A 57,671-nucleotide genomic window follows, 5' to 3' on the forward strand; every position below is an offset into this window, starting at 1 on the left:
CCACATCCCGCCACAACGGCCCCAACGACCACCCATCAGCGGCGATGTGATGCACAAGCACCACCAACACCGACTCATCCCCGCCGCACTCGAACAACTGGGCCCGGAACGGAATCTCCGCCGCCAGGTCGAACGCATACCGCGCGGCCCGCTCCGCCTCGGGCAACGTGGCCCCGCCCGATGTCACCGTCAGATACGACCGGCCCGCGTCGTGGTCGCGCACCACCTGGTACGGCTCGCCGTCCGCGCCCTCGGCGTACACCGTCCGCAGCACCTCGTGCCGAGCCACCACGTCGCCCAGCGCCGCGTCCAACGCGTCCGTGTCCACCGTGCCGCGCAGCCGCAGCACCAGCGGCACGTTGTAGCCCGCGCCCGGCCCCGCCAGCCGGTGCAGGAACCACAGGCGCCGTTGTCCATACGACAGGGGCAGCCGGGCGGGCCGTTCGGCGCGTACGACGGCGGGGCGGGCGGTCGCCGCGCCGTCCACGCGCCGGGCCAGCGCGGCCGGGGTGCGCGCCTCGAACAGGGCGCGGATGGTCAGCTCGCGGCCCAGCGCCGCGCGGGCGAGGCCGATGAGCCGGGTGGCGAGGAGGGAGTGGCCGCCCAGGTCGAAGAAGTCGTCGTCGGCGCCCACCTCGGGCAGGCCGAGCACATCGGCGAACAGGCCGCAGAGGATTTCCTCGCGGGCGTCGCGGGGCTCTCGTCCGGTGGTGGTCCGCCCGGGTTCCGGCAGCGCTCGCACGTCGAGCTTGCCGTTGGGGGTGAGGGGCAGCGTGTCCAGCACGACGACCGCGGAGGGCAGCAAGTGGGCGGGCAGCCGCTCGCTCAAGTACCGCCGCAGTTCGCCGGGGTGTGGGGCGGCTGCGTCCCGGGGCACCGCGTAGGCCACCAGCCGCCGGTCCCCCGGCCGGTCCTCGCGTACGACGACCGCCGCCGTACCGACCTTCGAATGCGCGGTCAGCGCGGCCCGCACCTCCCCCGGCTCGATACGGAAACCGCGCAGCTTCACCTGCTCATCGGCCCGCCCGACGAACTCCAGCTGACCATCCTCCCGCCACCGCACCAGATCACCGGTCCGGTACATCCGCTCCCCCGGCCGCCCGTACGGACACGCCACAAACCGCTCCGCCGTCAACGCCGGACGGTTCAGGTAACCCCGGGCCAGCCCGGCACCCGCCACATACAGCTCCCCCGTCACCCCTGTAGGCACTGGCCGCACCCCCGCGTCCAGCACGTACACCCGCATACCGGCGATCGGCGTCCCGATCGGCGGAACGCCGTCGCCCTTCAGCGGCGCGGACATCGTCACGCACACCGTCGCCTCGGTCGGCCCGTACACATTGGTCATCGAGCGGCCCGGTGCCCAGCGCGCCACCAGCTCGGCGGAGCATGCCTCGCCCGCCACCGCGAGCACGGTCCGCGGCGGTAGCGCGTCGGGCGGCAGTCCGGCGAGGACGCTCGGTGGCAGCTTCAGGTGGGTCACGCCGAACCGGGCGACGGCTTCGGCCAGTTCCCGGCCGGCGAGGAGGGTGTCGGCGGGGGCGACGGCGAGGGTGGCTCCGGAGAGGAGGGCGGTGCACAGGTCGGACACGGAGGCGTCGAAGCCCGGCGAGGCGAAGAGCAGGACGACGCTGCCGGGGCCGCTGCGGAAGCGGGTGATCTGCGCGGCGGCGAGCGCGGCGATGCCCTCGTGGGTGACCTGTACGCCCTTGGGTCCGCCGGTGGAGCCGGAGGTGTGGAGGACGTAGGCCGGGTGCCGCGGCTTGAGGGGCGTGATCCGTTCGGGGCCGTGGAGGGCGCTTGCCGGAAGGCCGGCGAGTTGAGCCCGGGTGGCCGGATCGTCCAGTACGAGGCGGGGCTCGGGGGCCTGCGGCAGCAGTCCAGAAGTGGTGCTGTCCGTGAGCACCAGCGCCGGGCGGGTGTCGCGGAGCAGGGCGGTGGTGCGCTCGGCCGGGTGGGACGGGTCGAGCGGGACGTAGGCGGCGCCGGTCTTCAGGACGGCCAGCAGCGCGACGATCAGTCCGGCGGAGCGGGGCAGCGCCAGGGCCACCGTCCGCTCGGGGCCCGCGCCGTGCGGGACGAGCAGGCGTGCCAGCCGGTTGGCCGCCGCGTCGAGTTCGGCGTAGGTCAGCACGGTGTCGGCGCTTCGTACCGCCGTGGCTCCGGGGGTCTGGGCCGCCTGGGCCTCGAAGAGGGCGGGCCAGGTGCGCGGTGCGGGGAGGGGGCCGGGGGTGGTGCTCCAGGTGTGCAGGAGGCGGGTGCGTTCCGGGGGCGAGAGGACGGGGAGGTCGCCCACGGTGCGGTCCGGGTCGCCGGCTGCCGCCTTCAGGACGCGGACCAGGCGGCCCAGGACGGCCGCGGCGGCGCGTGCGTCGAACACATCGGGGCGGTGGCCCAGTTCGAGGCGCAGCCGATCGCCGGGCAGGACGGCCAGGCTCAGCGGGTAGTGGGTGCCGCTGGTGATGCGGGGTTCCGTGGCGCGCAGCGGGCCTTCGGGCCCGGTCGGCTCGCCGGGGAGGTTCTCGAAGACGAGGAGGGTGTCGAAGAGCTGGTCGTGGCCGCAGAGGCGGTGCAGTGCGGAGAGGCCGAGGTGCTGGTGGGGCAGCAGTCCGGCCTGCTCGTCCTGGAGACGGGCCAGGGTGCGGGCGAAGGGCTGGGCGGCGTCGAGCCGTACCCGTACCGGCACGGTGTTGTTGAACATGCCGACCATGTCCTCGACGCCCGGCACTCCCGGGGGCCGCCCGGCGACCGTGGCGCCGAAGAGGATGTCGTCCCGGCCGGTCAGGCAGCGCAGCACCACGGCCCAGGCGCCCTGCAGGACGGTGTTCAGCGTCAGGCCGTGGCGGCGGGCGAGCGTGCGCAGGTCCGTGGTCAGTCCGGCGGACAGGGTGGCCCGGACGCGTTCGTGCTCCACGGTGCCGTCGGCGGCGTGCCCGGCCGCCACGAGGGTCGGGCCGCCCACGCCGGACAGTGCCTGCTGCCAGGCCGCTTCGGCCGTCGTACGGTCCTGGGAGGTGAGCCAGCGCAGATAGTCCCGGTACGGGGCGGGGGTGGCCAGGCCCGTGGGGTCGCCGCCCGCCGCGTGGACGGCGAGCAGGTCCCGCAGGACCAGCGGCCCGGACCAGCCGTCCATGATCAGGTGCTGGGCGGTCAGCAGCAGCCGGTGGTGGCCGGGCCGGAGGCGGAGCAGGGTGAGCCGCAGCAGGGGGCCGTGGGCGGGGTCGAAGCGGGTGGCGCGTTCGCGGGTGGCGATGCGTGCCGCGCGGACGGCCTGTTCGTCGCCGGACAGGTCCGCGAGGTCGTGCTCGGCCCACGGGAGGGCGGTCGCGCGCGGGTGCGGCACCACCTGTACGGGGGTGCGCAGGCCGTCGTACCGGAAGGCGACGCGGAGGGCGGGGTGGCGTTCGAGGAGGCCCTGCCCCGCCGCGCGCAGTGCCGCCGGGTCGAGGGGGCCGTGCAGGTCGACGGCGAGCTGGCTGGTGTAGACGTCGGGGGCCTGCTCGTCGTAGAGGGCGTGGAAGAGCAGCCCTTCCTGGAGCGGGGTCAAGGGCCATACGTCGGCCAGGTCGGGGCAGTCCCGTGTCAGCCGTGCGGTCTCGTCCTCGGTGAGGGCGACGAGGGGGAAGTCGGTGGGAGTGCGGCCGTCGGCGTCCGGCGCCGTGGCCCGGTCCGTGAAGGCGGTGAGCAGGCCGAGCCAGGTGTCCGCGAGGTCGCGTACCTCGTCCTCGGTGAACAGGGCGCCGGGCCAGGACCAGGCCGCCGTCAGGACCGGACCGCCGGGCCCGTCCTCCGCCAGCACGTCCAACTGGACACAGTGCGCGGCTGGCAACGCGGGGTCGGCTCCGCCGGTGATGCCGCCGGAGCCGGGCACCGGTGACCAGTCCCCGGTGTTGCCGGTGAGGCGGCCGAGGTAGTTGTAGCCGATCAAGGGGCGGGCGCCGCGGGCGAGGGCCGAACCGGTCTGCGGATTGAGGTGGCGCAGCAGGCCGTAGCCGATGCCGTTGCCGGGAACCGCGCGCAGTTGCTCCTTGACGCGCCGGTAGGCCCGGTCGAGCGCGGGGCCGCCGGAGCGGAGCCGGGCGGCGTCGGCGCTGCCCGCGTCCAGGCGTACGGGGTGGACGCTGGTGAGCCAGCCGACGGTCCGCGCGAGATCGGCGCCCTCCCCCGTACCGGTGTCCGGCTCCGGCCCGTCCTCCGGGGCCTCGCGGCCGTGCCGTTCGATGTCGAGCAGGACGGCGGTGTCCGGGCAGCCCGTACGGCGACGGCGCCAGTCGGCGACGGCGAGACCGAGGGCGGTGAGCAGGATGTCGTCGGTCCGGCCGTGCAGGGCGGCGGGCACCGGGCCGAGCAGCGCGGCCGTCCGGTCCGGCGGCAGGGTCACACTCAGCTGCCGTACGGTGCCGGACAGGTCGCGTGCGGGGTCGTACGGTACCTGGGCCAGGGGCGGTTCGGGGGCGTCGAGCATGCCGGCCCACAGGGGGAGTTCGGCGATGCGGTCGTGGTGCTCGGCCAGTGCGGTGAGCCTTTGGGACCAGGCGCGCAGCGAGGTGCCCACCGGTTCGAACGCGGGCGGGCGCCCGGCCGCGGCGGCTTCCCAGGCGATCTTGAGGTCGGGCAGCAGCACTCCCCATGACACGCCGTCCACCGCGAGGTGGTGAACCGTCAGGAGCAGCCGGCCCGGCCGGTCGGGCCCGGCGTCGAACCAGACGGCCTGGACGAGGCCCGCGGCCCGGCCCGACTCCGGGTCCAGCCGGTCGCGGGCGGCGTTCCTGTGGTGGCGTACGGCGTCGTCGAGCGCGGTGGCGTCCAGGCCGGTGGCGTCCACCCGGTGCACGAGGTCCGGGCCGGGCTCCGCAGCGGTGTCCGTTTCCGTTTCCGTGCCCGGCGGGGCGATGTCCAGGCTCCAGACCACACCGCCGACCCGGGTCAGCCGCAGCCGCAGCGCGTCGTGGTGGTCGATCACCGTGCGCAGCGCGGTGGCGAGGTGGCGGCGGCCGAGGGCGGGCGGCACCTGGAGCAGCACCGACTGGTGGCAGCCCGCGACCGGACCGCCGGTCTCGCGGAGGGCATGCATGACGGGGGTGAGGAGCAGCGGTCCGCTGTCGTGCCCGGCGGGCGAGACGGGCACGTCGGCCACGCTCCCCGCCTGCGCGGCGAGGGCTGCGACGGTGGGGTGGCGGAAGACATCGCGCGGGGTCAGGGCGAGTCCGGCCCGCCGGGCCCGGCTCACGAGCTGGATGGCGGTGATGCTGTCGCCGCCCAGGTCGAAGAAGCTGTCGTCCGCGCCCGCCGCGCCGGTGTCCAGGCCGAGCACCTCGGCGAAGAGGCGGCTCAGCGTCCGCTCCCGGTCGTCGCGGGGCGCCCGGCGTGCGGAGGCGGCGGCGTAGTCGGGCAGCGGCAGGCGGGCGCGGTCGAGTTTGCCGGCGTCGGTCAGCGGCAGCGCGTCCACGGCGACGACCGCGGCGGGCACCATGTGCTCCGGCAGCCGTTCGGCCGCGTACCGGCGCAGCTCCCGCGGGTCGGCGGTCCGGCCCGCAGCGGAGGTCACGTACGCCACCAGCCGCCGGTCCCCCGGCCGGTCCTCGCGTACGACGACCGCCGCCGCGCCGACCTGCGGGTGCGCGGTCAGCGCGGCCCGCACCTCCGCCGGCTCGATACGGAAACCGCGCAGCTTCACCTGCTCATCGGCCCGCCCGGCGAACTCCAGCTGCCCATCGTCCCGCCACCGCACCAGATCGCCGGTCCGGTACATCCGCTCCCCCGGCGGCCCGTACGGACACGCCACGAACCGCTCCGCCGTGAGCGCGCTCCGGTCCAGGTAGCCGCGCGTCATCCCGGCGCCCGCGATGTACAGCTCCGCTGTGACGCCGGGCGGCGCCGGACGCAGCGCGTCGTCCAGGACGTACGCGCGGACGCCACCCAGCGGTCGGCCGAGGGGCAGGGCCTGGCCGTCCGGCAGGGGCCCGTCGAGGAATCCGGCGACCACGAACACCGTGGTCTCGGTGGGGCCGTAGGCATGCACGAAGCGCGCGCCGGGCAGCAGTTCGCGGCCTTCGCGCGCGGTACGGACGGTCAGGGCCTCGGCGCCCAACTCGACGCGGCGCAGGGCCAGTTCCCCGGCGAGGCCGGAATGTTCGCGCAGCGCGTGCGTCAGCTGCTCGAACGCCGTCGGGGTCTGGTGGAGCTGGGTGACACTTTCGCGTACGAGCAGCCGCAGCAGCTCCACCGGGGCGCGGCTCTCCTCGTGCGGTACCACGACCAGGCGGGCGCCGTGCAGCAGCGGGCCCCACATCTCCCAGACCGAGAGGTCGAAGGTGTGGGAGTGGAGCAGCGGCGTGACATCGCCGGCGCGGAAGTCGAGGCCGGGCGCGTCGGTGAACAGGCGGGCCACGGCGTGGTGCGGGACGACGACGCCCTTGGGCACACCGGTGGAGCCGGAGGTGTGGATGACGTACGCCGGGTGGGCGGGGAGCAGCGGGCGGATGCGCTCGTGGTCGTGTACGGGTGTGTCGGGGCACTGGCGGAGGGCGTCGGCGAACTCCGGGCCGTTCCAGAGCAGATAGGGGACGGGGGATGCCTCCGTCGGTGTGCGGGTGGTGAGCAGCAGCACGGAGCGGGCGTCGCCCAGGATCTTGTTGTTGCGTTCGACGGGCTGGTCTGGTTCCAGGGGCACGTAGGCCGCACCGGTCTTCAGCACCGCGAGTACGGCGGTGACGAGGTCGGCCGAACGCGGCAGCTCCAGCGCCACGAACCGCTCGGGCCCGGCGCCCCGCCCGATGAGCAGCCGGGCCAGCCGGTTGGCCGCGGCGTCCAGTTCACCGTAGGTGAGGGTGGTGTCCTGGAAGGTCAGGGCCGGTGCGCCGGGCGTACGGGCCGCCTGGGCCGCGAACAGCTCGGGGAGCAGGGGGGCGGGCGCCGGTGCCGTCGGGGCTGCCTGCTCGACAAGCGGCTCGTCCGGCGGATCGGTGCGGGGTTTGTCCGCCGGATCGGTACGGGGTTCGTCCGCCGGACCAGTGCGGGGTTCGTCCGCCGGATCGGTACGGGGTTCGTCCGCCGGACCAGTGCAGGATTCGTCCACCGGATCGGTACGGGGTTCGTCCGCCGGACCAGTGCAGGATTCGTCCACCGAACCGGCGCGGGGCTCGTCCGCCGCAGCCGTCCCCCGCTCCCCGCGCTCCCCCGCCATCCGCGTGTCCAGGCCGCCGACCGGCCGGTCCGGATCGGCGGCCATGTCCGTCAGCAGGCGCCGCAGCCCGTCCAGGAGCTCTTCGACGGTGGCGCGGTCGAACAGGTCGGCGTTGAAGTGGGCGGCCCCGGTCAGCGTGTCCGCGCTCGCCTCGCGGCCGGGCGTCTCCGTGATGCTGATCTCCAGGTCGGTGACGAGTCTGCCGGTGTGCAGTTCCCGGGCCTCGGTGGTGGTGCCGGACAGCTCCGGCGCGGCGCCGGGCGCGTTCTGCCAGACCAGCAGGGTCTGGAACAGCGGGTGGCGGTCGTCCGTACGGTCCGGCCGGAGCGCGTCGACGACCCGCTCGACGGGCACGTCCTGGTGCGCGTACGCCTCCAGGCCGGTTTCCCGTACGCGGGCGACCAGGGTACGGAAGCCGGGCGCGCCCGAGGTGTCCACGCGCAGCACCAGCGTGTTGACGAAGAAGCCGACCAGGTCGTGCAGCGCCTCGTCGGTACGGCCGGCGACGGCGACGCCGATGGGGATGTCCTCGCCCGCGCCCAGCCGGGTCAGCAGCGCGGCGAGCCCCGCCTGCACCACCATCGACACGGTCGCGCCGCACTCCCGCGCCAGGTCGCGCACGGCGCCCAGGAGCGCGCCGTCCCACCGGAAGCAGCAGGTCCCGCTGTGTCCGGTGGGGTTCTGCGGGCGCGGCCGGTCGTAGGGCAGCGCGATCCGCTGCGGCAGTCCGGCGAGCTTCTTCGTCCAGTAGGCGAGTTGCGCGGCGGCCGTGGTGGCGCCGGTTCCGTCGTCGGCGTCGAGCAGGTCGCGCTGCCACAGGGTGTAGTCGGCGTACTGGACGGGCAGCGGGTCCACGTATGGCGGGCGTCCCTGGACGCGCTGTCCGTAAGCGTGCGCGAGGTCGCGCCACAGGGGCGCCAGCGACCAGCCGTCAGCGGCGATGTGATGAAGCGTCAGGGACAGCAGGTGTTCCTCGGGCCCGAGCGCGAACAGGCGGGCCCGTACGGGAAGCCCGGCCGCGAGGTCGAAGCCCCGGCCCGCGGCGTCCCGTACCTGGTCCGGCAGGGCCTCCCGGGTGGTCTTGGTGACCGGCATCTCCAGCCGTACGGCGTCCGCGGGCAGGACGGACTGGCACGGCTCGTCGCCGTCGTCCGGGAAGACGGTGCGCAGGGCCTCGTGGCGCGCCACGAGATCGCGCAGCGCGGCCGTCAGCGCCCGCCGGTCGAGCGGTCCGACGATGTCGAGGGTCAGCGGGACGTGGTGGGTGGGGCGCGGCCCTTCCAGGTGGTGCAGGAACCACAGGCGGCGCTGCGCGAAGGACAGCGGCAGCCGCTCGGGGCGGTTGTCGCGGGCCGTCGGCGCGGGGCGGCGGCGGCCCGCGGTGGTCACCCGCGCGGCCAGGCCCGCCGGGGTCGGTGTCTCGAACACCGCGCGCAGGCCCAGCTCCGTACCGAAGACCGAGCGGACCCGGTTGACCAGCCCCGTTGCCAGCAACGAGTGCCCGCCGAGGTCGAAGAAGTTCTGGTCGGGGCCGACCTCGGCGAGGCCGAGGGTTTCCGCGAACAGGCCGCACAGGATTTCTTCGCGGGCGTCGCGCGGGACGCGGGCGCCGGGGTCGCGGAGTGTGGCGGCGTCCCGGTCGGGCGCGGGCAGGGCCTGCCGGTCCAGCTTGCCGTTGGCGGTCATCGGCAGCGCGTCGAGGACCAGGACGGCGGAGGGGACCATGTGGTGCGGCAGCCGGGCCGCGACGGACTTGCGGACGGTGCCGCCCAGCGCGGCGGTGGCCCGGCGCCGGGCCGGTTCGCTGGTCAGCGCCCGCAGGGAACGCGCGTCGCCCCCGGCGCGTACCGACGGGAGGTAGACGTCGGTGTACGCCACGGGTTCCGCGTCCCCGTCCGTGCGCCGGCGCGCCGTACCGTCGCGCTCCGGCTCGGGCAGGAACACGGCGTCCAGGCTGCCGTCGTCCGCCTCGGACCAGGTGACCAGGGCGCGGTAGCCGACGCTGGCGGCCAGGTCGTACAGGTCGTCCGGGTCGGCGCCCGGTGCGGCGCCGACCGCGCCGGACTCCTCCCAGCGCGCGTTGGGGATGCGGCTCACCCGCAGGGCGCCGGGCAGACCGGTACGCAGCCGGTGCACCAGCGACGGCAGGCCGGGCATCTCGCTCCCCCACCGCACCCGGGGCGCGTCGGCGAGGGAGACCACCGGGACCGGGCCCTTGCGCAGCACCACGTCATAGCGGTAGCGGCTCAGCTCGTTGCGGTACCGCCCGCGTTTGACGCGGATGTCCACGGTGCTCAGCGCGGGCAGCGCGCCGTCGGCCAGGGCGGTGAAGAAGGCGGGGGCGACGAGCAGTTCCTTGTCGCCCGCCATGCTCCGCCGGACCGCGGCGGCCAGCGCGGCGTCGTCCCCGGCGCCGCCGCGCGTGCCGGTGCGCTGCCGGTGCAGTGCGGTGTGGAAGCGACGGGCCAGCCGGAGGTCGCGTACGTCGCCGACGAACAGGGCGCCGCCGGGCGCGAGGCGGTCGAGGGCACCGCGCAGGACGGCGAGGAGGTACCCGGTGTCGGGGAAGTACTGCGTCACGGAGTTCAGCACGACCACGTCGAAGGCGCCGTCCGGCAGGCCCCGCGTGTCGTGGGCGGCCTGGCAGGTCAGCGTGGTGCGGGCGGCCAGCCCGTGGTCCGCCGCCAGCTTGCCACGCAGTCCGTTGACGGCCTCGGCGGACAGGTCGGTGCCCCAGTAGCTCTCACAGTACGGGGCCAGCCCGGCCAGCAGGAGGCCGGTGCCGACGCCGATCTCCAGGACGCGGCGCGGCCGCAGGGCCCGTACCCGCCCCACCGTGGCGTCCCGCCACTCGCGCATCTGCTCCAGAGGGATCGGCCGCCCGTCGGCGCTGCTCCGCCAGCCCGCGAAGTCCTCGCCCAGGGCCACGGGCCGGTCCGCCGAGCCGGCGTACAGGTCGTCGTAGACCTGCTGCCAGACCCTCAGCGCCTCGCCGGTGCCCGGCGTGTGCCCGCCCGTGGGGTCGGCGGGGGCGGGGTCCGGGCACGGTACGACATAGCCGACCAGGCCGGGGCCGCGGACCGCGTCCCGGTGGACGGCCACCGCCGCCTGTGCGACGTCCGGGTGGGCCGCGAGCGCGGCTTCCACCTCGCCCGGCTCGACGCGGAAGCCGCGGATCTTGACCTGGTCGTCGGCGCGGCCGGCGAACTCCAGCCCGCCGGGCCCGCGCCGCACCAGGTCGCCGGTGCGGTACATGCACGCGCCGGGCGGGCCGTACGGGCAGGCCACGAAGCGTTCGGCGGTGAGCCCGGGACGGCCCAGGTAGCCGCGCGCCAGCCCGGCGCCCGCGACGTACAGCTCCCCCGTCCCGCCGGGCGGCACCTCCCTCAGGCGGTCGTCCAGGACGTACAGCGCCAGGTCGGGGATGGCCGCCCCGATGACGCTCGCGGCGCCGGGCCGGGCGATGTCGCGGCCGTAGGCGGCATAGGTGGCATGCACGGTGGTCTCGGTCGTGCCGTACATGTTGACGATCCGCGGCGCGTCGTCCGGATGCCGGGCGTACCACTCGGCGAGCCGGGCGGGGTTGAACGCCTCGCCGCAGAGGACGACCGTCCGCAGCGTGGTCTCCCGCAGCAGCCCGGGGTGCTCGCGGTCGGCGGCGAGCAGCGCGGCGAAGGCGGTCGGCGTCTGGGACAGGACGGTGACCCGCTCGCGGGCCAGCAGGGCCAGGAACTCGGCGGGCGCGCGGCTGACCCGGTACGGGACGACCACCAGCCGGCCACCGGTCAGGAGCGCGCCGAAGAGCTCCCACACGGAGACGTCGAAGGCGTGGGAGTGGAAGAAGGTCCAGGTGTCGTCCGGGCCGAAGCCGAACCAGTGGGCGGTGGAGGTGAGCAGGCGGACGACGTTGCGGTGGCTGATCACCACGCCCTTGGGGGTGCCCGTGGAGCCCGAGGTGTGGATGACGTACGCGCAGTCGGACGGGTCCGGCCAGCCGCCGCGGTCGACGGAGGTGAGGGGCAGGTGCGAGGCGTCGGCCAGCAGCAGCCGGGTGCCGTCGTCGTCGAGCAGGACCACGGGCACGCCGTCCGGGCCGGTCTCGGCGGGCAGGCCGCCGCAGACCTCACGCGCCGTCAGTACGGCGACGGGCGCGGTGTCGCGCAGCAGGAAGGCGATGCGCTCGGCCGGGTACGCGGGGTCCACCGGCACATAGGCCGCACCGCACTTGAGCACCGCCAGGACGGCCACGACCAGGTCCGCGGTGCGGGGCAGCGCCAGCGCCACCCTCCGCCGCGGGCCGGCGCCGCGGCCGAGGAGGACCCGGGCCAGCCGGTTGGCGGCGGCCTCCACCTCCGCGTACGTCATCCGCACGTCCCCGCACACCACGGCGACGGCGCCGGGCGTCCGGTCCGCCTGCCGGGTGAACAGCTCGTCCAGCGTCGCGAACGAGAGGTCGCGGGCGGTGCTTCCAGAGGCGTCGGCCACGGGATCAACTCCAGTACTGCAGGGGCTCGCCGGGGCCCTTGCAGGCGATGAACGCGGCCATGCCGACCCGGTGCCCGCCCCGGGCCGGGGTGACGGCGTGCAGCATCCGGAGATAGACGTTGGCGACCAGTTGCTCGGTCACCCCGGCGATCTCCGGGGCGTCCGTCTCCTGCCCGATGTGGTCGGTGTGCGGCTGGAACACCGAGGTCATCGGGTGGAGCACGCGCAGGGCGCCGACGAAGCACGGACGGCCGCGCAGGCGCAGCAGGTCGGCGCCGGACGGCCAGCGCTCCTGGAGGAGCAGCCGTACGTGGTCCACCGGGGACAGACAGGGCGCGAACAGGGCGCGCACCTCGTTGATCGAGGGCAGCGCGGCGTCGTGGTAGCGGGTGGTCAGTTCAGGGTTCCACGCCGTGTCGACGTGCGGCATGAACACCCGCCCCACCGTGCTCGTGCATTTCTTGTGATAATTCCCCAGCGCCTTGTGCCGGACGGCTTTCCCGGCCACTTCACCGGCGATCCGCCGGTCGCAGAAGCCGGGTACGTGAATGGCGGCGATCTCGTGGCGGGGCAGCCGCAGCAGGGAATCCCGGGTCAGTTCGCGGGCGAAGTCACCTTCTGCGGAGGCGGCGGCCGCGACGCGTACGCCAGGGTCCGAGGCAGTCGAAGTCACGTCGTCACACTCCACTCGACGGTGCACGGCAGGGAGAATTCCGGGCGGCCGCCGGCAGCTCACCGCACGACCGCCCCCGGTCCCGTGAACGGGAAAGCCGGGGTGCTGCCGGAGGATATGAGCAACACCCCGCTCCTTTCCGCTCCCGGCCGCGTGCACACCGCTTCCGGGTACCGCGGGCACGTCCGGAAACCAGACTCCCGCGCCGCGCCGCCGGCCACACCACACTCGCGCCCGTCCCGTCACATTGAGGGAACGCGCGAGCCCGCCATGGACGGGTGCCGGTGGAAAGACCTTCCGACAAACTGCGGAGATGAAGGAAAGCCCGGAAAGGCGCGACCGGCCCGTTCTCCGGCGCGCCTCAGCCGGTACCGCTGGGCACCACGCAGTCGGCCGGCTGCGGCTTCTTCTCCGGCCAGCCCAGTCCGACGAACGCCACCCGGCGGGTGGCCGGGTCCAGCTGGACCACGGCCACCGGCTTGTCGTAGGCGTTGCCCGCGTTGGTCAGGCAGATCCAGCCGCTGGTGCCCACCACCCGGTAGCGGGCCTCCAGCCGCGGCCACTGGGCGGCGACGCGGGCGCGTGTCGGCACCGTGCCGGCAGCCTGGGAATTGGCCAGGAAGACAGCGGCGGCGATGGTGCGTACGCCGTCGTGGACCAGCATCGTCCGGGAATCCTCCAGGTCCACGTCCCCGATGTCACCCGCGTCCTGCCGCCGGATCAGGCCGTTCAGTTCCCGCAACTCCTTTTGTGGTTCCGTCAGGTACGCCGGCCGGTCCCCGGCCGCCGGTGCCCGGCCCGTGCGCGCCCGCTGTTCCTTCTCCCACTGGCGCAGGGACGCGTTCCAGGCGTCCGGGTGGCCGGGGGCCGCGTACTGCACGGTGACCGTGGCCCCGCCCCCGTCACCACCCCGCAGTTTCTCCCAGTCGGCCACGCTCATGTACCGGTCCAGGGTCGCCGCGCCCGACCCGCTGACGACGGTGTATTTCTTTCCGTGGCACGGCACCTGAGCCAGCTTCAGGGCGAACAGCCGCAGATGGACCGGGCGTCCCGCGAAATAGACCACTTTCGCGTCGGATTCACAGATGTTCTGCCCGATCGTCGTGAAGTCGTTTCCGGTGTCGCCCGGGTCGTTGATGCCGGGCGAGGTGTACGGCTGGTCCTGCGGGCCGGGCGGGCCGGGTTCCGGCTTGCTGAACGCCTTGGCGAGCGATTCGTCGTAGATGTCGTTCGGGCGCATGTCCTTGACCAACACGGTCTCCGCGTCCCTGAGGCCACCGTGGAAATTGGCGAGCGCGGCCGCCTGCTTCCGGTTGGTGGGAATGATCCGGGCCAGCCCCGGATACTTCAGTCTGCTGCCGTTGTCGGCGTTGGCGATATCGTCGGCGCTGACCCGGCTGGCGAGCACCGGGATGTGGAGTTCATTGGTCAGCCGGTCGATGGCCGTCCTGGTGTTGCCGAGGCTGAGATTGAACCCGGTGACGGCCCGCAGGTTGTCGCGCCGGGAATCCGCCATCGCGGCGAGCCGGTCCACCACCTTTTTCTGCTGGGCGTAATCGGCGCCGGGGTTGGCCAGCACCAGCCGCAGCAGCGGCTTGTTCTCCGTACGGTTGGCCCGCCACTGTGCCAGATAGGCGCCCTGTAATTCGCTGCGGAGCTGTTTGCGTTCGGCGGCGGACTTCGGTTGCAGGGGCAGCATCATCGCGATGGTGACGAGGTCCTGTTCCTGCTCAAAGACACGTTTGTTCTCCTCGCCGATCGCGCTGGCCACCTCCCGGATCTCCCTGGTCCCGAAGTCGTATCCGGAGCCGCTGACGCCGACGCATTCACCGGCGCTCCGCTCGACCCCTTCCGCGCAGTATTCGGGCGCGCCGATGCGTCCCGGCAGGATGAGGGCGAGGGGGACGACGACGGCCAGTACGACGAGCACCGTGCAGACCTTGCGGATCAAGGTGGCCCAGAACGTGTTGTACAGCCAGTTCAGCACTGCCGCACCCTCCCCTGTCGCCTAGCCGATGTGTCTCGTGCACGTACACGGTCTGAGCGGCTGCTTGCCCGCGAGCCGGTCGCTGAAGTCGCGGGCCGTGTGGGTCAGCGTCCCCGCCCCGGCCTCGGGCTCCTCCCCCAGCCGTTCCAGCAGCTTGGGCAGGGTGTCGGTCACGGCGTCGTCGAGGCTCTGCGTACGGTCCTCGCAGAGCCATATGGCGTGCAGCAGCCGGTCGATGCGCTTGCGCCGCACGTCCCCGGCGATCTCCGCGTCGCCCAGGGCGCGGGCCCGCCGGTCGTCGGGACCGCCGAGCAGCGGTGCCTCCGCGATGGCCAGCAGTTCTTCGCACCACTGCCGCGCGCTGCGGATGAGGAACGTGCGGTCGAGGTAGTCCGTGACCGTGTCGGCGTCGCCGGCGGCCAGGTGGTGGTGCATGGCGTGGGCGGCGGCCGAACCGAAATGCTCGTCGGCGGTCTCGTCGTCCAGGGCGCGGTAGTGGTCGCGCAGCAGCAGATGGTCGCCGCGCCAGGCCGCACCGTCCGGCCGCAGGCGGTGGAGGCGCCGCATGAGCAGGCGGCGCAGGCCGAGGTCGCCGATGAAGTGGCGGGGGCAGTGCGGCCAGCCGCTGTCGCCGAGCAGTTCCCCGATCCGGTACGCCGACAGGCGCTCGTCCCGGCCCGCCTGCACCTCGCGCATCAGGACCTGCGCGCATGCGGTGTCGTGTGCCACCGACAGGTGGCTGAGCAGGTCGAGCCAGTGGCCGCGCTGTTCGGGCGGGAGTTCCTCCGGAGGCTGCCGGCTGATCAGCTCGTCCAGCAGGAGGTCCGCCACCGGGCGGCCCTCCGCCTCCTCGCCCGCGCGCACCCGGGCGTCCAGCAGGGCCCAGTCGGTGCCGTCGTCGGGCTCCCGGAACGACAGGGACGCGGTCGCCTCGCCCAGCCGGGACACGAACAGCGGGCGCCCGCCGCTCAGCCGGTGGATGCCGCTGTCGATACGCAGCCGGGCGGCGTTGGCCACTCCCTCCTGCCGCACCCGCAACCGGGCAGTCTCGCGCGACTGCTGGTCCCGGGTCAGCACCGGCATCCGCACGAGGAGGACGCCCCGCGACAGCGGGGTGAGGCCGGGCACGCCGCCGGCCGGGCGGCTCCACCGCGGCAGTCCGCCGTCGGTGGGCTGCCAGCTCACCGGCGCGTCGTCGCCCGTACCACCGGGGCCTCCGGCGTGGTACAGGAACCGTCCGCCGTCCGCGCGCCGCGCGGTCGCCATGACGACCAGCCGGTCGTACAGCCCCCGCTCCCGGTCTTCCAGAACGGGCTTCAGCAGTCGCCTGCCCAGGGCGTTGTCCGCGTGGTCCAGCAGCAGGGCCGGGCGGCCCGCGCGGGCGAGGCGGCCGAAGAGCGATACGTACGCGGCCTCGATGTCCGTCCGCAGCGCGCGGAACAGGAAGCCCTCCGCGACCTCGCGTGCCTCGCCGCCCTGCTGGAAGTGCGAGGCCAGCGAATGCAGCCCCAGCTTGGGGTGGCCGCCGGCGCCGGTGTACTCGCCGTAGCACGCGGCCAGCACGGCCTTGCCCTCCTGGGAGGTACGGGCGAGCAGTTCGTCGAGCACGGCGTTGATGAACGGTACGGCTCCGGGGTGGGCCACCAGCCCGGCGACGACACCGGCGTAGGCCCGGCCCGCCCGGTTCAGCACGCCGCGCCAGAAGGAGCCGCGCGGCAGCAGTTCGTCGTGCCGCTGCACCTCGCTGACCAGGGTGGCCGTGTCGGCGAGCGGGTCGCTGGCCGCGACCGCCGCCAGCCCCGCGTACAGGCGCGGTGTGGCGACCGGCCCGCCGTCGCCCTGCCACGCGCCGAACTGCCGGGCCACCTCGCGCAGCACCTCGGTCGTCACCGAACGGGTCCGCGCCTGCTGCTCCGCCTGCTCCCGGTACACGGTGAGGCCGCAGTCCACGTGCGCCGTCGGTACGTGGCGGCCGAACTCGCCGCGCACGCAGCGCAGAAGCCGCCCCTTGCCCATGCCCGGGCCGCCGACGAGCAGGACCACGGGCAGGTCCGGGCCGTAGAGCGGCTTCCGGTTGCGCCCGGCGCAGGTCTTGCCCAGCAGCCGGGCCAGCAAGCCGTCGTCGTCGAGCAGCTTGTCGAATCCGAGATCGTCAGGCACGGGCCCCCCGAGGCATCCTGTCCGCACCGCCGTGATGACACGTCAGGTTAATGCAGCACTCCGGGCTTTAGGGAGAGATGCGCCCGGCCAAACCCGCGGCCAAGGCCCGGCCCTCGGTCACTCCTCTTCGGCCTCGCCCACGGCGCGGGTACGGCCGACCAGCCGCTCGTAGCGCTGCCGGGCCGCCTGCGGGGTGCCCAGCCCCAGGCCGAAGGCCACGTCGGGCCAGGTCATGCCCCGTCCGCGCGCCATCCGCAGCAGTCCGGCCTCCAGCTCGTCCAGCTCTCCGCGCACCAGCGGGAGCAGGCTCAGCGCCGCGGTGATGTCCGCCCGGTCCACCTCCGGTTCGCTCTCGTCCCGCCGCGCCGCCCCGCTCATCAGGAACGCCACCAGCCGGACGGCTTCGTGCGGCGCGAGAACCGTCGGGTGCACCTGCCGCGCGCGCTGCGCGTCGGTCGCCGCGTGCCGCTCGGCGATCCGGAACAGCGACGCGTGCACCCGCTGCGCACGCGCCTGTTGCGGGTCCGGCAGCGAGAAGGGGTCCGCGCCGGGGGCGTTGCCCTGGTCGGAGGTTTCCGGGGTGTCGGGTGTGGAGGACATGCGTCGAGAATGGAGTCCGACACAGATGCCTGTCAACGACTTATTGTGAACGCTTTGTTTGCCCTTCGTCCCGCAGCGAAGAGAGATGCCAGCGCCGACAGGGGCCCGGCGGAGTGCCCGGGTGGCTGAGGAAGAAGTGATATGTACCGGTATCGGACAGATTTGCGCTGCGGGCTTTCTGCGCTTCCGGGCGGAAATCCGGCAGAGATCGTCCCCCGGCCCGGGAAAGCTCGTGGTGGGCGTCGACGGCTGCGGCCGGGCCGGTGACCGCACCTTGCCGCGGCACGGCCCGAAGCCGACGGCGCCCCGTCACCGTCGCCCTGACTCCCTTGGCTCCGCCCGGCGGGGCTCCTGACGTCCGGGGCGATGGGCGGCAGCGCGGTACGGCAACCGGGCTGTGCCGGACACCCCGCCCCTGGCGTCTTGGAGGATCCATGACGATTTAGGCCACCTTCAACCGCTCCCAGCTCAAGTGGGACACATACATGTTCCTGGGTGATCAGTACCTGCTCTACAGCCTCACCGACAACGTCGTGCGCGTCGGCCCGCGGGCCATCGACGTGGGCTGGCCGGGCCTGCGGGACACCCAGTTCGCCCGTGCCATCGACGCGGCCGTCCCCTTCTCGTGGCGCCTCAACCCCTTGGCGATGGACCTGCCGATCGAGAAGGACTACCTTTACATCTTCCGGGGCGACCAGTACGTGCGCTACGACGTGGCGAACGAGCAGATCCTCTACGGTCCCCTGGAGATCGCCCCGCTGTGGCCTGGCATGAAGGACGCCGGGTTCGAGCGGGACCTCGACGCGGCGTTCCTGGACCAGGCGGACGTCCCCTTCGGGACCGTGGACACGTACTACTTCTTCAAGGGCGACAAGTTCGTCACCTACGACAGCCTCACGGACCGGGTCAGCGGCGGCCCCTACAGCATCGCCGCCAAGTGGCCCGGACTGAAGGAGACCGGGCTCGACCGGGACCTCGACGCGGTGGTCTACCAGATCATCCCGCCCGCGGTGCTGGCCGGGACGAAACGCCGGCTGTGCTACTTCGTCAAGGGCGACCAGGTGCTCCAGTTCGACCTCGACGAGTGGAAGCCGCTGAGCGGCGCCCGTGGCATCTCCGACATGTGGCCCGGCCTCAAGGGCACCGAGTTCACCGCCGCCTCGCCCGCGCCGCCCTACCCGCCGGTCAAGGCGCGCGCCGACTTCCGGATCAGCTTCGTCAACGACGGCGAATACGAGCCCGAGCCCTACGGCGCGATCACGCTGGACCTCAAGGACGGCGGTTACTTCCGCATCTGGACCCAGAAGAACCTGGGCAACTCCACCCCGACCCGGAACAGCGTGGCCACCTCGATGAACCTGCCCTTCACCGCGAACGACATCGCCAAGGTCTCCTGCTGGGTCGACGAGTACGACCTGACCAGCGGTGACGACTTCCTCGCCCGCGGCACCAAGGACTTCACCGGCAACGGCTCCTACACCGTGAGCAGCGACGACGGGCACGTCACCGTCGACGTCACCATCACCCCGGCGAGCTGAACCACGCCTGGCCGGTCCCCGCCGTGGGGTGCTCACGGTGGGGACCGGCCTTGCGCTCTCCGGCCTCCGCTGCTGGAGGGGGCGGACCGGGGCGCCGTCGTCACCGGCCTTTTACCGCCGGACGACCCCGGCCCGCCTGGGCCTCGTTCTTCTTCCCCGAGGAACGAGGCGAGTCGATACTGCCCGCCGCGGATGCCGCCATGCACACCGCGGCGACGATCACCCGGACAGCCCAGCCGGGTCGCGCGGCGGGGCCTCGGCGGTCTGTGCGGCGGCCGTCAGCAGGGTGAACCACACGGTTTTGCCGGTCGGGCCGGGGCGGGTGCCCCAGGCGTCGGCCAGCGCCTCGACCAGCATCAGGCCGCGGCCGTTCTCCTCCGCGTTGTCCGCCAGCCGGGCCCGCGGCCGCGGGGTGCTGCCGTCCGAGACCTCCACCCCCAACTCGCGGGCGCTGTACCAGACGCGCAGGGTCAGCGGCCCGGGCGCGTGGCACACGGCGTTGGTCAGCAGTTCCGAGACCAGCAGCAGCGCGGTGTCGGCGAGTGCGGTCAGGCCCCACCACCGCAGCGTCCGCCGCAGGAAGTACCGCCCTTCGGGGACCGACGACGGCCGGCCGGCCAGTTCGACCGTCGTGGTGTCCAGCGGAGCGGCAGGGAAGCCGACCAGCAGGAGCGTCACGTCGTCGGCGTACGTGGCGGTGCCGGGAAGCATCGTGTGCAGGACGCGGTTGGCGGCGTCCTCCAGGTCCGGGGTGGTGGCGAAGACCTCGCGCAAGGTCGCGGTGAGCAGGTCCAGTTGCGCGTCGATGTCGCTGTGGGGCGTTTCCACCAGGCCGTCGGTGTAGAGGGCCAGGGTCGTTCCGGCGCGCAGCGGCAGCCGTACCTGCTGGTGCGGTACGCCGCCCACACCGAGCGGGATGCCGGTCGGCACCGGCAGGGCGCTGACCGCACCGTCCGGTGCGACGAGCCAGACCGGCAGGTGTCCGGCCGAGCAGGCGGTCACCTCGCCGAGCGCCGGGTCCGCCTCCAGGTAGGTGCAGGTGACGAACTGTTCCGGCAGTCCGCGCGTGAACGTGTCCAGCGTCTGGATCAGCTCGCACGGCGGTGTCCCGGCCAGTGCCAGCGCGCGGGCGGCGGAGCGCAACTGCCCCATGACGACGGCCGCGTCCAGGCCGCGCCCCATGACGTCCCCTATGATCACGCCGACCCGCCCGGCGCCGAGGTCGATCAGGTCGAGCCAGTCGCCGCCCACGCCCTGCCCCTGGGTGGAGGGCAGATAGCGGGTGGCGGCGCGGGCGCCGGGGATCTGCTCGGAGGCGCCCATCAGGCGCAGGGCCAGCGCGATGTGCCGCTGCTGCGCGTACAGTTCGGCCAGTTCCCGTTCGGCCTTCTTGCGCTCGGTGATGTCGCGCACCGTGGAACAGACGCCGGTGATGACGCCGTTACGGTTGCGGATCGGCCACAGCGACACGTCCACGTCGAGAATCCGGCCGTCGCTGGTGGCCCGCCGGGTCTCGTAATGCTCGATCCGCTCACCCCGGCCGATCCGCTCCAGCAGATCCGCCTCCTCGTCCTTCAGATCCGGCGGAATCAGCAACCCGATATGCCGCCCCACCACCTCCTGCGCCCGATACCCGTACAACCGCTGCGCCGCCGCGTTCCAGAACGTGACCTGCCCGCCCAACGTCTTGATCAGAATCGCGTCCTGCGAACACTCCACCAGCCCCCGGAACAGTCCCTGCTCACCCGCGGCGTTCCGCAGGGCCTCCATTGCCGTCATCGGTGCCTCATCTCGCCTGACGCATCCGCTCCCGGGCAACGGGTGTGCACTCGCCGTTGCGCCACCCGCGGCCGGCTGCCGGATACGTCCCCGCCGTCCCCGCAGACCCATTCCTGCGGAGGGTGCGGTCATTGGAGCACGCACGGTGCGACCTCAACGGGTTTGTTCAGTTTTGGACGCTACTGGCCTGAGCCCTGCCACTTTCCCGCCCGATTCCGTATGGATCCGGACTGACGCGGCGGGGCTGTTCAGGACGGGGAGCGGTCCTGCGGCCGGAGGCGGTAGATGTTCTCCGCCCGGATGCCTTCGAAGTCCTCGACGAGATTGAAGGAGACGCTCTCCCCCGACAGCAGCGTCCGGGCCCCTTCGGCCCCCTGGATCGCCGAACGGTAGGCCAGCACGTCCGGGCCGCCGCCGCTCTGGGCGACCAGGCCGGCACCACGTTCATGGTCGAACCATTTGACGATGCCATGGGGCACAGCGATCACCTCTGCCGAGCGGAGCGGTCGGTACACCCAACGAGTGCCCCCTCACCGGTGGTTAAGGGAGCGCACTCACCGGCGCACGTAGCTCGCGCCCGGCGCCCGGGCAGTCCCTCATCCAGGCGTACGGCGTCTTTGCTCCGGAGCCTGTGCCGGTGCCCGGGTCCGCGTCCGCGCCCGGGTCCGCGCCGGGATCCGACCGCCCGGCGCGTCCGTTCAGGAGCGGCCGCCGCCCCGGCGGTTGTCGACGACGCTGTCCGGACCGGGCGTCATGATCGTCTCGTGCCCGTTGTCCGCACGGACCCGGTACGGCGGATTGCCGTCCTTCCCCAGCACCTCGACGATCTCCACCACGCGGTCGCTGTTCCCGACGGCCCGCCCGTGGACCACCAGGCGGTCTCCCTTACTGGCGTGCATGCGGCACCCTCTCTGCAAGTCCGAACCATTGGTAAAACCGCACTTCTGCGGGGGAAACCCTAGTGGTGCGTGCGGAACGGCAGAGGGCGCACAGCGCGGGGCATTCAGGTGGTTGCGGCCGAATCCGCATCGGCTCATCCGGTGAACAGGTTCCTGCCCAACGCCGGGTCGGACATGTCTTTCACCGGTGTGCTGTCCGGCCCGGGTACGCGCGTGCCGGGAACCACGGCCGTCCTGTCCACCCGGCACAGGAGCGCCACATCACCTTTGGCCCAGATACGCCGGTAACCGTTCGCCAGAAGCAGTTCCTGGCGCTGTTTCAGCTGCGCGGGCGAAGTGAATGGAAACGTGGTCTCCGCGGTTTGCAGAACGACATAGTCGGCGCCGCGCGGCGCCGCGTCGAGAATCATCGTACGGGTACGCGCGGTCAGCCGTACGGCCACATTGTTGTCCGCCTCCACCGTCGCACCGTCCGGTACCCGCCCGGCGGCCTCGGCCAGAGCCTGGCCACGCGCGGAGGGCACCCAATGATTCGGGGTCACCAGCACGGCGAGGCCGAGACAGCAGGCGACCACCGCGTTGAGCCCCACCGCGCACACCCCGCCCACGGCCACTCGCCGCCGAAATGCCCGCCCTTCCCCCTGCGCCGCGCGGTGAATGCGCGCGGCGGTTTCCACCGCCGCGGTCAGCAGGAACGGCCAGGCGAAAGCATCGTAATGGTGGATCACCGGCCAGTGGTGGGGATTGTCGGACAGGACGCGTTCGGCGATCAGCGGAAGGGCACACAGCGTGGTGGCCGAGCCGAGCGGCAGGAACAGCAGCGTGGCCACAAGCCAGAGGATCAGCCCGGCTTTCACCGGGGTGCCGAATGCGACGGCGAGGAAGGCGCCCGGATCGGTCACGGCGCGGTGCGCCAATTCGGCGAAGTCCGCGCCGACTTCACCGTAACTCCAGTAATACTGCCGGGGTCCGCCCATCGCCGGTATCAGCGCACCCACCGTCACGGCCGTCATGGCCGGTCCGAGCACCAGAAGGGCCGCGCCCGTCAGTCGGGCGCGGCCCTCGCCCCCGCGCCGGTTGCGCCACAGCAGAACGGCGCCGTACATACCGACGACGAGGCCGAGGTCCTCCTTCGTCAGGCACAAAAGGGCGGCACAGACGCACACCGCGCCGTAGCGCCGCGCGAGGCCGCGCTCCAGCATGAGAAGTGTGAACGGAACCGCGAAGGCGACCTCGTGAAAGCCATTACGGGCCGCCATCAGCAGCGGCCAGCCGACCGCGTAGGAAAGGGCGCCCAGAAGGGCCGCCCGATCGCGCGTGGCCGGTACCGCGTGCGCGAAACAGCGCAAGGCGATCCGGCGGACGGCAGGTGTCCCGGCGGCGAACAGCGCGGACTGGGCCAGTATCAGCACCCGCGGGTCGTTCCACACCCAGTACAGCGGGGCCAACAGCGCCAGGACCGGCGAGAAATGGTCGCCGAGGAGGGAGACCAGCGGCGGGAATTCGTGGTGCACATTCTTGATTTCGGAGCGCGGCAGCTCGAACCGGGCGTACGCACGCACACCCTGGTCGAAGATGCCGAGGTCGAATCCGCCGACACCCGCCGTATGCCACATCTGGAGACCCAGCCCGCAGGTGACGGCGAAACACAGGAGGGTCGGCCAGAAGGACGCGGGAAGGCGGGTGCGGAGTTTCCCGCGCAGGCCGGAAAGACCGGAATGCGTACGCTGATGGCCGGTTCTTTCCGTAACGATGAGCGGGTTGGTGATCACCCGTGCACTTTAATGATCGAAGTTGCCGGACCGGCATGTTCCAGACAGTGATTTCCGGACGTTGTTTCCCCGCCGGGTGAAGGCATCCGGCACTGCCCCGACTCCCGCGCGGACGGCCCCGGAATACCACCGCCCGCACCGCCCCGGAATCACGGCTTCACCCGCCACTCCCCGGTCCGCGGCCCTCACCCCGCCTTCGGCGCCGCCCGCATCGCCATGTACGCACAAGGCGTGCCGTCCCGCAGCGTCGCGAAGACCACCGGCATCCAGTCCTCGCTGACGGAGGACCCGTCGCCGCGCGCCGCGAACACCGTCCCGGAGACCGGCACCAGATCCATTTCGAGCGGCGGGTGGAAGTCCGCCATCCCCTCGACGAACGCGTAGGTCAGATGCGGCGTGCCGGCGCGTTCGGAGACGGTGATGACGACGCCCGCGCGCCGGTACGTGCCGAGGTACGGCGTCACATCCACCACCGGAGGCCGCGCGGGCGGCCCGAAGGGCTCGGGCATCCGCACCCCGGCGAGCTCGCCGAGCAGTTCCCTGAACAGCGCGTCGTAGAGCCGGCGGGCGCTGCCGCCATTGGTCAGCAGGGCTATGGCCACACCGGCCTCCGGCACCACGCGCAGGAACGCGTACTGCCCGACCGAGGCGCCGTCGTGGCCGTACCCGCGGGTGCCGTTCCAGTCGTACAGCGACCAGCCCAGGCCCCACCCGTCGGAGGAGACCGACCACCGGTCGGGGCAGTCGGCCTCCCAGCCCTGCATGGCCGACACGGTCCCGGAGGCGAGCAGCCGGGTGCCGTCCGGCGCCACACCGCCGTCGAGGTGCAGCTTCGCCAGCCGTACGACATCGGCGGCGCCGGCGATGACACGGCCGTACGGGCCGGCCGAGCGCGGCATCAGGTCCCAGGCGGGCGCCGGGTCCGGGTCCTTCCCGGACTCGCCCAGGTGCCCCATCGCCGCCCGGAAGCTCAGCGCCTCCTCGGGCAGCGTCATGGTGTGCCGCAGCCCGAGCGGGGCGACGATCCGGTCCTTGAGCGCCTGGTCCCACACCTGCCCGGTCAGCACCTCGACGAGGCGGCCCAGCCAGTTGTAGCCGACGCTGCTGTAGGAGAACGTCCCCGGCGGACCGTCGAGCGGCACATCCCGCGCGGCCTCGACATAGCGGGCCAGGCAGTCGTCGCCACGGCCGGTGTCCTGCGTGAAGTCGCAGGTCAAGCCGCTGGTGTGACTGAGCAGCCGGCGCGTGGTGATCGTCCTGGTGGCTTCGGGGTCGGCGGTGGCGAACTCCGGCAGCACACTGACGACCGGCGCGTCGAGGTCCAGGGCGCCGGAGTCGGCGAGCTGCATCACCAGCGTGGCGGTGTACATCTTGGCGATCGAACCGAGCTGGAACACCGAGTCGGTGGTGGCCTCCACGCCGGTGCCACGGTGCAGCACACCACTGGCCATCTCGTGGATCGCACCCTCCGTCAGTACGGCGAGGGAGGCACCCGGCACATGGTGGGCGGCGCGCAGCTCGTCGAGACGGGTCTGCCAGTGGGCGAGGTCGAAGCGTGGCGAAGTCATCGGGACATTCCCCTTCCAGGTGGGTCCGGCCCGCGCGGAATGCACGGCATCCAGGACACTCGCCGCACACTGTACGGCTTTCCGCACACTGTACGGTCAGCGCACGGTGAACGTAAAGCCGTACACTGTGCGCCCGTGGTGTCCGGCGGGGCCGGTTCACCGGAGGCCGCGAACGAACCCGAGCGAGAAGAGGAGGCCGCATGCGGGCCGAAGAGCAGGCGTTCCCATCGGTGTGGACCCGCCCTAAGCGCGCGCGGCGGGAGCAGCCGGCGCTGAGCCGGGAACAGATCGTGTCCGCGGCGCTGGAGTTGCTCGACACGGAGGGCATCGACGCTCTGAGCATGCGCAAGCTCGGCACGCGCCTGAACGCGGGCGCCACCTCGATGTACTCGCACGTCGCCAACAAGGACGAGCTGATCGAGCTGGTCGTGGACGAGGTGTACGGCGAGATCGAGGTACCGGCCCCGGACACCCCGGCCGCCGACTGGCGCACGGCCGCCGTCGCCTGCGCCCACAGCATGCGCGCCACGCTGCTGCGGCACCCGTGGATCGCCTCCGTGCTCGGCGAGTCCGGGGTGTCCTACCTGGGCCCGAACGTGCTGCGCATGATGGACGCCCTGCTCGCCGTGTTCGAGAACGCGGGCTTCTCCCTGGCGGCGGCCGACCGGGCCGTGAACACCCTGGTCGCCTACGTCATCGGCGTATCGACGAGCGAGGCCGCGTTCCTGACGGCCCTTGCCCGCAGCGGGCACAGCGAACAGGAGTGGATGGAACGCCTGTGGCCGGCCGCCGAACAGGCCGTACAGCCGTATCCCCGCCTGCGCGCGCTGTACGCCACACAGCGCGACGCGCAGTGGAGCGGCAACCGCGAGGAGAGTTTCGGCGAAGGGCTGGCGTGCGTCCTGGACGGGATCGCGGCGCGGCGCGGCGGGTGAGGGGCGCCGGTTCGCCCAACCGAGCGCCCTTCCCAGCTCATCCCGGCCGTTCCACGCGATAGACGTAGTGGGCGCGGCCGGCGGTGGGGCTGTCCGGTTCGAGTTCGCCTTCCGCGACTCGGCGCAGACCGGCCTTCTCCAGGGCGCGCCACGAGGCCCGGTTGGCGACGGGCACGGGGATCAGGATGGCCGGTGCCTGCGGGTGGTCGTACCACGTCGCCTGTACGACCGCCCGGATCATGCGCGGGCCGAGCCCCTGCCCCACCTGACCGGGATCGCCGATGAGGTAGTCGAGTGTCATGGCTTCCCCCGGCACCTCGGTCAGGGCGGCCAACTCGGCCCGGTAGTCGGGGTAGTCGGCGAACCGGGAGCGCTGGACGAGGCCGAAGGGCCGGCCGTCGAGGAGGACGAGCAGATCCTCTGACGGCTCTTCGCCCCTGGCGACCGGGCCGAAGTCGCGTGCCACCGCCTCCGGCGAGGTCTCGTGGTTCCACCAGCGCGCGATGTGCGGCTGCTCCAACCAGCTGCGCACCAGCGGAAAGTCGGCTTCGGCGAGCCGACGCCAGGTAATCATCGCATCCTCCGCCCCTCGCCCCGACGCCCCATCGCCCCGATGCCCCTCCATCAGGTCGCGGACGGCTCCCCACCGTCCGCATCCTCCGTATCGGCCCGCGGCAGTACGACGATGCCCCAGGTGACCATGACCGCTCCGACCGCTTCCGGCACCAGCCACCATCCCGTGCGCACCCCCTCCCCGTACACCACGATGCCGAGAGCCAGGCTGACCAGCGCCTCGCCGAGGGTCAGGGCGGGCTGCGAGGCGATCAGCGGCCCGGACTCCATGGCGTTGGCCAGCAGGAACAGCGCGCACGCGCCCGCCGCGACGAAGGCGTACGTCTGCCAGGCGGTGAAGAACGCGCCCGGTCCGTGCCGGTCGAAGGTGTCGGTCGCGGCCTTCATCAGCGTCGCGGTCAGCGCGTAGCCGATCGCGGAGGCGGAGCTGAAGAACGCGGCGCGCGCCTTGCCCCGTGGCCGCGGCAGGGCGGCCAGTACGCACGCGGCCATGGCACCCACGGCGGCCACCAGAGTGAGGACCCACTTCCCGGCGGAGACCTCGGTGCCACCACCGGACGGCGCGGCGGCGGCCAGCCCCAGGCCGAGCCCGGCGGCCACCATGACCGACGCCGCCCAGCCGATCGCGGGCAGCCGACGCCGGGCCACCGCACAGGCGATGAGCAGCGTGAACGGCAGTTCCAGCACCAGGATGGGCTGCACCAGGGACAGCGAGCCCAGGGTCAGGGCGAGCGCCTGGCACGCCGCGGCGCCGACGATGACGGCGATGCCGCCCAGCCACGCCGGGCTGCGCAGCAGGTGCCGGACCAGCCGGACGCTGAAGGCGTCGCCCGGCGGCACCTTGCGTGCCGCGATCCGCTGCAGCACGGTGCCCGTAGCGTTGGCCACGGCCGTCAGCAGGGCGAACAGCGCGGAGAGCACAGCTGACACAAAGGGCTCCTGCGGTCCGGCGCAGCGGTCACCGAGCCGCCACTGCCCCCACGGTGCCAGACCGGTCACGCGTGCCGGAACCGCACCACCGCGACGAGCCGTCGATCACACGATCGGCTCTCCATGCCGCTCCAGGTGCGGCTACGTGCGGCTCTCCGCGCCGGCAGGGGTGGCAGCGAAGGCCGTGGTCAGGGGTGATGGCGGACGGCTAGGGATGGGGGTGGCGTGAATTCGCCAGCGGTTCAATCCGCGACCACCCGTCACCAAGTGCCCTTCGTCCGCTACTCTTTGTAACGAGACCACTGGGGCCGAGAACGGGGGTTCGGCCATGGGGTTCACTGCACATCCGGCATGCGCGAACGGGCGCACTCGGACGCGTGAGGAACTCGCCGCGACCATGAACGAGTCGCGGTTCGGCATCGATCAGCAGGCCCGGCCGCCCGCCCAGCGCGTGCGCGGCGGCCGGGAGGCGGGCGAGGTGATGGCGCGGCTGCTCGCCGGCACCCGGCGCGAGCTGCTGAGCCTGGACGATCCTTCCGACTGCCTGGAGCAGCAGATATCCGAACGGCTCCTGGCGCGCGCCGCTTCGCTCGTGCGCACGGCCGTCGACCGCGTGCTGACGGTCCGCCGACTCACCTCCCGCCCGTCCCTGTCCCCACGCACCTACAGCCGCCGCGTGAACGAACTCCTGAGGAACAGCCGCCTCGAAACGTGCCTGGAAGCACTGGCCGCCGACCACCGGGGCCGTACGGCATTTCCTCGTCGGCGCGCGGGGGTGTCGGCGGGTACGCCCCACTGCGTACGCCACCCGTCTCCTGGCCCGCCAGCAGCTACCTGACCTGCAATTATGTGGGCCCCGCGGGGCGCGGGGACACTTCGGTTGCTCCGGGTGGGGGGTTTACCCGAAGAATCACCCGTTCGCAGCTTTTTGCGGCTTGATACTTGCTGTGAGGCTGGAAGGACTCATGGTGACCGTCCCCACACCGAGGAGAGAACTCCATGATTCTGTCCATCTCCGGCGTCGTTCTGCTCGGCATCATCGTCTTTCTGTTCTTCCGCAAGGACGGGCTGAAGGTGTCCCACGCCCTCGTCTGCGCGCTCTTCGGGTTCTACCTCGCGGGTTCCGCGATCGCCCCGAGCATCAAGGCCGGCGGCGCGAGCCTGGCCAACCTCCTGGGCGGTCTCAAGCTCTGACCGCGGCCCCGTCCCCCGCGCACCCACCGCACCCTCCGCGTCGCGAACCACCAGGAGACGATGTGACCCGGCGCCCACTGCCCCGCATCCTGACCGACAGCGCGCCGGTCGCGCGCGGCCGCGAGTTCGCGCGCAGCGCCGCGGACAGCGCCGCCGACGTGTTCCACCCGCTGATCATGATCAGCCGGGGTCTGCGCCGGCTGCTGGCCGCCGGACGGCGGCGCTGGTCCGACACGCCCGAGGACCGGCGGGGCTCACTGCTGTTCATGGCCGCCGGCACCGTCCTGGCGGTGGCGCTGGTGCCGTACGGACCGCTGCTCGCGCTGGTCACGCTCATGGGCGCGGCGGCCTGGGCGGGGCGGGAACGGCCTGCGGAGGTGCCCGCCGGCCCCGCGGACGCCGAGACCGACCGGTTGCGGGCGCTGTACGAAGCCCTGGTGCCGTACTTCGCGATCGAGGGCGATCCCACTCCCCTGTACGCCCACGACGGGGACTGGGAGAGCGTCTTCTCGGACTACGAGTTCGACGAGACCGGGCGGCCGTCCAGGTTCACGCTGAAGTACCCGCCGTACTTCACCGACGGCGACGCCGCGTCCCGGGCCCGTATCGAGCAGGTGCTGCACGCCAAGTCGGGCCGCGGCCGGGAGTACCACTTCGCCTGGGACGAGGAGGCGAACCAGCTGACCCTGACGGTGCTGCCCCCGCTGCCGACGGACATCGCGGCGCAGCAGTTCGTGACGACGCACGGGGAGACCGTCCTCGGGTTCACCGATCCGGACGCCGTGCAGCGGACGCTGCCGGTGGCGGCCGGGGAGGCGACACGGGACGAGCCGCCGGTGGTCTGGCGGACCGGGCTGCGCTCGACCGAGCCGCATCTGCTCGTGCTGGGCCGGCCGGGCGCGGGCGCCACGACCCTGCTGCGGTCCATTGCGCTCCAGGCACTGTTCTACGGCGATGTCCTGGTGATCGACGGCAACGGTACCGGCGAGTACGCGTGCCTGGCGGGCCGGACCGGCGTCATGGGCGTCGAGACCGGGCTGTCCGGGGCCATGGCGACGCTGGAGTGGGCGGCGCACGAGACCGAGCGGCGGCTGATCACCGCCAACCGCGCGCGGCAGGCCGGGCAGCAGGCCCCGGACGACATCCGCTGGCCCCTGTGGATCATCATCGACCGGCCGACCGCGCTGGCCCACCTCGCGGCGGCCGAAGGCCGGGAGGACCCGCAGCGGTTGCTGCAAGTGCCGTTGCGGCACGGCCGGGCCGCGTACGTGACGGTGGTGGTGGCCGACCAGATCGACTGCGCCGGGATGCTGAGCGAGCCGGTGCTCACGCACACCCGGGCCCGGGTCGTGCTCGGGCCGGCCGCGCCGGAGGAGGTGGAGGCGGTGCTCGGGGCGCCGCCGCACACCACCCCGGCCGCCGACGTACCGCCGGGCCGCGGCTACGCCCGCCTCGGCAGCGGCCCGGTGCACCGCCTCCAAGTCCCGGTCACACCCGACCCGTTCGACGACGCCACGAGCGAGGCACACCGACAGGCCGTACTGTCCCTCCTCCCGGAACGCGCGGCCACGGTCGGGGCGGCGGGGGACGCCTGGGAGGTGGAGGACACGGTGGACGCAGCCGCCATGGTGGACACGGTGGCCGCAGCCGGCACGGTGGCGGCAGCCGGCACGGCGAACACGGCAAGCATGGTGGACACGGCAGGCGCGGACCGTACGGCGGACACGGAGTACGCCGACGACGGCGCCGTCACGGACGAGCCGGCCACCCCGGACAGAACGCCCAACCCAACCACCACTCCCACCCCAACCACCACGGTCACCCCGACCGCAACGCCCGACCCAATCGCCACGCCCGCGACAACCGTCCCGGACAACACCCCCCGCACCGGCGGAGCCATCGGCGTCGACCTCCTCTTCGGCGGCGTCGCTCCCGCCCCGCCCAGCACTCCGCCCGCCTCCCAGGAGGCCACGGTCCCGCCCGAGCGCGGGTAGCCGGGCCGTACGGAAGGGCGGTCAGCGACCGCGCCTCAACCTTTCCGCCCAGCGGCCGACGGCCCGTCGCGGACGGCGGGAACCCGGACGAAGCAACCGACGCCCCTCGATACCCGCCTGCCCGGCAACTCCCGGGCCACGTCGCCAGGGGCCGTCGGGCGACAGCACCGACGCCTCACGTTCGGCCTGAGCCTGGATTTCGACATGCGCTTGGTGGGACGTCGCGCGGAACGCTTCCTCGTACGAAGCCAGGGCCGCGCTCATGGCCCCGCCCGCGGCGCCGCGACGGCGTACGTGCACGGCGAAGCCCGCGCAGAGCGCCAGGACGGCGGCGAAGAAAGCGAACAGGATCAGGAACGGAATGATCGAGCCCATGGGGAAGAAGACTACTTGGCCGCCCGGTACCGTTCAGGCGTGATCGATTCCCGGCTCCCGCTCCTCTTCCTCGACGTCGACGGCCCTCTCCTGCCCTTCGGAGCGACCCGGGAGCAGCTTCCGGACGGGTACCCGACCTATGAGAGCGGGCGCGCGCCCCGGGGAGCCGACGCGAATCCGCTGATCACCAGAATCGACCCGGCCCACGGCCCCCGCTTCGCGTCGCTCCCCTGCACGCTGGTGTGGGCCACGACGTGGATGTCGGATGCGAACGACTGCGTCGCGCCGTGGCTCGGGCTGCCGGAACTGCCCGTGGTGGACTGGCCGGAGCCGGACGGCGAGGACCCGCGGGACGGCGTCCACTGGAAGACCCGCGCGCTCGTCGACCGGGCCGCCGGCCGCCCGTTCGCCTGGGTCGACGACGAGATCACCGATGCGGACCGGACGTGGGTACGGGCGCATCACCCAGGCCCCGCGCTGCTGCACCGCGTCGATGCCCGACTGGGCCTCACGGACGCCGACTTCACCACCCTCGGCCACTGGCTGCGGACCATGACCGGCAGTCCCTGATCACGACGACCGCCGGCCACCGCCCACCCCCACCGCGCCCCCTCAAGCCACGAAGCTCTGCGGCACCTCGACCTCCCCCGCGGCCGTCCCCGTGGCCACATGGTGGGCCGCGACGGCCAGCCGGGAGGCGGCCTCTTCGGCGACGGCGCCGTTGACCGTGAACGGGAGGCGGACGAAGCCTTCGAACGCGCCGTCCACGCCGAAGCGGGGGCCCGAGGGGACGCGTACGCCCAGCCGCTCACCCGCCTCCGCGATCCGGGAGCCGGAGAGGCCGCCGGTGCGGGCCCACAGGGTGAGGCCGCCGGGCGGCACGCTGAACTCCCAGTCGGGCAGGTGGCGGCGGATCGCGGCGACGATCGCGTCGCGGTTCTCGCGGGCCTGTGCGCGGCGGATCTCCACGGCCTGCTCCCAGCCGTCGCCCTCCAGGAGCGAGACGATGGCGAGCTGTTCGATGACCGGTGAGCCCAGGTCGGCGAAGGCGCGGGCGGCGACCAGGCTGCGGATGATGTCGGGGGCGGCCCGTACCCAGCCGATACGCATCCCGGCCCAGAACGCCTTGCTGACCGAGCCGACCGTGATGACGGAGCTGCCCGACGGGTCGAAGGCGCAGACGGAGCGGGGCAGTTCGACGTCGTCCAGGCGCAGTTCGGCCATGGTCTCGTCGGCGACCAGGACCGTGCCGGCCGCGCGGGCGGCGTCCACCAGGCGGCGGCGCTGGTCCTCGGTGGCGAGGGTGCCGGTCGGGTTGTGGAAGTCGGCGACGACGTACGCCATGCGGGGCGCCGCGTCCCGCATGACCTGCCGCCAGGCGGGGATGTCCCAGCCCGCGAGCCGGTCGGCGAGGGCGACGGGTACCAGCCGGGCGCCGGCGTCGCGCATCAGCTGGAGGATGTTGGCGTACGAGGGGGAGTCGACGGCGACGCGCTCGCCGGGCCGGGTGAGCAGGCGGCAGATGGCGGCGACCGCGCCCATGGCGCCGGTGGTGACCATGATCTGCTCGGGCATGGTCGGGATGCCGCGCGCCGTGTAGCGGTCGGCGAGCGCCTGGCGGAGCGCGGGCAGCCCGGCCGGGTAGTCGCCGTGGGTGTGGGCGTACAGCGGAAGGCTCTCCATGGCGCCCTGCACGCTGCGGGTCAGCCAGGGTTCGGGGGCCGGGAGGGCGGCGCAGCCGAGGTCGATCATGGAGCCGGCGGCTTCCGGCGGCAGCGGTTCCAGGCCGCGGGTGGGCAGCGGGTTCCCGGCGGGTACGGCGGTCCAGCTGCCCGAGCCGCGGCGGGACTCCAGGAAGCCCTCGGCGCGCAGCGCCTCGTATGCCGCGGCGACGGTCGTACGGCTCACGGAGAGCGCGGCGGCCAGCTCGCGTTCCGCGGGCAGGCGGGCGGCGACCGGCACGCGGCCTTCCAGGACGAGCAGGCGTACGCCGTCCGCGAGGCCGCGGTAGGCGGGGATCCGCCGGCCGGCCGGGGTGACGGTGTCGCGGGAGTCCTGCGACCGGAGCAGCCGGGCGAGTTGCGACGCGCCTACCGCTGAAGTCCACTGCGCCATCGCGAGCAGTCCACCTTTCCCGAATTGGCCATGGAACCTGATCAACTACGCGCCACAGAGTGTCATGCGTCAGTCCAATCATGCCAGGAGGGGGAAGATTTTGTTCAGCATGCGGAGTTCCGCGGCCACCGGGGACAGCGGCGGGGAGGAGGGTGCCCGGGAGGACCGGCCGGGCGGGCGGCGGCTGCCGCGCCGCCTCGTCCACCTCTACACCGGGCTGGTCCTCTACGGCCTCAGCATGGGCCTGCAGCTGCGCGCGGGCCTCGGCCTGGAGCCGTGGAGCGTCCTCAACCAGGGCATCTCCCGCCACACGGGCCTGTCGATCGGCACCGTCACCATCGTCTCCGGCGCGCTGATCCTGCTGCTGTGGATCCCGCTGCGGCAGCGCCCCGGCCTGGGGACGGTCTCCAACGTCGTGATCCTGGGCCTGGTGATGGACGCGACGCTCGCGCTCGTACCGGACATCTCGGCGCTCGCCGTCCGCATCCCGCTGCTGGTCACCGCGATCCTGCTGAACGGCATGGCGACCGGGCTCTACATTTCGGCCCGCTTCGGCCCCGGCCCGCGGGACGGGCTGATGACCGGCCTGCACCACCGTACGGGACGGCCGCTGCGCCTCGTGCGGACGTGCATCGAGATCACCGTGCTCGCCGCCGGTTTCGCGCTCGGGGGTTCGGTGGGCGTGGGCACCGTGCTCTACGCGCTGGCCATCGGCCCGCTGGCCCAGTTCTCGCTGCGCTTCTTCACCCTCGACAGCCCGGGCGGGCGCATCGTGGCGTCGTCCACGCCGGCGCCGGAGCCCGCACCGCTCCCCCACGGCTGAGTTCAACTTCCACAGCTGCGTCCAACTTCGTTGCGCCGGTGCCGGTTCGTCGTCGTGTGCCCCTCCCCGCACCGGTCCCCCGCCCCCTTTCCCCTTCCTTGCCGGCTCCCTGCCGACTGTTAGGCTCGCCGCGCCAACCACCCGCCTGAGCTGGCCTTTTACTGTCCGGCGGGTGGGCACCGACCGGAGGGAGCGCAGGGTGAAGATCGGGGTCAATATCCTCAACTACGGGGCGGACACCACCCCCGAGGGCATGGAGACGTGGGTGCGCGGCGCCGAGGAACTCGGCTACCACCTGGCGATGATCTCCGACCATGTGACCCAGCCACCGGAGGTCGCGGACGCCTTCCCGGCTCCGTTCTACGACCCGTTCACCACGCTGGCCTGGCTCGCCGGGCGGACGACCACCATCGAGCTGGGCACCACGGTGGTGGTGCTCCCGTACCGGCACCCGCTCCAGACCGCCCGTGTGACGGCCAACCTGGACCGGTTCAGCGGCGGCCGGCTCGTGTTCGGGGTGGGCATCGGCTGGTCGCAGCAGGAGTACGAGGCGCTCGGCATCGACTTCGCGGCCCGCGGGCGGATCACGGACGAGTACCTGACCTGCATCAAGGAGCACTGGACCCAGCCCGTCGTCTCCTTCCGGGGCGAGCACGCCGCATATTCCGGCATCACGACAGGGCCCGCCCCGGTGCGCCGCCCGCACCCGCCGGTCTGGGTCGGCGGCCTCAGTGACGCCGCGCTGCGCCGCGCCGGGCGCTTCGGGGACGCCTGGCACCCGTACACGCTGGACGCGGACGCGATCCGCCGGCGGCTGCCGGTCCTGGAGGCCGCGGCGGAGGCAGCCGGCCGCCCGACGCCCGCGGTGACGCCCCGGATCGCGCTGCACCTCACGGAGCGGCCGGTGGACACGGCGTCCCGCCTGCCGGGGCACGGATCGGTCGGCCAGGTCCGCGCCGACCTGGCGGCGCTGGCGGAGCTGGACGTCCCGTACGTCGTCCTCGACACGTTTCTGACGAGCTACGCCGGGCCGGTCCCGCCGGAGGAGAGCCCCCGGCACGACCTCGCCCAGCTGGAGACCGCGGCCGAGCGGATCTTCGACCTTCCGGGAGAGACGCTGCGCTGACGGCGGGCGGGCCCGACGCCCCCGCGTGCACCGGTGCGGCCCCGTCGCCGGCCGGTCACGCCCCGGACGCCGCCCCGTGGCCGGTTGCCGACGCGCCGTACCCCCGCCCTGTATATCCTCTGGCCAATGCGCTCCCAGCAGTTGGCCGGCCGCGGCTTCCCCGTACGCCACCCCTACCTCGACCATCCGGTTCCGCTCGCCTTCGCCCACCGGGGCGGCGCGGCGGACGGGCTGGAGAACACCGCCGCGGCCTTCCGGCGCGCGGTGGCGCTCGGCTACCGCTACCTGGAGACCGATGTGCACGCCACGTCGGACGGCCGGCTCGTGGCCTTCCACGACGCGACGCTGGACCGGGTCACGGACAGCGGCGGCGCGATCGGCCGCCTTCCCTGGCAGGCGGTCCGCCGGGCGCGGGTGGCCGGGCGGGAGCCGCTGCCGCTCTTCGAGGAGCTGCTGGAGGAGTTTCCGCAGGCCCGCTGGAATGTCGACATCAAGGCGGAGGCGGCGCTGCGGCCACTGCTGGACCTGCTGCGCCGTACGGACGCCTGGGAGCGGGTGTGTGTCGGGTCGTTCTCGGAGGCCCGGGTCGCGCGGGCGCAGCGGCTGGCCGGCCCCCGGCTGGCGACCTCGCTCGGGACGCGCGGTGTGCTGGGGCTGCGGATGCGCTCGTACGGCCGGGGCGTACCCCTGGACCGGCTGCTGGGGGCGGCGGTCCGGCGCAACGCGGTCTGTGTGCAGGTGCCGGAGCGGCAGTCCGGGATCCGGGTGGTGGATCCGCTGCTGGTCCGGGCCGCGCATGTGCGGCGTTTGCAGGTGCATGTGTGGACGGTGAATGATCCACGGCGGATGGCGGCGCTGCTGGACCTGGGGGTCGACGGGATCATGACCGACGACATCGCGGCCCTGCGGAAGGTGCTGACCGCCCGGGATTCCTGGCCCGCGGAGTGAGGGCCGTACGCACGGCGGGGCGGGCCCGCGCCGCTCTGACGAGCTGTTACCAGAGCCCCATGGCCCCGGCGATGGGGACCCTGATTTACGGATGGCGGCTGCGGGCCGGTAGTGTACGCCTTTGGCTCACCAGGCGGACCGTTACTGCGCGCTGAACTGTAGAAAGCGCTGGGTGACATCTGCTGCCAGATGTGACAAACCGGGCATTGGTGGGTACAACAAGGGGCGGCACGAAGGAAGGCAGCGGCGCGCAGCGCCTCCATCAGGCGGTGGTGGGCGACGGGTGGGCACATATCCCGGCATCGGGAATCTTCACCGCCGACCGGACGTTGACCGGATGACGACGACAGCGACACCTGTCCTGTGGGCGACAAGCCCGGGAGGCACGATTCATGAGTGAGCGAGCTCTTCGCGGCACGCGACTTGTGGTGACCAGCTACGAGACCGACCGCGGCATCGACCTGGCCCCGCGCCAGGCGGTGGAGTACGCATGCCAGAACGGACATCGATTCGAGATGCCGTTCTCGGTAGAGGCCGAGATTCCGTCGGAGTGGGAGTGCAAGGTATGTGGTGCACAAGCCCTCCTGGTGGATGGCGATGGCCCTGAGGAGAAGAAGGGCAAGCCCGCGCGTACGCACTGGGACATGCTCATGGAGCGGCGCACCCGCGAGGAGCTGGAGGAGGTGCTGGCCGAGCGGCTGGCCGTCCTGCGTTCCGGAACCATGAACATTGCCGTGCACCCGCGCGACAACAACAACAGTCGCAAGTCCGCCTGACAAACGGACGCACGACCGCGTACGGGCCGGGGCCACTGCACCACGCAGTGGCCCCGGCCCGTTTTCGCACCTCGGCGGCCCGGCGGGGTGTGCGCGAGGTCACTCCCGGCCCGCGGAATCATCCGGGCCGCCACAGCGCTGTACCGGTCGCGGGTGCCGGTGGGACAGTGTCCCCGGGCCTCACCATTCGCCCGTGGGGACGATCGTTCGGCTGAAGCCCCACGGAGCCTTTCGCCGAGAGGCGACCGCCATCGGTATCCGCACCTTGGGACCGCCCCGGCCGGCACCCCCGACTGGCCGGGGCTTTTCCGTACGGCGGAGTGCCTTACGCATTCATACGGCGGGGCGTCCCGCGCGTCGGTCCGGGACCAGGCCCCCTCGGGGGGTCCGGCACCAGGCCCCAGCCGCATCGCTACGGACCGCCACACATCGCACGCGCTGTGTGCGCCCCCGTATCCAAGGCGCCCTCCTCCGCCGTCAGTTACCGTCCCTTCAGCGCGGCAGCTGCGGGTCGTCGCGGCGCGGGGACGGCGGCTCGTCCTCGCGGATCACCTCGCCCTGCACGATCTTGCCGTCCTGCTGGTGCATACGCGCCTGCAGGAAGGCGTCGCCGAGCCCGCCCGGGGTGTAGCGGACCCGGCGGGTCAGCAGGCGCTCAGCGCGGCGGTGGAGCAGTTTGCGGGTGGGCGGGAAGAGACAGAGCAGCCCGGCGGCGTCGGAGAGCAGGCCGGGGAACATCAGCAGGAGGCCGCCGAGCATGGGCAGCGTGTTGCCGCTGCCCGAGGACTTCTGGTCCTCGGGGCCGTCGGAGGCCGCGGGGCCGCCCTGCTGCATGCTCTCGGTGAGGTTCTTCCAGGCCCGGCGGCCGGCCCGCTTGATCACGTAGCCGCCCGCCACCACGCCCGCGACCAGCAGCAGAAGCACCGTCAGTCCGCCCGCCGCGTCGGCGACAAGAGTGAGCAGCCATATCTCCAGCACCACCCAGGCGGCGACACCCAAGGGGACGAACCGGCGGGCGCGCGAGCGCTGGGGCGGGCGGGACCGGGGCGGCGGCGTGGCTGCGAACGTCATGTCTCAAGTGTGCCTGGCCCCGGCCGCCACGCCCCCGCGGGTCCGCCTCCCGGAGCGTTCGGGCCGTAGCGGAACACCCGCAGGTCCACCCCGACAACCTGCGGGTACGGGTACGCCCCGAACGACGCGGGCCCCGCCGGACGCCTCACGCCCCACCGAAGACGATCAGGCAGAACTCGTTGCCCTCGGGGTCGGCGAGCACCGTGGTCGGGCAGCCCGCGTCGTCGAACGGGCCGCGCAGCACCCGCGCGCCGAGCGCCGTCAACCGGCTCAGCTCGGGTTCCATGGCCGGCACCCGCAGGTCGATGTGCATGCGGTTCTTGCCCCGCTTGGGCTCGGGCACCTCCTGGAGCAGCAGCTCGGGGTGGCGTCCTGCCGGGTCGGTCAGGGCGGTGTACGGCGGTGTCGTCCGCGTGATCCGGTAGCCGAGGGCCCGGCTCCAGAACTCCGCGAGCGTCTTCCGGTCGTCGCAGTCCAGCACCACGACGATCTCCTTCGGCGCCGCTTCGGTCATCGCGTACTCCTCTCGCTCGTACCCCTGGCCGTACGCGTGCCCCCGATCGCCACAGAACGCATGCGCCCCCGGCCGTCGGGCACCCGTACCGGACACCCTTTCCCGATTTCCCACAAGGAGGCCGAACGCGATGGACAAGCGCAGCGAGACACCGGAGCAGGGCGGCAGCGCCGTCCCCCGGGACCTGCCGGACCAGCAGGCGGACCCGCGGGGCGGCCCGGACCCCTGGGAGGGCCGCAGCCCCGACGACGGGGATGACGAGGAGGAGCACACGGACATCCCCGACACCGATGTCTCCGGTACGGGCCGCCGCGGCGCGCCGCGCGCACACGACACGCAGAGCGACGAGCCGACCCCGGACGAGCCCGCCGACTGATGCGTTCCGCGGACCGCCCCCGCGGGCCCGGCCACCGTGCGTCCCGCGGGGGCGCGCCGTCCCCGCGGGACGCGCGGTCCGGCTTCCGGCCCGGTCTACAGCTCCCGGAGCGCGGGCAGCAGCTTCTTGCCGGCCCAGTCGAAGAACTCCCGCTGGTGGTCGCCGCCGACCTGGACGACGGCGATCTCCTCGAAGCCGGCCTCCGCGTACGGGCGCACCGCCTCGACGAAGTCGTCCACGTTGTCGCCGCAGGGAATAGTCTCGGCGACGTCCTCCGGGCGTACGAACTGGGTGGCCCCGGCGAATCCGTCCGGGTCCGGCAGCTCGGAGTTGACCTTCCAGCCGCCGGCGAACCAGCGGAACTGGTCGTGGGCGCGCTTCACGGCGGCGTCCCGGTCGGGGTCGTAGCAGATGGGCAGCTGGCCGACGCGCGGCTTGCCCTTGCCGCCGTGCTTCTCGAAGGAGCTGATCAGCTCGCCCTTCGGCTCGGTCGCGATGACCAGGTCGGCGAGGCGGCCGGCGATCTCGCAGGACCGCTCCCCCGAGACGGCCACGCCGATCGGCGGCGCCTGGTCGGGCAGGTCCCAGAGCTTGGCGGCGTCCACCTCGAAGTGGTTGCCGTGGTAGGTGACCTTGCCGCCGTCGAAGAGCGCCCGGATGATCTCCAGGGCTTCGGTGAGCATCTCGTGGCGGGTGCTCTTGCCCGGCCAGCCGTGCCCGACGACGTGCTCGTTCAGGTTCTCGCCCGCGCCCAGCCCGAGCCGGAAGCGGCCCTCGGAGAGCAGCTGCATGGTCGCGGCCTTCTGCGCGACGACGGCGGGGTGGTAGCGCACGGTCGGGCAGGTCACGTACGTCATCAGCGGGATGCGGGAGGTGGCCTGCGCCGCGGCGCCCAGGACGCTCCAGGCGTACGGGGCGTGGCCCTGGGAGGCCAGCCACGGCGCGTAGTGGTCGGAGGTCACCGAGAAGTCAAAGCCGGTTTCCTCCGCCCGGACGACGTGGTCGACGAGATCACGCGGGCCCGCTTGCTCTGTCATCATCGTGTAGCCGATTTGCACCATATGCCGCGAGTTTCCCGATCATGCGACCGCAAAACTCGGCCTCGCGACGATCACCGGTGGGGCCCGGCCACTCCGCCCGACCGGCCTAGCGTGTGCTTCCGCGAACGTCCGGACCACACGTCCCCAGCGGGGGGGGGCGGAGGCGCGACGGCCCCCGCCGCCGCGATCAGCGTCCGCGGAGCTTGTTGACCCGCGAGCCGACGCCCCAGCCGGTGACCCGCCACAGGGCCTCCACGACGATGTCCTTGCTCATCTTGCTGTCGCCGCGCTCGCGCTCGACGAAGGTGATGGGGACCTCGACGACGTGGAAGCCGCTCTCGACGGCGCGGCGGGCCAGGTCGACCTGGAAGCAGTAGCCCTGCGAGGAGACCTCGTCCAGGCCGAGCCCCTCCAGGGTCTCCTTGCGGAAGGCGCGGTAGCCGCCGGTGACGTCGCGCAGCGGTACGTCCAGCATGGCGCGGCAGTACGTGCTGCCGCCGCGGGAGAGGTACTCGCGGTGCTTGGGCCAGTTCACCACCCGGCCGCCGGGCACCCAGCGGGAGCCGAGCACGAGGTCGGCGCCCTTGAGGGCGGTGAGCAGCCGCGGCAGCTCCTCGGGGCGGTGGGAGCCGTCGGCGTCCATCTCCACCAGGACGCCGAAACCGTGCTCGATGCCCCACCGGAAGCCCGCCAGGTAGGCGGCGCCGAGCCCTTCCTTGCCCTTGCGGTGCAGCACCTGGACGTGGTCGTCCGCCGCCGCCAGCTCGTCGGCGATCTTGCCCGTGCCGTCCGGGCTGTTGTCGTCCGCGACGAGGATGTGCGCCTCCGGCACGGCGGACCGTACCCGCGAGACGATCGGCTTGATGTTCTCCGCCTCGTTGTACGTGGGAATGATCACCAAGGTGGTCCCGAGCGGACCGTACTTCCGCTGACCGCCGTCTGTCACTGCTGCCCCTTCTCGTCCTTGCCACGCCCGCGCCGGCCCACGACTGCCGCGGCGACGCAGGACAGAAGTCCCACGATAGCGAGCACCCACTCCGGAACGGCACCGACGCGGTCGGCCACGGTCTTTTCGTCACGCAGCGGGAGGCTCGCCCGCAGCACCCCTTGGGTGAACTCCGGGATCTTGTGGGTGACCGTACCGTCCGGGGCCACCACCGCGCTGATCCCGCTGGTGGCCGCCGTGACGACGGCACGGCCGTGTTCGACGGCGCGCAGTTTGGACATGGCCAGCTGCTGTTCCGGCTGTCCGGTGCGGCCGTAGGTGGCGTTGTTGGTCTGTACGACGAGCGCGCGGGCGCCCGCGTTCACCGTGTCATGGACGATCTCGTCGTAGGCGACCTCGAAGCAGATGACGTCGCCGAGCCGGGCGGGGCCGACCGCGAGCACCCCGGTGTGGTCGCCGGGGTAGAAGTCGCGCGGCACCCGCTGGAACCGGGTGATGACCTTGCTGAGCTGCTCGCGGAAGGGCACGTACTCGCCGAACGGCACCGGGTGCTGCTTGGTGTACGAGGCGCCGGGGCCCTTCACCGGGTCCCACACGATGCCCTGGTTGAAGACGTAGCCGGGCTTGTCCGGGTGGTCGACGAGGGCGCCGACGAGGACCGGCACACCGATCGACTTGACCGCCGCTTCGATGCGGTCGTACGCCTGCGGGTAGCGGAACGGGTCCAGGTCCGAGGCGTTCTCCGGCCAGATCACCAGGTCGGGCTTCTTCGCCTTGCCCGCCTTCACGTCGGCGGCCAGTTTCTCCGTCGCCGTGGCGTGGTTGTCCAGGATCTTCATCGGGCGGCCGAGGAAGTCCATGCCGGGCTTTTGCACGTTGCCCTGGACGATGGCGATGTCCACGCGGTCGTCCGCGTCGGTGTGCACCGGGACCAGCAGCCCGGACACCGACACCGCGGCGGCCAGGCCGACCGCCTCCACCGCGGGCAGCGCCCCCCGCACCGACTTTCCCTCCCCGCGCAGCCGCCACAGGACGACGGCCGCGGCGGCCAGCAGCGAGCCGCTGAGGGCGACGGCGAAGGTCACCAGCGGCGCACCGCCCAGGGCCGCGAGGGGGGTGAAGGGCGAGCCGGTGTTGGCGAAGGCGAGCCGTCCCCACGGGAAGCCGCCGAAGGGTACGCGGTCGCGTGCCCACTCCTCGGTGACCCACAGACAGGCGGCCCACACCGGCCCGTACTTCAGGCGGGAGGTACGGGCGAGCCCCGCGCCCAGCAGGGCCACGTACAGGGCCTGCACCAGGGCCAGCCCGAACACCGCGTCCCAGCCGACGACGTGCAGCCACTTCAGCAGCAGGAAGAAGAACGGCAGCCCGAAGGCGAAGCCCGTCCAGGCGCCCTGACGGGCCGTCCGGCCGCGCGTGAGCAGGCCGAGGGCCGCGACGCCGACGAGGGACAGCGGCCACAGGTCGTACGGCGGGAAGGCCAGCGCGAGGACGAGGCCGCCGAGGACGGCGATTGCCGTGCGCGGCGCCTCGCGGCGGACCAGCGCCGCGAACCGGCGGCCGCGTCCGCGCCCGGCCGCCGCGTCGGAGCCCGATGGCACGGTCCCGGCCTTTCTTGCAGGTCGTGCGGTGGTGTCGGGCACGGTCGGCCTTCCTTGCAGGTCGTGCGGTGGTCAGCAGACCGTACAACGGTGCCGTGGAATTGCGGACCGGGGGTGCGTGCGGGTATAAGCTCCGCCGCCCGGCGTAGGCGGCCGGGGACCGGCGCACCGCCGTGCGGTGCGGAACGGGGCGCGTCAGCGGGCGGCGTGGACCGGACCGGGGCGCGCGCTCGTGCGCTGCGGATCGGGGCCCGGTGCCCTTCGGGCCGACCTGGGACCCGCTGGCTGCGGGTCGACCTGAAGCCGTTGTCTACTGAGCAACCGGGCCCCACCCGGGTCGCACCTTCCCCCTGGCCCTTGACGAGCAGGGAGGGACCCCCATCCGGCCGAAACCTTCCGTCGTCCCCGTGCCGCAGGGGCTGGACCTGGCTCCCAGTGGCGGTGTGCCGGTGCGGCACCCCGTCCCATGGCCCAGTTGCGTTCGACGACCGCGCGGAGGTCTCCCGGTCTGACGTCCTGTGGTGGACCCGGCCGAACCTACCGGCCGCCGACCGTCTGCTGTCAACAGTTGCCCGGCCTGCGTGGTTTTCGCGTCGCCCCAGGCAGGCACCCGCTCTCCCAGGTGGGGCGGGCGCCCGCGGGCGCATTCCGCCGCGGCACGCGCCCCCGTGAAGTCACTCGTTCGGCCGTCCGTACACCGTGCGACCGCCGACCACCGTCCGCAGGCATACGGGCAGGTCCCGGCCGGGCGTGAGGTCGGGCAGGCCGGGGGTGCCGGAGCGGGGGTCGGTGGACCAGCGTTCGACGCGCTCGTCGGGGGCCTGCACGACCAGGTCGCCGGTGCGCCAGACCGCGTAGTCGGCGGGCGCGCCGGGCACCAGGACGCCCGCGTCGTCGCGGCCGATGGCGCGCCAGCCGCCGCGGGTGTGCGCGGTGAACGCGGCGCGTGCGGAGATGCCGTGCTCACGGGTGCGGTGGAAGACCGCGGCGCGCAGGGTGCCCCACGGGTCCAGCGGGGTGACGGGGCTGTCGGAGCCGAGGGCGAGCGGCACGCCGGCGCGCAGCAGGGCGGCGTACGGGTTGAGGGTGCGGGCGCGTTCGGCGCCGAGGCGGGCGGCGTACATGCCGTCCTCGCCGCCCCAGGCCGCGTCGAAGGCGGGCTGTACGGAGGCGGTCAGCGCGAATTCGGCGAACGCGGCGACGGTGGCCTCGGTGAGCATCTCGGCATGCTCGATGCGGTGCCGGGCGGCCCGGACGCGGGCCAGACCGACCCGGTCGGCGGCGGCCCGTACGCCGTCGGTGACGGCGGTCAGCGCGGCGTCGCCGATGGCGTGGAAACCGGCCTGGAGCCCGGCCTCGGTGCAGGCTGCCACATGCGCCGCGACGGCGTCGGCGTCCAAGTGGGCAGTTCCGGTGTGGTCCGCGTCGGCGTACGGGGCATGCAGGTGGGCGGTGTGCGAGCCGAGGGAGCCGTCGGCGAACAGGTCGCCGGCCGCGCCGATGGCGCCGAGCGCCCTGATCCGGTCGGCGTCCTTTGCGTTGGTGACGGTCTCTGCCCAGTAGCCGACGACGCGCGGCCCGGGTTCGCGCGCGGCGCGGGCCAGCAGGGCGGTGAAGTCGTCCTCGCTGGAGATGTCGGGTCCGGCGCACTCGTGGAGGCTGCCGATGCCCAGCGACGCGGCGTGCGCGAGGGCCGCCGCCTGGGCGGCGTCGCGCTGGGCGGGGGTGACGGTGGCGTGCGCGGCGGCCCGTACGGCGTGGTGCGCGGCGCCGGTCAGCGGCTGCTCGGCATGGGATCCGGGCAGGTCGCGGAGGCCGGGGACGAGGTCGAGGAGGGCGGTGGTGACGACCGCGGAGTGCACGTCGACCCGGGTCAGGTAGAGCGGCCGGCCGCCGGTGGCGGCGTCCAGCTCGGCGCGGGACGGCGGCCGGCCCTCGGGCCAGGCGGTGGCGTCCCAGCCGTGCCCGAGCAGGACCCGGTCCGCCGGGCGGGCCGCGGCGTACTCCCGTACGCGGGCCAGCGCGTCGGGGAGCGTCCGGGCACCGGACAGGTCCAGGCCGGTGAGCGCGAGGCCGGTGGCCGTCGTGTGCACATGTGCGTCCGTGAACGCCGGGGTGACGAGTGCACCGTCGAGGTGGACCACCTCGTCCACGCCGTCGGCGAAGGAGTCGGCGGCGCCCTCCTCGCCGACCCAGGCGATGCTGTCGCCCTCGACCACCATGGCCGTGGCGAACGGGTCGGCGGGGCTGTGCACCTCCCCGCCGCGCAGCAGGACGGTACGGGGCCGGGCCGGGTCGGGGGTGCGCTCACTCATAGCGGACAGTTTGGCCCCTGGGCGCGGCCGCCCGGCACGCGGGGTCGGGATCTTGCCGCGGGCGCGCGGGCGTGGCGCACGCCGCCTTCGCGCGCCCTGACGCCCCCGAGCACTCCACAGCGCCCCAGGGCGCGCCGCTCCGCCTCAGATACGGGGCGGCCGGGCCTCGTACGGCGTGGACAGCACGACCGTGGTGCGCGTGGAGACCCCGGCCAGCGTGCGGATGCGGGTCAGCAGGTGCTCCAGCTCCAAAGGCGTGGCCACCCGCACCTTGAGGATGTAGTTCTCGTCGCCCGCCACGCTGTGGCACGCCTCCAGCTCGGGCACCTCGGCCAGGCGGTCGGCGATGTCGTCCGGAGCGCTGGGGTCGAAGGGTTTCACCGAGATGAAGGCGGTGAGCGGCAGCCCCACCGCCTCCGGGTCCACGATCGCGGCATAGCCGCGGATCACACCGCGCTGTTCCAGGCGGCGCACGCGCTGGTGCACCGCCGAGGTCGACAGGCCGGTGGCCTTGCCCAGGTCGGTGTAGCTCATCCGCCCGTCCTTGACGAGCAGCTCCACGATTTGTCGGTCCAGCTCCTCCACGCGATCAACCTACTGTGCTCGGGCGTGTGTGCGCACCGTACGCCGGATCGTGGACGCGTCCGCGCGGGGCGTGTGACCAATGCCACACGCGTGACCCCGTATCCCTCAGGGCTCGGCGATTATGCGCGGGGCATGGGGGGAATTGCTGCTGTTGGCCGGAGCCGCCCGTCACAGGAAGCCGGCGGCCCGCGCGGCCCACCCGAGGGGGAACAACATCATGCGACGTCAGAAGACCGATTCCGCGCCGCTCAGCCACGACGCCCAGGAGGGCGACAGTCTCGTCCTCGCCGCCGAGGACGAGCTCGACGACTCCTTCGAGACCATGGAGATCTTCCGGGTGACGTGCCCGGACTGCGCCCAGCCGATCGCGCTGCTCGCGGACGAGGACATCCTCCCCGAGCACGCGCTGTGCCCCACGCCGTGGAACCCCTTCTGCCTGACGGTGTGCGAGGGCTCCGGACGGCCGGTCTCGGACGCGCCCGCGACGGACGACTCGCTCCGCGCCCAGGAGCAGGACGCCGCGGTGCTGCTGACCCTCCCGGAGGGCCTGGACTGGCGCCGGCAGCCGTTCTCGCACGTGGGCGGCCCGGGCACGCGCCCGACGCGGGTACCGCGGATGCGCCGGCCCTGAACCCGGGCGGCGCCGGGCCTTCCTCACCAGTAGCGGCCCTCGATCATCGCCTCCAGCGCGGCCCGGTGCATGATCAGTGCGTCCGGGTCGGCCGGCACGGGCATCTCGCCGAAGTGGACCTGCCGGTAGGCCACGCGCAGCATGACGACGGCGTGCCTCAGGGCCGCGTAGAGGGTGTGGAAGTCCATGGCGCGCGGGATGTGGCCGGTGAGCCGGGCGTAGCGTTCCTCGACGCGGTCGCGGCGCAGGAGGCCGGGCAGTCCCCGCTGCCCGCCGCTCACCGCCAGGTCGTGGAAGAACCGGTGAAGGTAGATCATCCAGCCGAGGTCGAGTTCGCGCGGACCGGGGGCTGCCATTTCCCAGTCCAGTACGGCCGCGGGCCTGAACCCGTCGTAGACGATGTTGCCGATGCGGGCGTCGCCCCAGGTCAGCACGGTGTCGTCGGGGCCGTCGGTCTCCGGCGGCCAGTGGTCCGCCAGCCAGGCGAAGCCGCGCTCGATCAGTGGTGACGGCTCGCGCCCAGCGACGACCCAGGCGTAGTACGCGCGTTGGGCCGCCACATGCCGCCGCAGTGCGCTCCCGTGGCCGGGCAGGGCGAGGAACCGCGCCTCTTCCGGGGGCACTTGGTCATGGATCCGGGCGAGGACCGAGACCGTGTCCGCTTCCAGTGCGGCGCGCTCCGCGTCGGTGGCGGCGTGCAGCCAGCTCCCTTCGTACGTGTACGGCATGACGTCCGGCGGCACGCGGCCCTCCACGCGCTCCATCACGAAGAACGGCGCGCCCAGCGGCTCCGGGTCCTCTTCGAGCCAGAGGGTGCGCGGCACCGGTACGTCCGTGCGCTCGGCGACCAGGCGCATCGTGCGGTACTGCCGGGCCATGTCATAGGTGGGGAATACCGTGTAAGCGGCGGGGTCGGCGGCGAGGCGCAGCGCGCAGGAGCGGACGGGCGGACGGGGGTGGTCGATGTCGAAGAGCAGGGTTTCGCTGGACATGCCGTTGGAGGCGGGGACGGTCGCGGCGACCGCCCGCGCGCCGGGCAGGCGGGTGCTCAGCCAGGCGGACAGACGCCGGGTGAGTTCCCCGGGGTCGCGGGTGGTGGTGCGGGGCCGGGGTGTGCTGCTCATGACCGGTCCTCGCGCGGCTGCGGGGCGGCGGGCCGGGGCTGGGGAGCGTCCGGCCGGGCCGGTGCCGTGTCGCCGTAGCCGGTGAAGCCGCTGGGGTCGTGGCGGCCGAAGCTGCCGTGCTCGAAGATCCCGTATCCGGTGCGTCCTTCGAGGGTGAAGCGGGCCGCGTGGTCGGTGACGCCGTAGGCGGCGAGCGGGTGGGCGGCGGGGTCGCCGAGGTCGTAGGTGCGGCGGTCGGTCCAGCCGCGTCCGCGCCAGGTGCCGTGCTGCCAGTCGTCGGCGGGCGGGTAGCCCGCGCCGACGGCCAGCGGTGAGGAGGTGAGGATCTCGGCGGCGAGTTCGAGGGGCTTGCGGGCCGGGTCGGTGAGGTGCAGCACGGCCCGCTCGGGCTGCCGGGTCCCCGCCCGGTAGGTGATGTCGGCGTAGGGCCAGCCGAGTTGGACGTCGGGGACGCCGTCGCGGACGAGCAGCGCCTCGTTGAGCGTACGGTGCCCGTCGGCGTCCTCCTGGACGATGACCATCACGAACCGGTCGTCGAAGCGGACCGGGCACCAGATCCAGTGGAAGCCCTCGGGCCGCGCCTCCTCGGCGGCGCGCCCGCCGTCCTCGCCGGGGATCGGCCGCACGCCCCAGCTGCGGTCGCGGGTGCCGGTCCACTCCCCCGCCGTGACGGCCAGTTCCTCGCCGGCGGCCCGTACGGTGCCGGTGCAGGTGCCGGCCTGCACGAACCGGCGGCCCTCCAGGGTGAGCCGCCCGCCGCGGTACTGCGTGTGGTGCGGTTCCCAGACGGCGGGGAAGGCGGCGTGCCATTCGAGGTCGCAGGAGAGCCCGCCGGGGTCGGCCGGGTCGGCATCGCAGCGCAGCCGGAGCCGTTCGAGGGGCCGGTCGACGGTGATGGACAGCGGGCCGACGGTGAGCGCGAGGCGGTCGTCGCTCAGCGCGTCGGAAGCGCGCACGGCGTGCAGGCGGTCGCCGAGCCGGAGCGTGGCGTAGGCGTCGATGACACCGGTGTTGGGATAGACGCCGAGACCGGCGATGAGCAGCGCACGGCCGGTGTGGTCCAGGACATGGAAGATGCAGCGGTCGTAGGCGTTGCGGTCGCCGGTGGCGACGTGCCGCATGGACAGCGGCACTTGGTGGATCGGGTATTCGTCGAGTGCGATCGGACGGTCGGTCACGGAACACCTCCTGGACGCGCGGGCACACGGTCCGATGGCCGCGGCGGACCCCGGCCCGCCGCCGTACGGCCGTTTCCCCAGCGGAATTTGACGGTACGTCAGGAGTACGCGCGGAACCATAGCCGTGCCCGCCCGAGGACGTGAAGGGCTCCCGCGGCGCCCCGGCACCGCTCCCCCGCCGCCGCAGGAGCGCGGGCCGGGCGGCCCGGCTCCGCTGTACGGCGTACACGGCACCGTAGAGTGGGGCGCGAAGGTCATCACGGACGCCGGGGAAGCGGCGGCGACGCAACGAGGGGGACACCATGACGACGGCAAGCTCCGTACCGGACCCGAGCGGCCTGCACTGCCTGCGCTGCGGCCTGGAGGTCAGGGGCTTCGCCGGCTGCCCCCGGTGCGCGGCCGACGGGATCGGCGCCAACGCGATGCCGCCGCTCGCCGACCTGGACGGCCTGGAGCTGGCCGGATATCCGGGCGGCCCGTGGGGCTGGCCGGAGACGCTGCCGGTCAGCGGCCCGCCGGTGACGCTCGGCGAGGGCGGCACACCGAACATACGGCTGCGCACCGACCCGGCCGCGCTCGGCGACGGACGCGCGCCCGAGTGCGGCAGCGAGTTGTGGGTCAAGTACGAGGGCGGCAACCCGACCGGCTCGCACAAGGACCGGGCGATGGCGGTGGGCGTGGCCGCGGCGGTGGAGACCGGCGCCGACACGGTGTGCGCCGCGTCGTCCGGCAACGCGGGCGCCGCGGCGGCCGCCTACGCGGGCCGGGCCGGGCTGCGGTGCGTGGTCTTCACCACCGAGAGCGTGCCGCCGGCGCTGGCCGCGCAGATCGATCTGCTGGGCGCCGAGCAGGTGCGGTGCGCGGGCGGCTTCCCGGAGCGCAACGCCGCGATGGCGCGGGCCGTCGCGGAACACGGCTGGTATCCCCTGACCAGCTACTCCTCGCCGTCGCCCGGCGGAAACCCGTATGCCAACGAGGGCTACAAGTCGGTCGCGTACGAGCTGGCGCGGGACTTCGCGGGGCGGCGGATCGGTGCGGTGGTCGTGCCGACCAGCCGCGCGGACCTGCTGGCCGGGATCGAGCGCGGCTTTTGCGAACTGGCGGCGGCCGGGCTGGTCTCCGCGGCGCCGCGGATGATCGCCGCCGAACCCGCCGGGGCGGCCCCCTTCACCGCCGCGCTGCGTCACGCCGACCGCGCGGCCCAGGAGCGTACGCGCGTGGAGAGCCACCCCACTGCCGCCTTCTCGCTCGGCGAGAACAGCCCGTGCTGGCAGGGGCTGGACGCGCTGTGGCGGTCCGGCGGCACGGCCGTCGCCGTGGCGGAGAAGGAGTTCCTGGCCGAACAGCAGCGCCTCGCCCAGCAGGGCCTGCTGCTGGAGGCGTCGTCCGCCGTCGCGGTGTCCGTGGCCCGCCGGATGCTGCGCGAGCGGCCGGAGCCGGTCGTGGCGATCGGTACGGCGACGGGCATGAAGGGGCTGGGCCCGGCGGCGTGAGCGGCGGGGGGGGGGGGGGGCCCCCCCCCCCCCCCCCCCCCCCCGGCGGCGGGGGGCCGGCCCCCCCCCGGGGGGGGGGGGGGACCCTCGACGATCTGGAGGACCTTGGCCTCGCGCATGTAGCGCTCGGCCGGGAAGTCGAGGGTGTAGCCGTAGCCGCCGAGGAGCTGTACGGCGTCGGTGGTGACGCGCATCGCGGTGTCGGTGCAGAACAGCTTGGCCATCGCCGCCTCCTTGGAGAACGGCTGGCCGGCGTCCCGCAGGCGGGCGGCGGTCAGGTACAGCGAGCGGCCCGCCTCTATCTGCGTCGCCATGTCGGCGATCATGAAGCGCAGGCCCTGGAAGTCGGCGATCGGGCGGCCGAACTGCTGCCGGGAGGCGGTGTAGGCCAGCGCCTCGTCCAGGGCGGCCTGGGCGACGCCGATCGCGCAGGCGGCGATGCCGAGGCGGCCCGAGTCCAGCGCGGACAGGGCGATCGCGAAGCCCTGGCCCTCCTCCCCGATCCGGCGGGCGTCGGGCACCCGTACGCCGTCGAAGTGCAGCTGGGCCGTGGGCGAGCCCTTCATGCCCATCTTGCGCTCGGGCGCCGCCGCGGTCAGGCCGTCCGCGTCACCCGGCACCAGGAAGGCCGTGATGCCGCGGGGGCCCTTGTCTCCCGTACGGGCGAGCACGGTGTAGAAGTCGGCGACGCCGCCGTGGGTGATCCACGCCTTGGTGCCGTCCAGCGTCCAGACGTCCCCGTCGCGGACCGCGCGGGTGGTCAGCGAGGCGGCATCGGAACCGGAGGAAGGCTCCGAGAGGCAGTAGGCGCCGAGCAGGCCGCCGCCGAGCATGGCGGGCAGGTGCGTGGCGCGCTGCTCCTTCGTACCGAACTCGGCCGTGGCGTGGCAGGCGAGGGTGTGCACGCTGACGCCGAGGCCCACGGTCAGCCGGGCGGCCGCCAGCTCCTCCAGCACCTGGAGGTAGACCTCGTAGGGCTGCTCGCCGCCGCCGAACTCCTCGCCGTACGGGAGGGAGAGCAGCCCGGCCTCGGAGAGCAGCGTGAAGATCTGCCGGGGGAAACGTCCCGCCTCCTCCTGCTCCGCGGCGGTCGGCCTGATCTCACGCTCGACGAGATCCCGTACCAGCGTCAGCAGGTCGCGGGCCTCCTCCGTGGGCAGCCTGCGGTCCACCGGCCGGGGGCCGTACTCGTTCATGCGGCGCTCTCCTCCCTGTCGGGCGCTGCGACGACGCGCCCGAGGGTTGAGGCGGCGCCGCCGGTTGATCACACAGTGCTCAGCAGATGATCGCGCACCGGGTCGCGGAAGGCGGTGACCTGCAGCTGTGGCGCTAGGAGTATGCCCGATCGGCAGCGCTACGTCACTGGTTGACCTGCATCTCTTCCGGGCCCGTGCCGGACTTGGTCATCACCGGCTCCGGACGCGCGGACTCCGGTCCGGCACACCGCCGCATCCCCGCCTCACCTGGCACGACACACGGAACGCCGCGGCAACGGGAAGCGGTACGCGACAGGAAATTGGTCCAAACCATTGACCACACTGGTCTAGTCCTTCTACCTTCTCCGGCAACGCTCAACGCGTTCATGCCAATTCGGAACGCGTTTTCCGTTCGCTCCACCTCGACCCCCCTCCGAGGAGACGACATGCCCAGACCGCTCCGTACGCGATCGCCGCGCCGGATGATCGCCGCCACCACCGCGCTGTGTACCGCGGCCCTGGCCGGCACCCTGTTCGCCGGCACGGCCGCCGCGGACCCCGCCGCATCCGCCGCCCCCACGGCCGCGTCCGCCCCCGCCGGCACCCAGGCCGCGGCCGGGAACAAGGTGGTCGGATACTTCACCAACTGGGGCGTCTACGACCGCAATTACCACGTGAAGAACATCCAGACGTCCGGCTCGGCCGGCAAACTCACCCACATCAACTACGCCTTCGGCAACGTCCAGGGCGGCAAGTGCACCATCGGCGATGCCTACGCCGACTACGACAAGGCCTACACCGCGGACCAGAGCGTCGACGGCAAGGCCGACACCTGGGACGCGGGCGCGCTGCGCGGCAACTTCAACCAGCTGCGCAAGCTCAAGAAGCTCCACCCGAACCTGAAGGTCATCTGGTCCTTCGGCGGCTGGACCTGGTCCGGCGGCTTCGCCGAGGCCGCCAAGAACCCCAACGGTTTCGCGCAGTCCTGCCTGGACCTCGTGCAGGACAAGCGCTGGGCCGACGTGTTCGACGGCATCGACATCGACTGGGAGTACCCCAACGCCTGCGGCCTGACCTGCGACACCAGCGGCCGCGAAGCGCTCACCAACGTACTGAAGGCGCTGCGCGCCAAGTTCGGCGGCAAGCTGGTGACGGCGGCCATCGCGGCCGACGCCTCGGCCGGCGGGAAACTGGACGCCGCCGACTACAAGGGCGCCTCCCAGTACGTCGACTGGTACAACCCCATGACGTACGACTACTTCGGCGCCTGGGACGCCAAGGGCCCCACCGCCCCGCACTCCCCCCTGACCGCGTACAACGGCATCCCGAAGGCCGGCTACAACACCGCCGACACCATCAAGAAGCTCAAGGGCATGGGCATCCCCGCCAACAAGCTCCTGCTGGGCATCGGCTTCTACGGCCGCGGCTGGCAGGGCGTGACCCAGGACGCCCCCGGCGGCACCGCGACAGGCGCGGCTCCGGGCAAGTACGAGGCCGGCATCGAGGACTACAAGCTCCTCAAGACCCGCTGCCCGGCAACCGGCAAGGCCGGCGGCACCGCATACGCCAAGTGCGGCAACCAGTGGTGGAGCTACGACACTCCGGAAACCATCGGCTCCAAGATGACGTACAAGAACCAGCAGGGCCTGGGCGGGACGTTCTTCTGGGAGCTGAGCGGGGACACGGCCAATGGGGAGCTGATCAAGGCGATCAAGTAGCCGCCCCCGGCATCGCTCGCCGCTCCGCCCGGTCCGGGCTGCGCGCCGCGGTCTGTTCGCCACCGTGCCCGGTGGCGAACAGACCGCATCGTTGTGGTGGTTACCAGGCCGCCCACCGGAGAAGCAATTCGACGGTCCTGAACCGCCGTTCGGACACGCGGTACGGTGTCGCCAGAACTGAACCTCCTCAGTCGCAGGGGAACCGGAGGACCCGGTCGGCCTCCAGAAGAGCGCGGCGAAGCCCTGCGCCTCAACAAGCCTGACCACTTGCTCGGACCCCTAACGGGCGCAAGACGACGGGGCGGCCGGCACCATTCCGCGTTGGTTCCCCTGCTGTCCGGCAGCGTCACTTGACCAGGAGGGGTAGCTGGATTCGGAAGGAGCACAGGCCGCCCCGTCCAGGGCTGCACGCGGGTCCACCCCAGGAGACAGGGGACGACGCCCGGCGTGCCGGCGACGGCCAGTCGCAGGCCCGCGCCTGCGTCGCCCGCGTCGGCCTGGCCGGCCAGACCGACGTCAAACCGTCCTCCGTGACCGCCTGGGCCGGCGCGGAGGTCTTCGACGCCACCGGCAGCATCGAGCAGGTCGCCCGATGGCTGGGGCTGCGTTCCCTGGATCGGGCCGTTCGCGCACGCCAGGGGCCTGATGCCGGGACACCGAGAGGAGAGGACCACGGACTCGTATGGCGGTCAAGCATGGTGATCCGCGCCGGCGGGTGCCGGAGTCGGGTGCCGGCGGGAATGCCGTCATCGGTTGTGGTGGTGCGCGCCGTCGGATGCGGCAGCCGGCCGGCGCCGTCAAATCCAGGTTTGCCATCATCTCCACACTGGCCAGGACCTGCTCGGCGCGGGCCGGGGGCCGTCATGCGGGGAGGCCAGGCGGGGGCTCTGTCACGATCACGTTCCGTCGGTGGGGTTGGGGCCGGCGGTCCGCACAGGCGGACGGCGGCGGTGGGGCAGGTCGTGCGTGCGGGTCAGCTGGCCGTGGGAGGCCGGTCGGTCTTCACGCCTACGTGTAGGGCCCGGCAGAAGAAGCTGCGGTCCTTGGCATGCAGCTGATCGGCTACCGGGTCCCAGGCGAAGGCCGATCCGCAGCCGCGGATATCGAAGGACGAGTTGAGCTGGCGCACGATCACGATTCCGCCCGGCCGCAGGGCCCGCCAGGCTCGCTCCAGGGTGCGGCGGGCCTGCACAGGATCGAGCCCGTCGAGGAGGTTCGACAGGTGCACCATGTCAAAACCGCCCACCTCGACGGCCGCGAGCGCCGCGTCCATCGGGCGGTGCACGAAGGAGATCTGCGGCAGCGACGATGCGGAGGGCTGACGTGTCAGCCACGGCACCAGCACACCGGGCGGGAAACGACCGGCCAGCAGCTGCCACAGATACGGGTTGTCGGCCGCGGGCCGGGTCGCCAACACGTGCCGGGTGCGGCGGGCGAAGTACCGGGCGAACGGCTCGACCCGGTTGTCGGTGGCCGCCTTGCCGAACAGCCGCACCAGCGTCTGCTGGCGAAAGGCCGCATGGAAGGCTCGGTCGAGCGCTGCGCCGAGCCCGGTCTCCGGTGCCACCCGCCGGGCCTGCTCCACCGGGTTCCGCAAGGCCAGCACAGTGCTCACCGCATCACGCACCGGGGCAAATTCGTCCCGGAAGAGGGCGAACAGCCGCTCGTAGCGGCCGCAGAAGTCCGGGCCGACTTTGGCGACCTCCGCCAGCGGCCCGAGCGCGTCCGGCGCGAGGCCCAGGCGGCCGAAGGCTGCCTCCAGCCGGGCACGGCGCGTCGATCCCGGCATCGGCAGGTGTCCCAGCAGCCGCAGCCGATCCGGCGTATCGGCCGTCTGCAGCAGATGCAGCTTGAGCCGGGTCAGCGCGAGTTGGGCGGGGTTGGTATCGACCAGATGCAGCAGACTGGTCCCCTCGAACGCCGCCAGCGCGGCAGCGGTGCACCCGCCCGAGGCCGCCAGCACGACCCGCAGCCCCTGGCCCCGGACCTGTCGCTGCCGCCCGGCCAGCCACAGGTCCTGCAGCGCGTCCTCGCGGACCTGCGCCAGCGCCACCGGAACGCGGCCTTTGGGGGCCGCCCATTCCGCCAGTGGCGCTGCCGACTGGTAGCTCACCTTGCTCTCCTGGTTCTTTCCTGCTCACAGAGTCTTCCGCGAGACCGTGTCACGCTCGCCCGTCATCACCGCGCTGCCAGTGCCCGGGACGTGGCGGGCGGCCGGGCCCCTCATCGGCCTGGATCGGCGTCGCACCGAAGACAACCGTGCCGAACCGGCTTCCCCGCGGTCGACAGCGCTCTCCACGGCCGGTAGGGGCCGTGAAGAGCGCTGTCAGGGAGGCTGAACCTGGTATCCGGACCGCTCGGCAGCGTTTGCGGGACGCAGGGGTGTCGTAGGCGGCCGCCTGCCGAGCAAGACCGGGCCGGGACTATTCCTGGAGCTTGAAGTAGGTGACGGAGGTGCTGGACTTGGGGGACTGGACGTAGACCCGGGCGGGAATGGTGATCAGCTGATCCTTGTCCGGATTGGGCTCGGTCTTGTCCGTGTGCCGGTGGACGACGATGTAGCCGACGTAGTACGCGCCGTCGCGGCGGCCCTGGATGCTCCCCTTCTTGTCGCTCGGGAAGTCGACCTCGGACTTGTCCTCCTGAGTGCTCGTCACCCGGTTGAGGGTGGTGGAGGAGTAGCTGTATTCGAAGCTGACCTCACCGCCGACCTCTCCCCCGGTTCCGCCCTTGTCCCCTGGCGGCGTGACGGTGAGCTTGGGCGTGAACTTGCCGCCCATCTTCCAGCCCGTCGTCGTGCTCTTCTCGTCGACGGCCTCCCCCTTGGTCATGAAGGTCTTCTTGCCCCCGCCCGCCAGGCCGCTGCTGCCGCCCGCCTTGGGGTACTTGGAGCCGGGCTTGGTGTCGAGCTTACCGACGAAGACACAGGGATTGGCCTTCTCGGCATTTTGCGTCTTGCTGGCATCGGCGGACTTGCCCTCGCAGTATTCCTTGGCAGGGCCCCCGGTGAGGTACGGATAGGTCTTGTCGTCGTTGATGTCCTTGCGGGCCTCGGGTTCGGTGGCCTTCGAATCCGCCATCTGCTGGGCGACCTTCTTCAAGGGCGCGGGATTGTCTCCGTTGCTCGCGTACGCCTTCGCCGCCTCCTTGGCATCTGCGACCGCGTCCTTGGGGTCGTAGGTGGGCTGCACATCGTCCAGGGTGACGGGATTGTCCCGGTCGAGGCCCTGGGGGTAGCCCATCACGCTTTCGCTTTTTTCGACGGGGGCGTACCCCGGCTTGTCCTTCGTCCCCTCCATCGCCGCGACGATGTCGTCCTCGGACGTGTACACCTTGGTGTTGTCGATCGCGGGTGTGTCGGCAGCCACAGCCGCCGGCGCGGTGCCCACCAGGAGCGGAGACGCGACAGCCATGGCCGCGGCCAGCAGCACGGCGCTCCTGGCCTTGGATGACGCGCGCAGGGTGGGGGCTGAGTTCGTCATGACGGTAAGTAACTCCCTTTTCTCCGGCTGAGATCGGGCCGGTTGTATTGCCGTGGGCCCGCGGGGGCGGTCCAGGCTCTCTGCGGGGCCACTGGGGACGCGGACGACGGGCCGGCTGTGCAATCCGTGTACACATCGGTCGCAGACACAAGGCGTAACGCCTGAAAAGTTCCGATGGGAATGCGAAACAGGATTGACGCCTTATGCGGGGTCAGAGCCGGCTTGGGCGTCCGGTGTTCAGCCATTGAAATCCGGCCGGGGCCCGGTGTCGATGCCCCGGCCGCGATCCCGTGGCCAGATCCATACAACCCTGCGGGCCACCACAGCCCGCGCCGCGCCGGTACCACGAGAACTAGCCGGGCCGACCACGGTTTCTCACCGGCCGCGTCGGCAAACCAGCAGGTCAGGGCGCCTTTCGGTGGCTGTAACAGTCTCGCGTGACGATCGAGATGTGGCTGATACATGGCCTTGCGGCGGCCGCAACACAGCACTGGCAGCTTGCCGACCCAGGCGCCTTCGACGCGCCTAAGCCACGTTCGACGAGCCGGACGCCCCGCGCGTCCCGGAAGGAGCAGCGTTGCCCTTGCAGGCCATGCCGCACGCCCGGCGGACCAAGCGCACCGCACTGCGGACCGCCCTCGCCGTCGCGGTGACCGGCGCTGCCATCGCCCTCCCGGTCGGCACAGCGGCCGCCATGCCCACCGACTACGTCAAGGAGGTCAAGACCCACAGCGGCGAGACCCTCGAGCTGGACGGCTATACGCGCAGCGTCAGCGTCCAGGACCGTGAGCACGGTGTCACGGGCGTGCTGAACCACGACAAGCCGGGCCCGGTGGAGAGCCGGACGGACCCGAACGGCACGTACACGCTGGTCTTCCCCAAGCCCGCGGCGCAGGCCGACGCCACACCCAAGGTGGTCTACCAGCACGACGGCAAGACCGTGCAGACCTTCGATCTGCCCAAGAGCTCCGCCGCCGGCTGACCGCCCTGCCAGACCGGCGGCCCCCGGCTCCATCCCGCATTCCCCCGGCCGGGGGCCGCCATCATTGAACGGGCACCCAGTCGCGCGGAGCCCGCCCTCGCCGCACACCGCCCCCCTTGCACAGTCCCCCGGCCGGGCGATATTCCTCGCACCCCGTCACGCGGCTCCGGCTCTGCGGTACGGCCCCCTCCGGCCGCCTCGACGTCCGACCGGACGCAGGGGCTGCACGAGCAGCATGCGGCCACCACGACGGGAACGGGCGCGTAAAGGCGGCGACTTGAGGAAGCCCCCGCTGCCCGAGGCATCGCGGGCGAAAGGACGCGTGCCTGGGCGTCCCGCGAAGAGGAACTCACCAGTCAGCCGGCGATCGGAGAACCGGGCAGGAGGGGCGTTCCCTGGCCGGGCGGCAGATGCGGGTTATCGTCTGCACACCGTCGGGCCGGCTCTGAGCGACATGGAGAGAACGTTTGCCCCCGTACGTCTCAGCCCCCGTGTCCCTGCCGGGGTGCGCCGTCCGCGCTCTGCGCCCGCCCCGTAGCGCCGTACGAGCGGTGGCACTGGTGAGCGCGGTGGCGGGCATGGCGACGCTGCTGGGCGGGTGCGGACAGGCCGACGGACCCAAGAAGGCGGGACAGGCCGCCTCCGTCGCCAGTCCGACGGAACTGTGGCCCGAGCGCACCCCCGCGCCGCCGCGCTCTCCTTACCAGAAGGATTACGACGCGCCACTGCCTCTTCGCTCGCTGCCCGAGGTGACGGATATCCGGAAGGTGTCCGCACTTGCCGCCGTCCGGGCGCAGATGGACGAGGACCGTCGGCTCGGGGACCCCCCGTACTTCGAGGAGGACGACAAGAGAGCGATCCGTACTTGCGCCCGCCGGCCGGACGCGGACACCTGTCCCGTACACGCTCCCGTCTACCACGACCTGACGGGCGACGGCCGCGACGAGCTGATCGTCGGCGTCGAGGGCAAGCACCACCTGCTG

At 72.7% G+C, this 57,671-nt stretch carries 41 protein-coding genes and 1 pseudogene (1 of these 42 running past the window's edge); 16 read left to right on the top strand and 26 right to left on the bottom strand.

Going from position 1 to position 57,671, the window contains the following annotated elements:
• The 5 genes from ADK86_RS30280 to ADK86_RS30300 all read right to left on the bottom strand — a co-directional run.
• Window positions 1-11,671 (bottom strand): non-ribosomal peptide synthetase (locus ADK86_RS30280; RefSeq protein ID WP_159393997.1); only part of this gene is annotated, 11,671 nt, incomplete at its 3' end.
• A gap of 4 nt (window positions 11,672-11,675) precedes the next feature.
• A complete protein-coding gene (locus ADK86_RS30285) occupies window positions 11,676-12,344 on the bottom strand; it encodes a 2OG-Fe(II) oxygenase (protein WP_234346095.1) in 669 nt (222 codons plus the stop codon).
• A 361-nt stretch (window positions 12,345-12,705) separates the two neighbouring features.
• Window positions 12,706-14,331 carry an ABC transporter substrate-binding protein gene (locus ADK86_RS30290; protein ID WP_053699481.1) on the bottom strand — a complete coding sequence of 542 codons (1,626 nt, stop codon included), beginning with the start codon at window positions 14,329-14,331 and terminating at the stop codon, window positions 12,706-12,708.
• 21 nt (window positions 14,332-14,352) lie between these two features.
• Complete coding sequence (locus tag ADK86_RS30295; protein ID WP_053699482.1) at window positions 14,353-16,491, bottom strand: hypothetical protein; 2,139 nt, start codon at window positions 16,489-16,491, stop codon at window positions 14,353-14,355.
• Between the two features lie 117 nt (window positions 16,492-16,608).
• The gene (locus ADK86_RS30300) at window positions 16,609-17,091 is read right to left on the bottom strand and encodes a hypothetical protein (RefSeq protein WP_053699483.1); all 483 of its coding nucleotides are present in this window, start codon (window positions 17,089-17,091) and stop codon (window positions 16,609-16,611) included.
• A 485-nt stretch (window positions 17,092-17,576) separates the two neighbouring features.
• On the opposite strand from ADK86_RS30300, the gene ADK86_RS30305 reads away from it, so the two are divergent.
• Window positions 17,577-18,629 (top strand): hemopexin repeat-containing protein, encoded by a 1,053-nt coding sequence (locus ADK86_RS30305; protein ID WP_053699484.1) that lies wholly within the window; start codon window positions 17,577-17,579, stop codon window positions 18,627-18,629.
• Window positions 18,630-18,848: 219 nt separating this feature from the next.
• Here ADK86_RS30305 and ADK86_RS30310 read toward each other — a convergent pair whose 3' ends face one another.
• The 5 genes from ADK86_RS30310 to ADK86_RS30330 all read right to left on the bottom strand — a co-directional run bounded on the left by ADK86_RS30310 (window position 18,849) and on the right by ADK86_RS30330 (window position 24,647).
• A complete protein-coding gene (locus tag ADK86_RS30310; protein ID WP_234346096.1) occupies window positions 18,849-20,408 on the bottom strand; it encodes a SpoIIE family protein phosphatase in 1,560 nt (519 codons plus the stop codon).
• A gap of 248 nt (window positions 20,409-20,656) precedes the next feature.
• Complete coding sequence (locus ADK86_RS30315; RefSeq protein ID WP_003985015.1) at window positions 20,657-20,887, bottom strand: cold-shock protein; 231 nt, start codon at window positions 20,885-20,887, stop codon at window positions 20,657-20,659.
• A gap of 219 nt (window positions 20,888-21,106) precedes the next feature.
• The gene (locus tag ADK86_RS30320) at window positions 21,107-21,307 is read right to left on the bottom strand and encodes a DUF1918 domain-containing protein (RefSeq protein ID WP_053699485.1); all 201 of its coding nucleotides are present in this window, start codon (window positions 21,305-21,307) and stop codon (window positions 21,107-21,109) included.
• A gap of 134 nt (window positions 21,308-21,441) precedes the next feature.
• Entirely contained in the window at window positions 21,442-23,079 is a 1,638-nt protein-coding gene (locus tag ADK86_RS30325; protein WP_234346097.1) for a DUF2079 domain-containing protein, read from the bottom strand.
• A gap of 185 nt (window positions 23,080-23,264) precedes the next feature.
• Window positions 23,265-24,647: a serine hydrolase domain-containing protein gene (locus ADK86_RS30330; RefSeq protein ID WP_053699486.1), complete on the bottom strand. Its 1,383-nt coding sequence runs from the start codon at window positions 24,645-24,647 to the stop codon at window positions 23,265-23,267.
• 200 nt (window positions 24,648-24,847) lie between these two features.
• Between ADK86_RS30330 and ADK86_RS30335 the strand changes: the two genes are divergently transcribed.
• Window positions 24,848-25,582: a TetR/AcrR family transcriptional regulator gene (locus ADK86_RS30335; RefSeq protein WP_053699487.1), complete on the top strand. Its 735-nt coding sequence runs from the start codon at window positions 24,848-24,850 to the stop codon at window positions 25,580-25,582.
• Between the two features lie 37 nt (window positions 25,583-25,619).
• Here the strand turns inward: ADK86_RS30335 and ADK86_RS30340 are convergent, their stop codons facing one another.
• Together ADK86_RS30340 and ADK86_RS30345 are read right to left on the bottom strand one after the other, a co-directional pair.
• Window positions 25,620-26,156 carry a GNAT family N-acetyltransferase gene (locus ADK86_RS30340; protein WP_053699488.1) on the bottom strand — a complete coding sequence of 179 codons (537 nt, stop codon included), beginning with the start codon at window positions 26,154-26,156 and terminating at the stop codon, window positions 25,620-25,622.
• A 50-nt stretch (window positions 26,157-26,206) separates the two neighbouring features.
• Window positions 26,207-27,085 (bottom strand): DMT family transporter, encoded by an 879-nt coding sequence (locus tag ADK86_RS30345; protein WP_053699489.1) that lies wholly within the window; start codon window positions 27,083-27,085, stop codon window positions 26,207-26,209.
• A gap of 397 nt (window positions 27,086-27,482) precedes the next feature.
• Here ADK86_RS30345 and ADK86_RS43945 point away from each other — a divergent pair, with 397 nt between their 5' ends.
• The 3 genes from ADK86_RS43945 to ADK86_RS30360 all read left to right on the top strand — a co-directional run bounded on the left by ADK86_RS43945 (window position 27,483) and on the right by ADK86_RS30360 (window position 30,273).
• A complete protein-coding gene (locus ADK86_RS43945; RefSeq protein WP_199834503.1) occupies window positions 27,483-27,923 on the top strand; it encodes a hypothetical protein in 441 nt (146 codons plus the stop codon).
• A gap of 161 nt (window positions 27,924-28,084) precedes the next feature.
• Window positions 28,085-28,279: a hypothetical protein gene (locus ADK86_RS30355; protein WP_003985007.1), complete on the top strand. Its 195-nt coding sequence runs from the start codon at window positions 28,085-28,087 to the stop codon at window positions 28,277-28,279.
• Window positions 28,280-28,341: 62 nt separating this feature from the next.
• The gene (locus tag ADK86_RS30360; RefSeq protein WP_053699490.1) at window positions 28,342-30,273 is read left to right on the top strand and encodes a hypothetical protein; all 1,932 of its coding nucleotides are present in this window, start codon (window positions 28,342-28,344) and stop codon (window positions 30,271-30,273) included.
• A gap of 21 nt (window positions 30,274-30,294) precedes the next feature.
• Here ADK86_RS30360 and ADK86_RS30365 read toward each other — a convergent pair whose 3' ends face one another.
• A complete protein-coding gene (locus tag ADK86_RS30365) occupies window positions 30,295-30,648 on the bottom strand; it encodes a hypothetical protein (protein WP_063789121.1) in 354 nt (117 codons plus the stop codon).
• A 42-nt stretch (window positions 30,649-30,690) separates the two neighbouring features.
• Here ADK86_RS30365 and ADK86_RS30370 point away from each other — a divergent pair, with 42 nt between their 5' ends.
• Window positions 30,691-31,218 carry an HAD domain-containing protein gene (locus tag ADK86_RS30370; protein ID WP_234346100.1) on the top strand — a complete coding sequence of 176 codons (528 nt, stop codon included), beginning with the start codon at window positions 30,691-30,693 and terminating at the stop codon, window positions 31,216-31,218.
• A 42-nt stretch (window positions 31,219-31,260) separates the two neighbouring features.
• On the opposite strand, the gene ADK86_RS30375 is transcribed toward ADK86_RS30370, so the two are convergent.
• Complete coding sequence (locus ADK86_RS30375; RefSeq protein ID WP_053699492.1) at window positions 31,261-32,763, bottom strand: PLP-dependent aminotransferase family protein; 1,503 nt, start codon at window positions 32,761-32,763, stop codon at window positions 31,261-31,263.
• 109 nt (window positions 32,764-32,872) lie between these two features.
• Here ADK86_RS30375 and ADK86_RS30380 point away from each other — a divergent pair, with 109 nt between their 5' ends.
• The 4 genes from ADK86_RS30380 (at window position 32,873) to ADK86_RS30395 (ending at window position 36,436) form a co-directional block, all read left to right on the top strand.
• Complete coding sequence (locus ADK86_RS30380; protein ID WP_234346098.1) at window positions 32,873-33,586, top strand: YczE/YyaS/YitT family protein; 714 nt, start codon at window positions 32,873-32,875, stop codon at window positions 33,584-33,586.
• A 199-nt stretch (window positions 33,587-33,785) separates the two neighbouring features.
• Window positions 33,786-34,712: a TIGR03619 family F420-dependent LLM class oxidoreductase gene (locus ADK86_RS30385; RefSeq protein ID WP_053699493.1), complete on the top strand. Its 927-nt coding sequence runs from the start codon at window positions 33,786-33,788 to the stop codon at window positions 34,710-34,712.
• Window positions 34,713-34,838: 126 nt separating this feature from the next.
• On the top strand, window positions 34,839-35,660 hold the full coding sequence (locus tag ADK86_RS30390) for a glycerophosphodiester phosphodiesterase family protein (protein ID WP_053699494.1): 822 nt from the start codon (window positions 34,839-34,841) through the stop codon (window positions 35,658-35,660).
• 392 nt (window positions 35,661-36,052) lie between these two features.
• Window positions 36,053-36,436: an RNA polymerase-binding protein RbpA gene (locus ADK86_RS30395; protein ID WP_003984999.1), complete on the top strand. Its 384-nt coding sequence runs from the start codon at window positions 36,053-36,055 to the stop codon at window positions 36,434-36,436.
• A 492-nt stretch (window positions 36,437-36,928) separates the two neighbouring features.
• Here ADK86_RS30395 and fxsA read toward each other — a convergent pair whose 3' ends face one another.
• Together fxsA and ADK86_RS30405 are read right to left on the bottom strand one after the other, a co-directional pair.
• Window positions 36,929-37,507, bottom strand: coding sequence for an FxsA family membrane protein (fxsA, locus tag ADK86_RS30400; RefSeq protein WP_053699495.1), 579 nt, complete (start codon window positions 37,505-37,507; stop codon window positions 36,929-36,931).
• 145 nt (window positions 37,508-37,652) lie between these two features.
• Window positions 37,653-38,021, bottom strand: coding sequence for a VOC family protein (locus tag ADK86_RS30405; RefSeq protein WP_030371128.1), 369 nt, complete (start codon window positions 38,019-38,021; stop codon window positions 37,653-37,655).
• A gap of 130 nt (window positions 38,022-38,151) precedes the next feature.
• Here ADK86_RS30405 and ADK86_RS30410 point away from each other — a divergent pair, with 130 nt between their 5' ends.
• The gene (locus ADK86_RS30410) at window positions 38,152-38,397 is read left to right on the top strand and encodes a hypothetical protein (protein ID WP_053699496.1); all 246 of its coding nucleotides are present in this window, start codon (window positions 38,152-38,154) and stop codon (window positions 38,395-38,397) included.
• A 95-nt stretch (window positions 38,398-38,492) separates the two neighbouring features.
• Here the strand turns inward: ADK86_RS30410 and ADK86_RS30415 are convergent, their stop codons facing one another.
• The 5 genes from ADK86_RS30415 to ADK86_RS30435 form a co-directional block, all read right to left on the bottom strand.
• Window positions 38,493-39,458, bottom strand: coding sequence for an LLM class F420-dependent oxidoreductase (locus tag ADK86_RS30415; RefSeq protein ID WP_053699497.1), 966 nt, complete (start codon window positions 39,456-39,458; stop codon window positions 38,493-38,495).
• 166 nt (window positions 39,459-39,624) lie between these two features.
• The gene (locus ADK86_RS30420) at window positions 39,625-40,383 is read right to left on the bottom strand and encodes a polyprenol monophosphomannose synthase (protein ID WP_003984994.1); all 759 of its coding nucleotides are present in this window, start codon (window positions 40,381-40,383) and stop codon (window positions 39,625-39,627) included.
• Entirely contained in the window at window positions 40,380-42,026 is a 1,647-nt protein-coding gene (gene lnt / locus ADK86_RS30425) for an apolipoprotein N-acyltransferase (RefSeq protein WP_053699498.1), read from the bottom strand. The genes ADK86_RS30420 and lnt overlap by 4 nt, the downstream gene beginning before the upstream one ends.
• Window positions 42,027-42,658: 632 nt before the next feature.
• On the bottom strand, window positions 42,659-44,299 hold the full coding sequence (locus ADK86_RS30430) for an amidohydrolase (protein ID WP_053699499.1): 1,641 nt from the start codon (window positions 44,297-44,299) through the stop codon (window positions 42,659-42,661).
• A gap of 144 nt (window positions 44,300-44,443) precedes the next feature.
• Complete coding sequence (locus ADK86_RS30435) at window positions 44,444-44,884, bottom strand: Lrp/AsnC family transcriptional regulator (protein ID WP_003984197.1); 441 nt, start codon at window positions 44,882-44,884, stop codon at window positions 44,444-44,446.
• Between the two features lie 217 nt (window positions 44,885-45,101).
• On the opposite strand from ADK86_RS30435, the gene ADK86_RS30440 reads away from it, so the two are divergent.
• On the top strand, window positions 45,102-45,515 hold the full coding sequence (locus ADK86_RS30440) for a hypothetical protein (protein ID WP_053699500.1): 414 nt from the start codon (window positions 45,102-45,104) through the stop codon (window positions 45,513-45,515).
• A 23-nt stretch (window positions 45,516-45,538) separates the two neighbouring features.
• Here ADK86_RS30440 and ADK86_RS30445 read toward each other — a convergent pair whose 3' ends face one another.
• Together ADK86_RS30445 and ADK86_RS30450 are read right to left on the bottom strand one after the other, a co-directional pair.
• Complete coding sequence (locus ADK86_RS30445; RefSeq protein WP_053699501.1) at window positions 45,539-46,639, bottom strand: phosphotransferase family protein; 1,101 nt, start codon at window positions 46,637-46,639, stop codon at window positions 45,539-45,541.
• Window positions 46,636-47,817: a hypothetical protein gene (locus tag ADK86_RS30450; protein WP_053699502.1), complete on the bottom strand. Its 1,182-nt coding sequence runs from the start codon at window positions 47,815-47,817 to the stop codon at window positions 46,636-46,638. Before ADK86_RS30450 ends, ADK86_RS30445 begins: the two co-directional genes overlap by 4 nt.
• 302 nt (window positions 47,818-48,119) lie before the next feature.
• Here ADK86_RS30450 and ADK86_RS30455 point away from each other — a divergent pair, with 302 nt between their 5' ends.
• Window positions 48,120-49,310 carry a pyridoxal-phosphate dependent enzyme gene (locus ADK86_RS30455; RefSeq protein ID WP_053699503.1) on the top strand — a complete coding sequence of 397 codons (1,191 nt, stop codon included), beginning with the start codon at window positions 48,120-48,122 and terminating at the stop codon, window positions 49,308-49,310.
• 83 nt (window positions 49,311-49,393) lie between these two features.
• Here ADK86_RS30455 and ADK86_RS30460 read toward each other — a convergent pair.
• Window positions 49,394-50,506, bottom strand: a pseudogene (locus tag ADK86_RS30460) (acyl-CoA dehydrogenase family protein); the annotation flags it as partial.
• A gap of 446 nt (window positions 50,507-50,952) precedes the next feature.
• On the opposite strand from ADK86_RS30460, the gene ADK86_RS30465 reads away from it, so the two are divergent.
• Window positions 50,953-52,224: a glycoside hydrolase family 18 protein gene (locus tag ADK86_RS30465; protein WP_053699504.1), complete on the top strand. Its 1,272-nt coding sequence runs from the start codon at window positions 50,953-50,955 to the stop codon at window positions 52,222-52,224.
• 973 nt (window positions 52,225-53,197) lie between these two features.
• Here the strand turns inward: ADK86_RS30465 and ADK86_RS30470 are convergent.
• Both ADK86_RS30470 and ADK86_RS30475 read right to left on the bottom strand, forming a co-directional pair.
• Window positions 53,198-54,337, bottom strand: coding sequence for a DUF3419 family protein (locus tag ADK86_RS30470; protein ID WP_053699505.1), 1,140 nt, complete (start codon window positions 54,335-54,337; stop codon window positions 53,198-53,200).
• A gap of 310 nt (window positions 54,338-54,647) precedes the next feature.
• Complete coding sequence (locus tag ADK86_RS30475; protein WP_159393998.1) at window positions 54,648-55,706, bottom strand: hypothetical protein; 1,059 nt, start codon at window positions 55,704-55,706, stop codon at window positions 54,648-54,650.
• Window positions 55,707-56,283: 577 nt separating this feature from the next.
• Between ADK86_RS30475 and ADK86_RS30480 the strand changes: the two genes are divergently transcribed.
• Window positions 56,284-56,688, top strand: coding sequence for a hypothetical protein (locus ADK86_RS30480; protein WP_107088602.1), 405 nt, complete (start codon window positions 56,284-56,286; stop codon window positions 56,686-56,688).
• A 551-nt stretch (window positions 56,689-57,239) separates the two neighbouring features.
• On the top strand, window positions 57,240-57,671 hold the 5' portion of the coding sequence (locus ADK86_RS30485; protein WP_053699508.1) for a hypothetical protein. Its footprint extends 237 nt past the window's final position; only the first 432 of its 669 coding nucleotides appear in the window; it begins with the start codon at window positions 57,240-57,242; the stop codon falls past the right edge of the window.

This window comes from Streptomyces sp. NRRL F-5755 (assembly GCF_001279365.1).
Lineage (GTDB): Bacteria > Actinomycetota > Actinomycetes > Streptomycetales > Streptomycetaceae > Streptomyces > Streptomyces rimosus.

Excerpts from the sequence above, each read along its gene's own strand:
- ADK86_RS30300 (WP_053699483.1), bottom strand. The coding sequence starts at position 17,091 with ATGTCCTCCACACCCGACACCCCGGAAACCTCCGACCAGGGCAACGCC.
- ADK86_RS30415 (WP_053699497.1), bottom strand. The coding sequence starts at position 39,458 with ATGGTGCAAATCGGCTACACGATGATGACAGAGCAAGCGGGCCCGCGT.
- ADK86_RS30440 (WP_053699500.1), top strand. The coding sequence starts at position 45,102 with ATGCGACGTCAGAAGACCGATTCCGCGCCGCTCAGCCACGACGCCCAG.
- fxsA (WP_053699495.1), bottom strand. The coding sequence starts at position 37,507 with ATGACGTTCGCAGCCACGCCGCCGCCCCGGTCCCGCCCGCCCCAGCGC.
- ADK86_RS30310 (WP_234346096.1), bottom strand. The coding sequence starts at position 20,408 with ATGACGGCAATGGAGGCCCTGCGGAACGCCGCGGGTGAGCAGGGACTG.
- ADK86_RS30445 (WP_053699501.1), bottom strand. The coding sequence starts at position 46,639 with ATGAGCAGCACACCCCGGCCCCGCACCACCACCCGCGACCCCGGGGAA.
- ADK86_RS30330 (WP_053699486.1), bottom strand. The coding sequence starts at position 24,647 with ATGACTTCGCCACGCTTCGACCTCGCCCACTGGCAGACCCGTCTCGAC.
- ADK86_RS30410 (WP_053699496.1), top strand. The coding sequence starts at position 38,152 with ATGGACAAGCGCAGCGAGACACCGGAGCAGGGCGGCAGCGCCGTCCCC.
- ADK86_RS30465 (WP_053699504.1), top strand. The coding sequence starts at position 50,953 with ATGCCCAGACCGCTCCGTACGCGATCGCCGCGCCGGATGATCGCCGCC.
- ADK86_RS30395 (WP_003984999.1), top strand. The coding sequence starts at position 36,053 with ATGAGTGAGCGAGCTCTTCGCGGCACGCGACTTGTGGTGACCAGCTAC.
- ADK86_RS30335 (WP_053699487.1), top strand. The coding sequence starts at position 24,848 with ATGCGGGCCGAAGAGCAGGCGTTCCCATCGGTGTGGACCCGCCCTAAG.
- ADK86_RS30455 (WP_053699503.1), top strand. The coding sequence starts at position 48,120 with ATGACGACGGCAAGCTCCGTACCGGACCCGAGCGGCCTGCACTGCCTG.
- ADK86_RS30305 (WP_053699484.1), top strand. The coding sequence starts at position 17,577 with ATGTTCCTGGGTGATCAGTACCTGCTCTACAGCCTCACCGACAACGTC.
- ADK86_RS30405 (WP_030371128.1), bottom strand. The coding sequence starts at position 38,021 with ATGACCGAAGCGGCGCCGAAGGAGATCGTCGTGGTGCTGGACTGCGAC.
- ADK86_RS43945 (WP_199834503.1), top strand. The coding sequence starts at position 27,483 with ATGAACGAGTCGCGGTTCGGCATCGATCAGCAGGCCCGGCCGCCCGCC.
- ADK86_RS30390 (WP_053699494.1), top strand. The coding sequence starts at position 34,839 with ATGCGCTCCCAGCAGTTGGCCGGCCGCGGCTTCCCCGTACGCCACCCC.
- ADK86_RS30355 (WP_003985007.1), top strand. The coding sequence starts at position 28,085 with ATGATTCTGTCCATCTCCGGCGTCGTTCTGCTCGGCATCATCGTCTTT.
- ADK86_RS30320 (WP_053699485.1), bottom strand. The coding sequence starts at position 21,307 with ATGCACGCCAGTAAGGGAGACCGCCTGGTGGTCCACGGGCGGGCCGTC.
- ADK86_RS30340 (WP_053699488.1), bottom strand. The coding sequence starts at position 26,156 with ATGATTACCTGGCGTCGGCTCGCCGAAGCCGACTTTCCGCTGGTGCGC.
- ADK86_RS30375 (WP_053699492.1), bottom strand. The coding sequence starts at position 32,763 with ATGGCGCAGTGGACTTCAGCGGTAGGCGCGTCGCAACTCGCCCGGCTG.
- ADK86_RS30365 (WP_063789121.1), bottom strand. The coding sequence starts at position 30,648 with ATGGGCTCGATCATTCCGTTCCTGATCCTGTTCGCTTTCTTCGCCGCC.
- ADK86_RS30380 (WP_234346098.1), top strand. The coding sequence starts at position 32,873 with ATGCGGAGTTCCGCGGCCACCGGGGACAGCGGCGGGGAGGAGGGTGCC.
- ADK86_RS30475 (WP_159393998.1), bottom strand. The coding sequence starts at position 55,706 with ATGACGAACTCAGCCCCCACCCTGCGCGCGTCATCCAAGGCCAGGAGC.
- ADK86_RS30430 (WP_053699499.1), bottom strand. The coding sequence starts at position 44,299 with ATGAGTGAGCGCACCCCCGACCCGGCCCGGCCCCGTACCGTCCTGCTG.